The sequence below is a fragment of the Chiayiivirga flava genome (assembly GCF_014202825.1).
Classification (GTDB): domain Bacteria; phylum Pseudomonadota; class Gammaproteobacteria; order Xanthomonadales; family Xanthomonadaceae; genus Chiayiivirga; species Chiayiivirga flava.
The window spans coordinates 1,034,750-1,091,502 of sequence record NZ_JACHHP010000001.1 but is presented as its reverse complement, the minus strand read 5'-3'; the positions used below and the strand labels follow the sequence as shown (position 1 = coordinate 1,091,502).

Genomic DNA, 56,753 nt, shown 5'->3' with positions numbered 1-56,753 from the left:
GGCTGTGCGCTCACGCTCGGTGCCGCCGCACCCGCGTCCGCGATCGTCGGCCCCGGTCTCAAGGCCGAAGGCACCATCGCCTACGACGCCGAAGGCGTGCCCACCGTCACCGCCTCGAGCGACGAAGATGCCGCCTGGCTCATGGGTTACGCGCATGCGCGCGACCGCTTCTTCCAGATGGACCTCCTGCGCCGCAGCGCGAGCGGCACGCTCGCCGAACTCGTCGGCACGCCGGGCCTGTCGCAGGACGTCGAAATCCGCACGCTGGGGCTGCGCCGCGCAGCGTGGGACACGTGGGTCAAGTACCCGGACGAACTGCGCGCGCAGCTCAAGTCCTACGCCGACGGCGTCAACGCCTGGCTCGCCACCAACCCGGTGCCGCTCGAACACCAGGCGCTCGAGCTGACCTCGGCCGATCCGTGGTCGCCGGTCGATTCGGTGTCGATCGGCAAGCTGCTCGCGTTCCAGCTCTCGTTCGATCTGGAGATCGACTACACGCTGAAGTTCGGTGCCTACCAGCAGGCCGGCGCCGCCGGCGGCTTCAACGGTGCCGCGCTGTTTCTCGAAGACACGCACCGCAGCGCGCCGCCCGATGACCGCATCTCGATCCCCGACTGGTTCGATGCCTCGGCCGCGTCGAAGACCGTGCCCGCCGCACCCGCCGCGCAGGTCGATCCCGCCGCGCTGGGCCTCGCGCAGCGCTACCGCGACCGCATCGCCTCGCATCCGGTGATCGCGCCGCAGCTCAAGCGCCGCGAAGGTCGCGCCGGCTCCAACTGGTGGATGGTCGGCGGCGAGCACACCGCGTCCGGCCGCCCGATTCTGGCCAACGACCCGCACCTCTCGCTCGACACGCCGATGCTGTTCCAGGAAGGCCATGTCATCTCCAACGACCCGCGCTACGACCAGCCGCTGAACACCGTCGGCTCGATCGCGCCCGGCACGCCGTGGCCGATCCTGGGCTGCAACAGCGATTTCTGCTGGGGCCTGACCACCAACTCGCTCGACGTGACCGACACCTACTTCGAACAGTTCGTGCTCAACACCTACGGCCTGCCCACGCACACCATCCACAACGGCGTGCGCGAGCCGGTGCTGTGGGTGTTCCAGAGCTACTTCGTCAACCAGACCGGCGACGGCGTGGCCGACAACGTCGTGCGCAACAACAACATCGGCTACACCAACGGCGGCGTCACCATCGTGATCCCGCGCCGCAACAACGGCCCGGTGCTCGACATCGACGGCAACACGGGCCTGTCGGTGCAGTACACCGGCTGGAGCCCATCGTTCGAACTCGAAGCCTTCCGCCAGGTGAACCGCGCCACCAACCTCGAGGAATTCCGCAGCGCGGTCACGCGCTTCGACGTCGGCTCGCAGAACTTCGCCTACGTCGACAAGCAGGGCAATTTCGCCTACTTCGTCAGCGCCGAAATGCCGATCCGCGAAGACCTGCAGAACAACACCGTCACCGGTGCGCCGCCGTTCCTCATCCGCAGCGGCACCGGCGGCAACGAATGGCTGCCGGCGGTGAACCACTACCCGGGCCAGGCCTCGAAGTACGAAATCCTCTCGCCCGAGGAGATGCCGTACACGATCAACCCGGCGCAGGGCTACATCGCCAACGCCAACAACGATCCGGTCGGCACCACCCTCGACAACAATCCGCTCAACCAGCTGCGCGACGGTGGCGGCCTGCTGTACTACGCGCCGGGCCATTCGGCCTACCGCATGGGCCGCATCGATCGCGAACTGCAGGCACTGATCGCGCGTGGCGACATCACCGTGGCCGACATGCAGAAGCTGCAGGCCAACAATGCCATGCTCGATGCCGAACTCGTGCTGCCGCATCTGCTGGCGGCGGAAGTCAACGCCGGCACCTGCGGCGTGGCCGACGACGCGCGCATCGGCGAGGCGCTCGACCGCCTGGCGGCGTGGAACTACACCTCGCCGACCGGCATCCAGCAGGGTTTCGACGCCGGCGACAACCCGGCCGCGATGGCGCCGCCGAGCAACACCGAAATCGCCAACTCGGTGGCCGCCACGATCTGGGCCTTCTTCCGCAGCGCCGCGATCCGCAACACGATCGATCCGACGATGGCGGCAGTGGGCCTGGGCGACTACCAGCCCGGCGGCAACGAAGCCTACGGCGCACTCAAGCACCTGCTCGATACCTTCGACACGGGGCAGGGCGTCGGCGCCTCGGGCCTGGATTTCTTCGCCAACGTGCCGGCCGAACTCGCCGACGCAGACCCGGCCGTGCGCCGCGACTGCATCCTGCTTGCGAGCCTGCGCCAAGGCCTGGACCTGCTCGCCAGCGACGAATTCGCGCCGGCGTTCGCGAACTCCACCGACATGGACGACTATCGCTGGGGCAAGCTGCACCGCATCGTGTTCGACCACCCGCTCGGCGCGCAGCTGAGCATCCCGGGCGAGAATCCGTATCCGCTGACCAACGTGGCGGCCGATCTTCCGGGCCTCGCGCGCCAGGGCGGCTTCGACGTGGTCGACGCCTCGGGCCACAACGCGCGTGCCAACACGCTCAACGGCTTCATGTTCGGCAGCGGTCCGGTGCGTCGCTTCATCGGCGAAATGACCGACACCCCCACGCTGCTGCAGATCGCCCCGGGCGGCCAGGACGGCAAGATCGGCGGCCCCGGCTACATCAGCCAGCTTCCGCGCTGGCTGGTCAATGCCTACAAGCCGCTCGTGATCGACCCGGCCGTGTCGGAAGCCGCCACGGTCGCGAAGATCGACTTCACGCCGGACTGACCGGCTGCCACGCGTGTCGGGTCGCAAGCCCGACACGCAATCGGCCGGGACACGCTCCCGGCCACAGCCTCGCGCGAGATCAATCAGGCCGCAGCGCGCACGTTCCCGCGCACGGATGAAGTTGACCTCGGTTTGCAGCTCGCCATCCTTCTCCCATCGGGAGAAGGTGCCGGCAGGCGGATGAGGGCGCCACCCATCAGGTAGTCAAGGCACCTGTCGAAGCCGTTTTCGGAGCGTTCCCGTCGAACCTCCGGGTACCACCACCAATACCCGACCATCCGCGGCTACCACCGTCTCCCCCGGAGAAGAAAGCGCCACGTTCGACACCGCGCCCGCAGCACGCCGTCCATCGACACGGTCGAGCGACACCCAGACTCCGCATCCACGCAACCAAGACCACCCCATGCCCGCCGTCCGTCATCCCCGCGGCTTCGATGTCGACGCCGCCCACGCTCACCTCGCACGCGCCGACAAACGCCTCGCGAAGTGGATCGCACGCGTCGAACCGGTGATCCCCGACCCGCGCTGGCGCAAGCCGTTCGATACCGTCGACGCACTCGCGCGTGCCATCCTGTTCCAGCAGCTGAGCGGCAAGGCCGCGTCCACCATCGTCGGTCGCGTCGAAGCCGCGATCGGCTCGACGAAGTTGCATGCCGACACGCTCGGTCGCGTCGACGACGCCACGCTGCGCGCCTGCGGGGTGTCCGGCAACAAGCTGCTCGCGCTGCGCGACCTCTCGGCGCGCTCGGCGCGTGGCGAGATTCCGACCTCGCGCGAGATGGCCGGCCTCACCGACGACGACATCATCGCCGCACTCGTGCCGGTGCGCGGCATCGGCCGCTGGACGGTGGAAATGATGCTGATGTTCCGCCTCGGCCGTGCCGACGTGTTGCCGATCGACGACTTGGGCATCCGCAAGGGCGCGCAGCGCATCGACGGCGCGACCGACATGCCCGCGCCGAAACTGCTGGCCGCCCGCGGCGAACGCTGGGGCCCGTACCGCACCTGCGCGAGCCTCTACCTGTGGCGCATCGCGGACCTCGCCAACGCCGGCAAGGCGCCGGTGAAACGTTCGCAGGAGTGACGTCGCGGCGGTGGAGGAATCCTCGCGATCGAGCGCCCGCACCCCGATGCCGTGGCGCCCTTGAGGCGTCCGCACCTCGATGCTATAGTGCGCGGCCCTCGCGCCCGATCCATCCGCGCAGGGTCTTCGGGCGGTTAGCTCAGCGGTAGAGCACTACCTTGACATGGTAGGGGTCACAGGTTCGATCCCTGTACCGCCCACCAATCGGATCCCGCATGCGTCGCACGCATCGATCCGGTTGGCACGTTCCACATCGCAGTGGCGGACATCGAACGCTCGGGCAACCGGGCTTTTTTTGTGTCCGGCCACCGGCCGATGCCTCCCGACCCCGCACGATCTCGAACGCGGCCCCGCAGCCGCGTGCTGATGCGCGTTCGGTCCGGACCGGCGGTCGGGCGGTTCGCGTCCGGTCAGCCCGGCGGCGGCGTCGCCGTCGTGCTCGCGCCGACCGCGCGCTGTTCGGTGGTGAGCCGGTCGCGGATCCAGGCGGTGATGTCCCACTGGTCGGCGTTGGTGTCGAAGCGTTCGAGCAGGGCGCGGAACATGGGTTCGACGAAGCCCGGGACCGCGGTGTAGGGGTCCGGGCGCAGGTCGACGAACCGGCGACCGTCCCAGTCGGCGCACAGTTCGACGGGAGGGAAACCGCCGCTGCGGTGGCGCAGGCGCAGGCGGTGCGGTCCGGGATGCGCGGGCAGGGTATCGGTGCCGGACCAGCCGTCGCGCAGCCAGTGGCGAGGCAACAGGGCGGTAGAGCTGGAGAGGTCCGCGAGACAGCGCAGATGGGTCGGCATTGCGGGTCCGGACGCGGTCGACGAATGTTCAGCATACCGCATGCGATCAACGGTGATGCGATCCGGTGCACATTTCCGTCGCGCCGGCGGGCCGTACGGCAGGCCGTCCGCGATTGCCCCGCCGGCGGGACCGCGCGCGTGCCGCGGCGGGGCGCTCAGCGCGTCTCGATGACGTAGTACGGGTTCTTCGGATCCGACGGCGCGATCATCGAGATTGCGGTGTACGGGTAGCAGCGTGCCGCGAGGGTGTCGCGTTCGCCGAACTGCACGCAGAAGTGGTCGCTGCCCACGCGCACGAGGGTGCCGCGGATCACTTCGCGTTCGTGCTGGCGAACGTCGACGACGAGGCCTTCACGCAGTTTCAGCAAGGTCGGAATGTCGTGGATCACGGCGGCGTGCGCGGCGGCGGACGTGGCCGCCAGCAGCAGGGTCGGGGCGAGGAATCGGATCGGCATCGGTCAAGGCTCCGGTGGGCAGGGACTGGCGCGGATTGCATCGTTTCGGACGAGGCGTGCCGTGCCAGTGTCGCAGATCGCCGTCGCGCAGGACGCGCCTAGGAAATTTCCTAGGCGCGTTCGGTTCGAGTTCCGATGGGGCGGCGGGCGATGCACCGGCACACTCCTCGCACAGCCTCTCCGGACACGACCGATGATTCCCAACAGCCGTCTCGCCAAACTGCAGCTGATCGAGGAAATGGATGCCGTGCGCGTCGATGGCCTGGCGGCCGGCGATGAGGAAAGCCTGTGGGCGGCGCGCATCATGAGCGAGGAAATCTCCAAGCTGCGCCGCGAACTGGCGGCCGAGATGAGCGAGCCGCCGACGATGTCCGACGGCTGAGCGGCGCGCGGTCAGCGCGGCGCGGCGTCCGGCAACCAGCCGCGCGCCTGCAGCGCATCGATCAGCGCCAGCGTCAACGTGCGTCGATCCTCGGCGCGCACGTGCGAGTGGTCGGGCAGGTCGAGCGCGCGCAGCGCAGGAACGTCGGCGTAGTGCAGGGCACGGATGCCGGGGCGGCGCGCGAAGGCATCCCAATACGCCGCGCGCGGCATGTAGCGCGTTTCCATTTCCGGAAGGCGGCCCTTCACCGGCATGGTGATGAAGATCACCTCGCCGCCGCGCGCACGGATACGCGCCACCCAGTCTTCCATCGGCGCCAGATCGGCGAGAAACCGCTGCGGTGCGGGCGCCGGGAAGCGTGCGATCTTCGGATCGACCTCGGCATCGAAATGCGCGGCGAGCCCGGCCGTGTCCACGCGCTCGAAGCGCATCTCGCCGGCGCGATTGGAAAACGTGCGGCTGTACGGCAACCCCAAGGGCGCGCCGGTGCGCCATCGCCGGGCCGTCGCCCACAGGCCGGTCGCCGGATTGGCCAGCACGCTCGTGCGTTGCCATTGCGTGAGCAGCACGCGGTGGATCCACCAGTTCGCGTTCCAGCGCGTGTGGCGGTAGTCGATCCACGGTTGCTGCATGTCCCAGTGCGCGGGCAGCAGTCCGTAGCTGTCGATGTCGACGATGGCCAGGCCGTGGAAGTGTTCGTCGTCGGCAAGATCGCGCAGCGTCGCGGCCGGATAGTGCCCGTTGATCGCGAGCATCACCGGCTTGTGTGCGGGCAGCCGCTCGCGCCACACCTTCGGATCGATGCCGTACACGGTGCGCGACGCGCCGAGGAACACCGTCGTGCGCGGCGGTGGCAGGCCGTCGGCGCGATCGCGCTGCAGCGCCCACAGCTGTTGCGAATCGATCACCTCCGGCGCGACGCCCCCGGCGCGTGCGCGCCATTCCCATGCCAGCAGCACGGCGGCGGCCAGCACGAGCGCGCCGAGCCAGGCCCGCGCCCAGCGGCGCGCATCGAAGGGCATGTCGTGGGCCTGCGTCATGGCGTCAGAACTGGAAGTAGATGAAGGCATGGGTCTCGCCCGGCGACAGCACGATGGCCACCAGCAGCAGCGCCAGCGCGGCGGCCAGCGCCGGTGCCGGCAGGCGCGCCACGGTGTCCTCGATGCCGCGGTTGCGCGACAGGCAGTGGGTCGCGACCAGCGCCGCGAATCCGGTGATCGCGAACTGCTGATCCACCGACAGCGCCGCCGCGCCGCCACCGAACAGCGCGCCGGCGTAGTCCAGCGCGTATCCGAGATCCGGCGCGCGGAACGGAATCCACGTCAGCACCACCACCACCAGCGTCAGCAGCAGGTACGGTACGCGCAGGACACGCAGCGCGGTCGGCTCGAACCCGAAGCGGTCTCGCGCGGCACGCTCCAGCGCAAGATACAGACCGTGCAATCCGCCCCAGGCGACGTACTGCCAGCCGGCGCCGTGCCACAGCCCGCCGAGCAGCATCGTCAGCAGCAGGTTGCGATACGTGCGCCAGCGACCGCCGCGATTGCCGCCGAGCGCCACGTAGAGATAGTCGCGCAGCCAGGTCGACAGGCTGATGTGCCAGCGCCGCCAGAAATCGCTGAAGCCGAGCGCGGCGTAGGGCTGGCGGAAATTCACCGGCAGATGAAAGCCAAGGCACCGCGCTGCGCCGATCGCACAGCACGAGTAGCCGGCGAAATCGCAGAAGATCTGCCCGGAAAACGCGAGGATGCCGGCCCACGCCGTGCCGGCGTCGCGCGGCGCCGCGGCGCCGAACGCGGCGTCCGCCACCGGCGCGAACAGACCGTCCGCCAGCACGATCTTCTCGAACAGCCCCCACACCAGCAGCGCGAGCCCGGGCGCGATGCCTGCCCACGCCGGCGCACGCGGCACCTGCAGCTGCCGCTCGAAATCGGCATAGCGCACGATCGGGCCCGCGACCAGCTGCGGGAAAAACGCCACGAACAGGCAGAAATCGCGCAGCGAACGCGTCGGTTCCACCTGCCGCCGGTAGACATCGATGGTGTAGGACAGCGACTGGAACGTGTAGAACGAAATGCCCACCGGCAGCACCAGGCTCCAGTCCGGCGCATCGACCGCGAGGCCCAGGCCGCCGAACGCCGCGGCGATGTTGTGCTGCAGGAAGCCGCCGTACTTGAACAGCGCCAGCACGCCGAGGTTGGTCGACAGGCTCAGCAGCAGCCAGCGCTTGCGCGCGCGCGTCGCGTCGCAGGCGCCGATGCGGCGCGCCAGCCACCAGTCGAACGTGCTGCTGCCCGCCAGCAGCAGCACGAACGCCGGGTTCCATGCCGCGTAGAACAGGTAGCTCGCGACCAGCAGCAGGTTCTTGCGCGCGTTCCAGCCGCGCAGCAGCGCCGCGCCGGCCAGCACGAGGACGAAGAACAGCACGAAGGCGAGGGAATCGAACTGCATGGCGGTGCGCGGGTGAACGGGGAAGTATCGCATGCCGCCGCCCGGCCGCCCGTCCGGCTGCCATCGGCGCGGTGCTTTGCGCCACAATCGCAGACTGTTCGCGTCCTCCGGCGGTCCGCATGCGGGAAAGCCATCGACGTCGTTTCTGCGGTGCCGCCGCGCGCAGCGCGCTGGCGCTCGTGCTGCTGCACGCCGCCTGCGCGATCGGCGCGATCCGGCCGATCGGCCCGGGGCAGGAGGCGGCGCCGGCAGCGGACGAAGGCCTGCTCGCGGTCGCCGTCGACACGCCGGTGCCGCTGGACGGGCTGCGGTTCGCGCGGGTCGACGTGCCCGGGGAGATCGGCACGCTGCGGCGCGTCGGCGTCGGACACACGCGGCAGCTCTACATCGTGCCGGCCGGTCGGTACCGCTGGGAGTGGGTGCGCGTCGACGATCAGACCCACACCCTTGCGGACGAGGCCGCTCTCGCGTTCGACGTGAAGGCCGGCCGCATCAACTACCCGGGCGATCTCATCGTGCGGCCGCACGGGTGGGTGCGCGTCGCGTTCGACGTGTCCAACCGCGGCTTGCCGGCGATGGACTGGCTCGACGCGGAGCACCCGGCGCTGGCGCAGCGGTTCGAGTTCGCCTACGCCGGCCACGATCCGGATCCGTTCCCCGCCTTCTACCGCAGCGCCGCGCGCGCGCACCCCCACGCAGGCGATCGGACCCTGCCGCCGCCCGCGTCCGGCGGCCCGCTGCCGCTGCCGATCGCCGATCTCTGGCGCCCGAGCCGCTTCGTCGACGTGCGCATCAATGCCGGCGGCGACCTGATGGCGCAGATCGTGCGCGAGCCCGGCGCCTGGAGCCTGGACCTGTTCGATCTGCGTGCCGGCACCTCGCAGCGCCTGCTGTCGTCGCCCGAGCCGATCGCGGACATGGCATGGACCAGCGATCGTGGCCTCGTGCTGAGCGTCGGCGATGGCGTGTCGAACGAGGTGAGCGTGGTGCGCATCGCCGACCGCGCGGACGGCACGCGGCGCTACGACCGCCTGCGCGTGCCGCGTCGCGGCCACGTGGTGGACGTGCTGCCGCAACCGGACCGGATCCTGTTCGCGAGCCGGTCGCACACGCGCCTGCTGGTGCATGTGCTGGACGTGAGCACGCAGGCGAGCATCGATGCGCAGCGCTTCCGTGTCGCCGACGCACGCAACCGCGGCGTGGCCAACGACGAGGTCTGGTTCGTCGACGGCAACGGCGCGCTGCGCGCCGCGCTGGCGCGCGACGCGGCCGGCCCCACCCTGTACCACGGCCGCGACGGCGACTTCCACGCGGTACTGCGCATGGCGGACGTGCCCGGCTTCCAGCCGCACGGGCTCTCGGCCGACGGCAACACGCTCTACGGCATCACCGATGCCGGGCGCGAGCAGGCCGAGCTGGTGGCGTTCGATCTGGCGGCCGGCCGCATCGTGCAGACCCTGTTCTCCCGCCCCGGCAGCGACATCGTGGCGCCGCTGTTCGATCCGTCGCGCAAGCTCATCGGCGCCTCGTACTTCGAGGATGGCCAGCTCGTCAGCACGTTCTTCGATGCCGACGAAGAGCGCATACAGCGCCGGCTGCGCGCGGCGTTTCCCGATCGCACGGTCTGGGTGCTGGACCGCGATGGCGCACACCGCAACCTCATCCTCGGCGTGAGCGGCAGCGATCAGCCCGGTCGCCTCTACCACCTCGATCTGGAAGCCGGCGAGGCCTCGCTGCTCGACGATAGCCGCCCGTGGCTCGCGCAATACCGCTTTGCGCCGACGCACGTGCTGCGCAGCACGAGCCGCGATGGACTTGCGATCGAGTCGTACCTCACCGTGCCGCGCGGGGTCGACGGCCGGCTGCCGCTGGTGGTGTTTCCGCACGGCGGCCCGATCGGCGTGCGCGACGCGCGCGTGTTCGATCCCGAGGTGCAGTTCCTCGCCTCGCTCGGCTATGCCGTGCTGCAGGTGAACTTCCGCGGCTCGGCCGGTTTCGGGCGCGCCTTCCGCGCCGCGGGCAAGCGCAGTTACGGCAGCCTCATCGAGGACGACATCGACGCCGCCATCGAGACCGCGCTGGCGCAGCATCCGCTCGACGGCGGGCGCATGTGCACCATCGGCGCCAGCTACGGCGGCTACAGCGCGCTGGTGTCCGCGGTGCGCTGGCCGGAACGGTTCCGCTGCGCCATTTCCATCGCCGGAATCAGCGACACCCTGCTGTTCTTCACCGCGAGCGACACCGGCCGCAACGTGCAGGGTCGCGCGCTGCTGGAAACGGCGATCGGCAATCCCGCCACCGATGGCGAAACGATGCAGCGCTATTCGCCGCTGTACCGCTACGCCGAACTTACCGTGCCGGTGATGCTGGTGCACGGCACCGAGGACCGCCGCGTGGACTACGAACACACCCGCCGCCTGGCACGCATGCTGGCGCTGGCCGGACATCCGCCGGTGCTGCTCACGCTCGACGGCGCCGGCCACGGCGCGCTCGACGCCGCTGCGCGCGAGCGCCTGTGGTCGGCCATTGCCGGGTTCCTGCGCATGCATCTGGCGAGGCGGGCTCCCGCGCATTGATCGCTGCGCGCCGCGCGGACGCCGTGGCTGCGCGATTGCGGCACAATCGCTCCAACATCCGCACGAATCTGCCACATGCTGCCAACCTCTCTCCGACTTCCGCGGGTCTGGCGCGCGAGCTGCGCGCTGGCGCTCGCCTGCTGCGTCCTGGCGCTGCACGCCGCGCCGGTGCACGCACTCGCCGTGATCCGCGAAGTCGACCCGGGCGAGGCGCCACGCCTGAAGGACGGCGAGGCCTTGCTGGCGATCGCCGTGGACAGCAGCACCCCGGTGCAGGAGGTCCGGATCAAGCGCGAGGGTTTTGCGCTCAACGCCGGCAAGCTTCGCGATTCGCAGAACGGGCGCAGCATGCAGCTGTATGCGTTGCCTGCCGGACGCTATCGCTGGGATCGCGTTCGCCTGTTCGGGTTGCGCTACAGGCTCGGGGACGACGAGGAATTCGCATTCGACGTCAGGCCCGGGGTGATCAACTACCCGGGCGATCTTGTCGTACGTCCGCGCGGCTGGTTTCACGCCGTGATGCACGTCGCCAACCGCGGGCTGCAGGCGATGGATTGGCTCGATGCGCACCACCCGGCGTTGTCTGCCGCGGTGCCTTTCGTCTACACCGGGCACTACGGCGATCCCTTTCCGGCTGCCTATCGCGCCGCGATCGCGGCTGCTCCGCCGGCAGCGGACCCGCGTGCCGTGCTCCCGCTGCCGGATCCGGGCGAATTGCCGATCGCGATCACGCGTCTATGGCAACCGGCGCGCGTCCGGCTGCTGGACATGAATCCGCGCGGCGATCTGCTCGCCGAAGTGGTCCTGGAAGAAGACGGCACCTGGGCCGTCGACATGTTCGATCTGCGCGCGGATGCGGGCAGCGCCGTTGCGTCGTCGGCCACACGGCCTGCACCGGAGCGCGTTCTCGAATCGCCGCGTCCGATCGTCGCGCTGGACTGGTCGGGCAATGGCAACCTGCTGGTCAGCATCGGCCACGGCGCGGAACGAAACGTGTTTGTCCTGCAGGTGCGGGACCAGGGCGACGGCACACGCACCTATGCGCGGCTTCAAATCCCGCGGCTCGGGCGCGTGATCGACGCATTGCCGGGCACGCCGGATGCGATCCTGTTCGGTTCGGAGAGTCACCTCGGCCTGCATGTGCACCGCATCGATATCGCATCGCAGGCAGCGCTCGACCGCGAAACGTTTTCGCCCAGACGCGCGCTCGACCGCGGCGTCGGCGACGACGTGCTGTGGTTCGCCGATGCCGCAGGCGAGCTGCGCGTTGCCGTGATCCGCGGCGACGAGGGTCTACGCCTGTACCACCGACGCGACGGCGAACTCACCGCCGGTCCGCTGCTGCACGAACTCGACGGTTTCGTTCCGCATGCCCTGTCCGCCGATGGCGCGCAGCTCGTCGGCATCACCGGGGAGGACCGGGCGCAGGACGAACTGGTGACGGTGGACGTGGTCACCGGCAGGACCGTCGCGACGCTGTTCCGTCGGGAAGGGCGCGACGTGGTTGCGCCGGTGCTCGATGAAGCGCGCGCCGTGGTCGGTGCCGCCTACCACGAGCATGGTCAGTACGTGGTGGAGTATTTCGACAGCGAGGATGCCAGCGTCGGGCGGCGCCTGCAGCAGGCGTTTCCGGGGCGCAGCGTATGGATGATCGATCGCAATGCCACGCGTGACCGGTTTGTGGTGAGCGTCGGCGGAAGCGACCAGCCGGACCGCGTTTACCGTTTCGATCTTGCGGCCGGCACCGCAACGCTGCTCGACGACAGCCGACCCTGGCTCGCGCGGCAACGGTTCGCGCCATCGCACCTGCTGCGCACGCGCAGCAAGGATGGGCTCGACATCGAAGCGTATCTCACGCTGCCGGCCGCGGCGGACCGCAAGGTGCCGCTGGTGCTGATGCCGCACGGCGGCCCGATCGGTGTGCGCGACGTGATTGCGTTCGATCCGGAAGTCCAGCTGCTGGCCGCGCTCGGATACGCCGTGCTGCAGGTCAATTTCCGTGGATCGTACGGCTTCGGTCGCGCCTTCCGCGAAGCCGGCCACGGCGGGCTCGGTACCCTGATCGAGGACGACATCGACGCCGCGCTGCAGGCCGCGCTGCAGGCGCATCCGGTCGACCCGCAACGCATGTGCGTGCTCGGCACCAGCTATGGCGGCTATTCCGCGCTCGTGGCCGGCGTGCGCTGGCCGGGACGCTTTCGCTGTGCGGTGTCGATCGCCGGTCCATCCGATCTGATGCTGCAATTCACCGCCAGCGATACCGGGCGCAGCGCCGAAGGCCGCGCCACGCTCGAAGCGATGATCGGCAACCCGACGACGCAGCGCGATGCCATCATCGCCAACTCACCCCTCTACAACATCGCGCAGCTGACCTTGCCCGTGATGCTCGTGCACGGCACGGAGGATCTGCGCGTGGACATGGAGCAGAGCCGCCGCCTGCAGCGCCTGCTTGCCCTTGCCGGGCGGCCGCCGGTGATGGCCGAACTCGACGGCGAAGGCCACGGCATCGACGACCCGGCGATTCGCGTCGCCGCCTGGCGCGCCATCGCGGGCTTCCTGCGCACCCACCTCGACCGCCCGCCCGACGCCGCACCCTGAGCGCACGTGACTTGGGGCAGGCTTGCCACCCCCCGCGTGCGGCCTATGATGGCGCCATGCTCGCCCGCCTCAACCACTCCCAGATGCTGCGTTACGCCGGCCTGTTCACCTGGGCCTGCCTCGGCATCCCGCTGGTGCTCAACACCTGGTATTTCAGCGAAGGACTGAGTCGATTCGATTTGCTCGCGTGGCGTGCGGCCTACTTCACCTTCGGCGCCTGCTACTGGGTGCTCACGCGGCGGCTCGGGCCCAAGCGCAACGGGCCGCTGGATCTTGCGCTGCTGCTGATCATCACCGTCTGCGCCATCGCCACCAGCCATTTCAGCGATTCGGGCCTCGGCGCGGGTCTGCTGCTGGTCGTGGCCGGCACGCTGCCGTGGCTGCTGCCGCTGCGCGTGGGCGTGGCGTGGCTGATCCTGCAGCACGTGGCGCTGGTACCGGTGTTCCTCGGTCGCGGCAACTTCAGCATGATCGAGGCCTGGCTGCAGGCGATGTTCTGCATCGGCTACGCCACGGTGTGTTTCGTCACCGGCCTGGTCGCACGCCAGCAGGCCGAGGCGCGCGAGGAACAGCGCCGGCTCAACTCCGAGCTGCGCGCCACGCGCGCGCTGCTGGCCGAATCGAGCCGCCTGGCCGAACGCACCCGCATCTCGCGCGAGCTGCACGACCTGCTGGGCCACCACCTCACCGCGCTGAGCCTGAATCTGGAAGTGGCCACGCATCTGTCGCAGGGCCGTGCGCAGGAGCACGTGAAGCAGGCCCAGCTGCTGGCCAAGCTGCTGCTGACCGACGTGCGCGAGGCCGTGAGCCAGCTGCGCGACGACGACCGCATCGACCTGTCCGAGGCGCTCCAGGCGCTCATCGACGGCGTGCCGTCGCTGCAGATCCATCTCGACCTGCCGGCCGAGCTCAAGCTCGACGATCCGTCGCGCGCCCAGGTGCTGCTGCGTTGCGCGCAGGAGATCATCACCAACGCCGTGCGCCATGCCAACGCGAGCGAGCTGTGGCTCACGCTGGTGCACGAGCGCAACGGCATCGCCATCCACGCGCGCGACAACGGGCGCGGCGCGCCGGGCTTCTCGGCCGGCAACGGCCTGCGCGGCATGCGCGAACGTCTGGCGCAGTACGGCGGCAAACTCGACGTCGACACCGGCGCCGATCGCGGCTTCGCGCTCGACGCGTGGCTTCCCCTTGACCTGAACCGAGCCTAGAGAGCCCCCATGATCCGTGTCTGTCTCGTCGACGATCAGACTCTCGTCCGCCAGGGCGTGCGCTCGCTGCTGGAGCTGTCGCAGACCATCCGCGTCATCGCCGAGGCCGGCGACGGCAGGCAGGCGGTGGAGGTGATCCCGCAGGTCAAGCCGGACGTGGTCCTGCTGGACATGCGCATGCCGGTGATGAGCGGCCTGGAAACGCTGCAGTACCTGTCCGAACGCGGCGAACTGCCGCCCACGATCATCCTCACCACGTTCGACGACGATCAGCTGGTGCTGGCCGGCATCAAGGCCGGTGCGCGCGGCTATCTGCTCAAGGACGTCTCGCTCGAACAGCTGGTCACGGCGATCGAGACGGTGGCGTCCGGCGGCTCGCTGGTGCAGCCGGTGATGACGCAGCGGCTGCTGTCGGGCCTTGAGCACATGCAGAACGAATTCGTCAGCCTGGACCGGCCCGATCCGCTGACCGAGCGCGAGACCGAGATCCTGCGGCTGATGGCGGGTGGGTATTCGAACAAGGAGATCGCCAATTCGCTGGGCGTGGCGGAGGGCACGGTGAAGAACCACGTGTCCAACATCCTGTCCAAGCTCGGCGTGCGCGACAGGACGCGTGCGGTGTTGAAGGCGTTCGAGCTGAAGCTCGTCTAGCGGCGTTTTTGCCGCTCATCCGCGCGGTGAGCGGATTTCGTGGACTGTCACGTGGCGCCCTCATCCGCCTGCGTTCGGCCGGCGGTAGCCGCCTCACCCTTCTCCCGCAGGGAGAAGGAACGCGACGCGGATGCTGCGGCAGTGCCGACACGTTCCGACACTGCCTCCTTCTCCCTGCGGGAGAAGGTGCCGGCAGGCGGATGAGGGCGCCACCTCGGACGCCCCCGCGACATGACAGACAGCGAAACACCCGCCGCCTCACCCCATCGCCGTCACCCGCAGCACGATCCGCCGCTGCTCGCCCACCGTGCCGTCGTGGCGCGAGGTCAGGTCCAGCCGATACCGCCCCGACGGCAGGGTGGAGGCAGGCACCAAGGCACTGATCAGATCGTCCGCGTCCGGCACCAGCTCGTCGAGCTCCGCCACCGAAGCCCCATCCTCGCGTTCGATGCGCAGCGAGTAGCGCTCGTTCGCATGTTGCGGATACACCGGAACCTGCAGCAGCAGCAGCGACGAATTGGGCGCCACCACCAGCACCACATCGGCGTTGGCGCTGCGGACTGGATCGATCAGCAGGGTCGGCACGTTTCCGCGCGGCGCGAACTCGGACCCAGGGTCGGTCCCATGCTGCATGTTCAGCACGAACAGCGCAGGAATCACCGCACCGGCGACGAAGCTCGCGGCCAGCGCGAGCAGCGGATGACGCGACGGGATGCGCGCCGCCCCCGGTTGTGTTTTTGCGGTGCGGGCGAGCGTCGTGACCGGAAGGTCGCGACCGTACGCGCGCAGGCCGTGGCGCAGCGCCTGCTCGAGCTCGACCTGGTCCTGCAGCGCAGGATCCTGCAGCAGGCGCAGCTCGAAGGCGGTCAGTGCCGCATCGTCCAGTGCGTTGTCGAGATAGGCGCGGATCAGATCGTTGTCGTTCGACGCGGTGGCGTTCATTCGTCCGCACTCCAGCTGCGTTCGCCGTTGGCAAGCAGCAACTCGCGCAGGCGACCGCGGGCGCGATGCAGGACCCGATCGAAATGGTCGGGGCTCAGGTCGAGTTCTGCGCACAACGACGCCTTGTCGACCTCGTCGAGGTAGTAGCGCAGCAGCAGCTGGCGGTCGCGCGGCACGGTCATCTCGGCGATCAGGCGGTGGATGGCTCTGCGCTGCTGGTCGCGCGACAGCGCGAGATACGGGTTGCCGGCCGGATCGGGGACGTTGTCGAGTGCATCGCTGTCGGCATGCGTGCGCCGGCGGCTGTCGCGCCGGAACGCGCCGAGCGCGAGATTGGTCGCGGTCTGGTGCGCGAACGCAGGCAGGCGCTCGGGCGCATCCAGCGGGGAGCTGCGCAGGCGCGTCAGAACCACAGCGAAGGTGTCCTGGAAGATATCGCGCGCCAGCTCCTGATCTGCGATTCGGCGTTCGAGCATGATGCGTACCCCTCGACCCAATACGGCGACAAGTTCCGTTTCGGCGAGTCGGTCGCCGCTCCGGATACGCTCCGCCAGTGCGCCGAACAGCTCGTCGGCAACCGGCGAAGGGGCAGACACGGAAAGCTCGGGCATCCGGGGCATCGATGATGCGGGGGGATGGACGATGCTACCGAGTGGCCAGTGCCTGCGCCAGTCCGCTTACGCCCCAGTGCTGCCGCGTCAGGCCCGATCCTCTCACCGGAAATGTTCGGATCCGTTCAGGGAACGGGCGCGGCGGCCAGTTCCGCGCGAATCGCGCGCGCGCGTTGCGCGCGCGCGTGGTCGGGGCCGACGCTGCGATCGAACAGCGCGATGGCCTCGTCCATGCGCGCGAGCGCATCGTCGTGCCGCCGCGCCGCCTGCAGCGTGATGGCGTAGCCGGTCAGGAACATCGCCACCTGCCATGCGTCGTTGCCGAGCACGCGCCTGCCGTTGGCGATGGCGCGCTCGTGCATCGCGATGGCGTCGTCCAGCAGCCCGCGGCGGCGCTGCAGGCCGGCAATGTTGTGCATCAGTGCCAGGGTGTCGGGATGGTCGCCGCTGCCTTCGGCCAGATCGAGCGCGAGCGTGCGCTCGTACAGCGGCGCGGCCAGCTCGGGTTTGTCCCACAGCGAGTACAGCAGGCCGAGATTGCTCATCGAGTTGCGCGTGCGCGGATGCCGTTCGCCCAGCAGTTCGACGCGCGCATCGAGCACCTTGCGGAACAGCGGCTCGGCCTCGTCGAAGCGGCGCAGTTCCTGCAGCACCGTGGCCTGCTCGTTGACGCTGAGCAGGGTGTCCGGGTGCGTGGCGCCGAGCGTCGAGACGCGGCCGTCGACGGCGCGCGCGATCCATCCGAGCGCGGTCTGCGGGTCGCCGAGATGGCGCTGCAGCGTGCCGATGCGATGCGCGGTGTCGAGCGTGCGTGGATGCAGCGGCCCCAGCTGTGCGCTGCGCTGCGCGTACACCGGATCGAGCAGGGCAAGCGCCTCGCGGTGCTCGCCGAGCAGGGTGTGGTCGTCGGCGAGGGCGGCGGCCGCCTCGAGCGCGAGCAGATCGTTGTCGCCGAACAGTGCCCGGGCCCGGTCGAGCAGGGCACGATGGATGTCCGCCGCGGCCCGGTAGTCGCCGGCCATGTGCAACGCGGCGGCCTGTTCGCCGCGTGCCGCGATCCATTCGCGCGATGCCGTGCCGTGCGTGTCGGCGAGCGTGGCGAGCACCTGCGCATACAGCGACTGCGACCCGGCGTAGTCGCCGCGCGCGTTGCGCAGACTCGCCATCGACCAGCGCGCCGCGGCGAGCTGCTCGTCGCGCGCACCGGGCGCACGCGCAAGCGCGAGCGCACGCGCAGCCTCGCGTTCGGCATCGTCGTAGCGACCGAGCTGCTGGTAGAGATCGGAGAGCGTGGTGCGGATCGCGCCTTCTTCGGCCGGCAGGCCGGCAAAGCGTGCGGCCGCGGCGGTCGAGGCGATGTCGAGGGCTTCGCGCACGCTCAGCTCGCGCCCGGGCGCCGCGGCGGGATCGGCGGCGGACAGCAGGTCGGCGCGCAGGAAGGCGAGCACCGACGTCGCGACCCGGGCCTGGTACGCGGCCGTGTCGCGCTGGATGCGCAACTGCCACACGAAGACGGCCACCGCAGCAATCAGCACCACGCCCGCGATGCCTGCCACCGCGGCCGCCAGCCGATGCCGGCGCAGGGTGCGCGACAGCACGTAGGCACGTCCGCGACCGCGTGCGGCGACGGGACGATGCTCGAGCACCGCACGCAGATCGTCCGCGAACGATTCGACCGTGGCGTAGCGCGCGTCGGCGCGGTCCGCGGTGGCGCGTGCGACGATCGCGGCAAGATCGGCGGAACGCACTGGGGCAGCGGACGCGTCCATGCCCGCGTCGAGCACCGCGTCCAGCAGGCGACCGAGCTGAAAGATGTCCGATGCCACCGTGAGCATGTCGCCGCGCACCTGTTCCGGACTGGCGAATCCCGGCGTGTAGGCGCGTGCCGCGGGCGCGTCGTCCTGTCCGAGCATCTGCGCGATGCCGAAATCCAGCAGCCGGGCGCAGGCCTCGCCGTCGACCAGCACGTTCGAGGGTTTGATGTCCCGATGCAGCATTCCGCGTGCATGCGCGAACGCCACCGCGTCGCAGACCTGCAGCACCAGGGCCAGGCGCTGCCGCAGCGGCAGCGCGTGCGTGCCGCAGTGGCGGTCGAGCGGCTGGCCGTCGATGTACTCCATCGCGAACCACGGCCGGCCGTCGGCGGTCCGGCCGCCGTCGAGCAGGCGCGCGATGTGCGGATGACGCAGGTCCGCGAGGACCTGGCGTTCGTGCCGGAACAGGGCCGCGCCGGCGTCGTCCGGTTGCGCCTGCAGCATCCACTTGAGCGCGATCTGCTGCTCGTACTCGCCATCGTCGCGCGCGGCGAGATAGACGATCGCCATGCCGCCGCGGCCGAGTTCGTGCTCGACCCGGTACACGCCCACCCGCGTGCCGGGCGTGAGTTCGGCGGCCCGCTCGCGCTGGCGCAGCAACGACGCGGCGAGCGCACCCTGCAGCGCGCCGCCGGTCTGGAACGCGTGCGGGTCGATCGGCATGCGGGCAGCTTATGCCTGACGGCTGCCGGGGCGCCAGCTACAGCCAGCGTGCGCGCCGCAGTGCCACGAACAGCCCGGCCACCACGCCCACGGTGGCCGCGATGACGATCGGATACGCGTAGCGATCGTCGAGTTCGGGCATGTGCACGAAATTCATTCCGTACCAGCTCGCCACCAGCGTCGGCGCGGCCAGCAATGCCGCCCAGCCGGCGAGCCGTTTGACCACTTCGCCCTGCGCCACGGTCACCAGTGCAAGATTCACCGACAGCGCGGCGGTGAGCATCTCGCGCATGGTGTCGGTGGATTCGTTGACGCGGATCGCATGGTCGGACACGTCGCGCAGGTACAGGCGGGTCTCCTTGTGGATCAGGTTCGGGTACAGCCGCACGAGCTGGGCGAGGATGTCCTGCAGCGGCGCCACGGCAAGCCGCAGCGTGGTCAGTTCGCGCTTGAGCCGGTACAGCCGCAGGATCGTGGCGCGGTCGAAGGTCTCCTTGAAGATGTCCGATTCGAGCTCCCGCAGCGTGGTCTGGAACGAGGCCACGATGGGCTGGAAGTTGTCGACGATGAAATCGAGCACCGCGTACAGCGCGTAACTCGGACCCACCGTCACGCAGTCCGGCTCGCGTTCGCAGCGCGCGCGCGCCGGCGCGTACGAGAGCGACGCGCCGTGGCGCACCGTCACGAGGTACCGCGGTCCGAGAAAGATGTGGGTCTCGCCGAAGCGGATCTCGCCGTCCACCAGCTGCGCGGTCTGCACCACGATGAACAGCGAGTCGCCGTAAACCTCGATCTTCGGCCGCTGGTGCGCCTTGAGTGCATCCTCGATCGCCAGGTCGTGCAGGCCGAATTCCTCCTGCAGCTTTTCCATCAGCGCCGTGTCCGGCTCGTGCAGGCCGATCCAGACGAAACCCTCGGGTTCGGCGAGGAAGTCGCTGATGTCGTCGAGCGCCACGTCGCAGCGGCGCGTGCCGTCGGCGTTGTAGGCCACGCAGTTGACGACCATGGGCTGGGCGAGGGTGTCGGTCATGCGCGCGCGTCCGGGGAATGCGCCGATTATTCACCCTTTGCCGCGACCGGTGCGAGCCAGACGGCCCGCATCGGGCGCGCCGGACACGAAAAGCACCGGCGACGCGCGGATTCTTCCTGTCCGCGGCGTCGCCGGTTGGGGTAAGCGGTGGCGGGCGGCGTCGCGCCGCCCGCCGCGGCTGGCGCGTTACGGGAAGGTGCGCCCGCCGATCGATGCGCTGACGATCTCGCCGATGGTGCGCGTGTCGGTCACCGTCGGCGGAATCGGGAACGGCACGCCGGTCAGCGTGATCGAGGTGGTGCTGTCGGTCTCGCTGCGCAGCGCGCCGATCGACGGATGCGACCACTGCACCACGTCGCTGGCGATGTCGGTGCGCGTGGTGACGCCCGCGGTGGTGATCGACACCTTCGACAGCAGCGTCGTCTCGAACTTGCACGCATCGGTGAAGGTGCCGGCCGGGCTCGACTGCGTCTGCGTGCCGACGCGCTTCCAGGTTTCGTCGAAATCGATCGTGCTCGTCACGGCCTGGCCCATCGCGGTGTAGTTGGTGATCGCCTTGTACACGAGCCGGCCCTGCGCGCCGACCGGCGTTGCGCGCGGCGTGCGCACGGGCGGCTCGAAGCGCGTGGTGCCGACGGCGTTGATTTCCGGAATGAAGCCTTCGCTGCCGTAGTGGATGCGTTCGGTGGCGGTCTGCTCGATGAACTCGAACACCTCGCCTTCGGTGTTCTGTCCCACCGGCGTGTAGCGCACGCGGAACACCGGGCGGCCGTTGCGGGTTTCGGTGCCGACCACTTCGGCATCGGTTTCGCCGGCATTGCCGCCGTTGCCGTCGGTGCCGCGCACGCGGTAGCGGTCGCCCACGGCGAGCGGCGGGTAGCACTCGTCGTCGCCCGGTTCCTGCGGCGGCGGGTTGCTGGTGGTGTACGGCTCCACCGCGCAGACGCTGGCAGTGTTGCCGAACTGCAGGCGCGTGATGGGTTTGGTCTGCGTCACGTTGCCGATGGTGTAGCCGAAGCTCGCGTTTTCCCCGTCGCTGAAGCGCAGCGTCACCGTGCCGACGGCATCGGCGCCGGACGAGGGCGGCGTGCCGTCGATGTCGGTGAACGGCGTGCCGTCGCGCTGACGCACGAGCGGGCCGCTGTAGCTGCCGTCGGCCTGCTTCGACGCCGCGCCGACGAGGAAGATCGCCTCGCCGTCCGCATCGTAGGTGTACCAGGTGGCGAACACGTTGTCGCCCACGTGCGAGATGTGCACGCCCCAGCCACTCGATGCCGGCGACCACCACAGGTCTGAATAATTGCTCGCCGACGCGCGCGGGGCGGTGCTCGCGCGACAGACGATGTCCTTGTCGCCGAATGGAAAGCGCGTGAGGCTGCGCGTGCTGGTGGTGCCGGCGATGGCGGTGGTGAAGGAGAGGTTCTTGTCGCCGTCGAAGGTCAGCGTGGCCTCGCCGATCTTGGTCGACGGATCGGCCGCGGCGCCCGCGATCTGGTCGAACGGCACGCCCGTGAAGCGCAGGATGTCGCCCTTCCACGACCCGTCCGGCTGCGGCAGCGCGCCCGGCACGAGGAACCACGTCGGCTCGCCGTCGGCGTCGTAGGTGAACCAGCCGGGCGCCAGCACGTTGCCCTGGTCGATGGTGAACAGGCCCCAGCCGGCTTCGGCCGGATCCCACCAGGTGGCGGATTTCAGCGCGGGGCCGCTCTGGGCGGAGGCGATGCCCGCAATGCCCAGGAAGAGTGCGGCGGCGAGGGTGCGGCGAACGGGAAAACGGCGCATGGCGGATCTCGGCAGGGGACGTGATCCGTAGCGTGGCGTGTTAACGCGGTGGTGTGACCCCCGCGTTTGCGGGGTGGTTGCGTCAGGCGCGTCGCGCGGGACGCAGGCGAAGCGCAAGCACCAGGTGCAGCGGCAGCAGCAGCGCGATCCAGTCGCCGGTGCTCTGGATGCGGAACGGCAGGAACTTGAAGAAAAACGCGAAGCAGGCGCAGGCCGCGACGGCGAGGGCGAAGCGCGCGAGCCAGCGGCTCGGTGCGTCGCCGCGGGCGAGCGCGGGCACGGCGGCAAGCAGCAGCAGGCACAGCGGATTGAAGAGCAGCGCGTTTTCGTTCTGCCATGCGGCGCTGTGGTCGGTGGCGATCCACAGCGCGAGCAGGCCGAGGCCGACGAGGCCGAACCCGAGCCACAGCACGCCGATCGCGGAGGCGCCGGCCACGCGTGCGGCACGCGGCGCGCGCGGGTGCAGCGCGAGTCCGAACAGCAGCGCGAGTCCAAGCCCGGCGAAGGCGAACCGCCAGCGCCAGTCCGGCGGCGATGACGGCGGCAGCGCGATGCGCTGCGGCAGCAGTTGCAGTTCCTGCACCACGAGCGGACCGCCGTCGGCAGTCTTTGCTTCGCGCAGGGCGTCGGCGAGGCGGCCGGGCACGTAGCCTTCGTCCCACCACGTCATCGGCCGGTCGACGAACGGTCCGAGCCCGAGGTGGATGCCGAGATAGAGCCACGGCAGCGTCGACGACAGCCGCAACGCCTCGCTGCGGTAGGTGAAGCCGTGCGAACGGCCCTGCCATTGCCGCTTCAGCGTGCCGCCGAGCGCGTCGTCGAGCGCGTCGCGGACCTTGGTCGAGCAGTTCTGCAGGAAATAGTCGTAGTGGTAGTCCTTGTTTTCCGGCAGCGCGTTCCAGACGAGGAAGTCGCGCAACGCGAAGGCCTGTTCGGGGGTGACGTCGAGCCACTGCAGGATCACGCCGCGGCCGTCGATCTCGTAGCCGCGCAGGTCCTGCTCCATCGGCAGCGCGGCCAGTTCGTAGAGCATGCGGCCGCGCAGGAAGCGGGTGAGGAAGCCGGGCTGTTCGAAGTCGAAGTAGCCGTAGTTGTAGAGGGTGCGCGTGCCGGCGGCAGGATCGTCGACGAGGATGGCGTTGTGGCCGAAGCGGGCCCAGTAGTCCTCGCCCGGGGCCATGGTCACGACACCGATGCGCGGGACCTGGGCGAGGGCGGTGGTGCAGAGCAGGGCGAGCAGAAGTATGAGGAGCAGGAGCGCCCCCTTCCGCCTGCGTTCGGCCGGTGGTAACCGGCCTCTCCCTTCCCCCGCTGCGCGGGAGAAGGACTCGGACTGGTGTCGTTGCTGCGTCATTGTGGCGTCATCGCTGCTGCTGCGGCGGCGGCGGAGGCAGCAAGATCGGCGGCTGTGGCAATCGCATTTGCAGTGACAGTGGTAGTGGTAGTGGTAGCAGCAATGATGGCAACAGTGGCCTTGGCAATCGCAACCGCAATCGAGACTGCGCCTGCGCCTGCAACTACATCTGCGCCTGCGATTGCAGTTGCCGTGGCAACCCTATGTGCGGTGGCAGGTGCAGTGCGCATCGTTTCGGGATAGCCATGGGGTGCGCCGGAGCATTCCTTCTCCCGCGCAGCGGGGGAAGGGAGAGGCCGGTTACCACCGGCCGAACGCAGGCGGAAGGGGGCCGGCAGCGGGAACGCGTCGCACACCCGCACACCTTCGCCTGCAGCGCGCGCCACCGCGACCCTGCTCATTCCGCCCCGCGCACACCCACGTGCAGCGCGTGCACGCGCCGTGCATCCGCGCGCGCGATGCGGAATTCGAAGCGGCCCAGCACGATTTCCTCGCCCGTCTCCGGCAGGTGGCCAATGGCCGCGGTGATGAGGCCGCCGAGGGTGTCGTACTCGTCGTCGTCGAAATCGGCGCCGAAGCGTTCGTTGAAGTCGGCGATCGGCGTCAGCGCGTCGACCACGTACTGGCCGTCGGCCTGGGCTTCGATGAGGGTCTGCTCGCCGGGGGCATCGTCGTGTTCGTCGTCGATCTCGCCGACGATCTGTTCGAGCACGTCCTCGATCGTGACCAGGCCCGCCACGCCGCCGTATTCGTCGACCACGATCGCCATGTGGTTGCGCGAGAGGCGGAATTCCTTCAGCAGCACGTTGAGGCGCTTGGACTCCGGGATGAGCACCGCCGGACGCAGCAATTCGCGAATCGACGCCGGGCCGTTGTCCTCGACGACGCCGCGCAGCAGGTCTTTGGCCAGCAGGATGCCGAGGATTTCGTCGCGGTCCTCGCCGTGCACGGGGAAGCGCGAATGGCCCGATTCCACCACGGCGCGCATCACGTCCAGGAAGCGCGAGTCGGCCGCCAGCACCACCATCTGCGCGCGCGGCACCATGACGTCGGAGACGGTGAGATCGGAGACGGTGATCGCACCTTCGATCATCGACAGCGTGTCTGCCGACAGCAGGCCGTTGGCCTGGGCGCCGCGCAACTCCTCCAGGAGTTCTTCGCGGTTGCGCGGTTCGCCGGAGATGGCCTGGCTGAGTCGGTCGAACCAGGATCGGGACGGCGAACCGCTACTACTGGGTTCCTCGGGCATCGGAGTGCGGCAGGGCCGGAAGACGGATGGCGTCTGAGTCTAGCGGAAATTTCCTGCGGACATGCAACGCGGCGGGGCAGGATCTAGTCGGCGTAGGGGTCGTCGAATCCAAGGGAATCAAGGATTTGCCGTTCGAGCGCTTCCATCGCCTCGGCTTCGCGCGTGTTCTCGTGGTCCCAGCCGAGCAGGTGCAGCACGCCGTGCACGGTGAGGTGGGCGTAGTGCGCGAGCAGTTCCTTGCCCTGCTCGCGTGCCTCGCGCGCGACCACCGGCGCGCACAGCACGATGTCGCCGAGGATCGGCAACGTTACTCCCGGCGGCAGTTCCGCGGGGAAGCTGAGCACGTTGGTGGCGTAGTCGCGTCCGCGGTAGTGCCGGTTGAGCGCGCGGCCCTCGCGTTCGCCGACGATGCGCAGCGCCAGGTCCGCGCGCTTGATGCGGCCGGCCAGCGCGGCATGCGCCCAGCGCCGGAACGAGACCGCCGCCGGCAGGCCGCGACGCGGAATCGCATAGCTGACGGCGAGGTCCAGTTCGACGGCGGTGCGGGGCATGGCGTGCGCTCGGGCTCGGACGCGGGGCGTGGGACGCGGCCGTCAGGCGCTGCCGGCGGCGTCGCGTGCATCGTAGGCGCGGACGATGCGCGCCACCAGTGGATGGCGCACCACGTCGCCGGCGGTGAAGAAGGTGAAGCTGACGCCGTCCACCTCGTGCAGGACCTCCACCGCGTCGCGCAGTCCCGATTTCACGTGCTTGGGCAGGTCGATCTGGGTCAGGTCGCCGGTGATCACGGCGGTGCTGCCGAAACCGAGCCGGGTCAGGAACATCTTCATCTGTTCGATGGTGGTGTTCTGCGCCTCGTCGAGGATGACGAAGGCGTCGTTGAGGGTGCGGCCGCGCATGTACGCCAGAGGGGCGATCTCGATGACGCTGCGTTCGATGAGTTTGGCGACGCGTTCCACGCCGAGCATCTCGTACAGCGCGTCGTACAGCGGGCGCAGGTAGGGGTCGACCTTCTGGCTCAGGTCGCCGGGCAGGAAGCCGAGTTTCTCGCCGGCCTCCACCGCCGGGCGCACCAGCAGGATGCGCTGCACGCGCGATTCGTTCAGCGCCTCGACGGCCATCGCGACGGCGAGGAAGGTCTTGCCCGTGCCGGCCGGGCCGACGCCGAAGTTGATGTCGTGCGTGGCGATGGCGTGCAGGTAGCGCGCCTGGTTCGGTCCGCGCCCGGTGATGGTGCCGCGCTTGACCTTGATCGCCACCTCCTGCGCCCCCTGCGCGGCGCGCTCGGCGGCGCGTTGCACGAAGCGCTCGGCGTCCGATTCCTGCAGGCGCAGGTGCACGGCGTGGGCGTCGAGGGTTTGGTCCTCGGTGGCGGTGTAGAGCGCGCGCAGCAGGCGTTCGGCGGCATGCGCGGCGTCGTCGTCGCCGATCACGCGGAACACGTGGCCGCGGTTGGCGATTTCCACGCCCAGGCGCAGCTCGATCTGGCGCAGGTGTGCATCGGCGGGCCCGCTGAGATTGGCGAGGCGTTCGTTGTCTTCGGGGGTGAGCGCGAAGTCGCGTTGGGTCGGGGCGGTCATCGGGGCAAGCCTAGCGCGCGGTTGGGGTGCGGGCCAGCGCCGGGTGTGCGGCGGGCGACGGGCGCGGCCAGGGCTTGCGTGCGGCCGATGTCCCGGCGCCCTCGCAGTGCGAGGCATGCGGTCGTCCAACGGCAGCTGAATCGTCGGCAACGCGGCAGGCCGCGGCATTGCAAATAATTAAACATGAAATTAAATTTTGCCGATGGCACGTCGACCTCCGCCGAAAGCCCGCGCTGCCGCCGCAGCCAAAGCCGCCACGGCCAAGCCCGCCGTGGCGAACCCCCCCGCTGCGCAGACCAGGCGTCCACGCAAGCCCCGCGCCCCCGGACGGCCCGCGGCCGGGACCGATCAGCGGGCCGAGCTCCTCGACGGCGCGCTGCGCTGCTTCGTCCGCGGCGGCATCGCCACCACGCCGTTGCGTGCCATCGCCGCCGAAGCCGGGGTCACGCCCGCGCTCGTCAACTACTACTTCGGCAGCCGCGAGCGCGTGGTCGACGCCGTGGTCGAGGAACGGCTGTTGCCGCTGCTCGGCGGCATGCGCGGCGCGGTCGACGGCGCCGGAGACGATCCCGCGCGCCTCGTGGCCGGCTTCGTTGCCGCCGTCGGCGCGCTGGTCGCGGCGCATCCGTGGTTTCCCGCGCTGTGGGTGCGCGAAGTGCTGAGCGAAGGCGGCGCGCTGCGCGGGATGCTGATCGAACGCATCGGCCCGATGCTGCCGCAGCAACTGGCGAAACGCTTCGCCTCGGCGCAGGCGCGCGGGGCACTGAATCCCGACCTCGATCCGCGCCTGCTCGTGGTCTCGCTGATCGGCCTCACGCTGTTCCCCATCGCCGGTCGCCCGCTGTGGCAACAGATCTTCGCCACCGGCGACCTCGGCTTCGACGTGCTGCAGCGGCACGTGCTGACCCTGCTCGCGCGGGGACTGGAGTTCGACCATGCCTGACCGCCGCCTCCCGCTCGCCGCGCTCGCGCTGGTTTCGCTCGCCGCCTGCTCGCCCGCGCCGCCGCAGGTGCTCGGCACGCTGGAGCGCGACCGCATCGCACTGCCGGCGCCCGCGTTCGAGCCCATCGTCGAGATCGCCGTGCGCGAAGGCGAGCAGGTCGCCGCCGGCGCCGTGCTCGTGCGTCTGGACGAGGCCCGCAGCCGCGCCGCCCTCGCTGCGGCGCAGGCCGAGGTGCGGCGACTCGGCGACGTCCTTGCCGAACGCCAGGCCGGCGCCCGCGGCGAGGAGCGCGAGCAGGCGCGCGCGCAGATCGCCGCCGCCGCCGCGCTGGAACGCAATGCCCGGCTCGAGCGCGAACGCGTCGACGCGCTGCTGGCGCGCGGCCTGGTTCCCCGGGCGCAGGCCGACGCGGCAGGCGCCGCACACGACAGCGCCGCCGCCAGCCTGCGCGCCGCGCGCGCCGCGTCCGCGCTGCTGGAACAGGGCACGCGCGCAGAGCAGATCGCGCAGGCGGACGCCGCGCTCGCGGCCGCGCAGGCACAGGTCGATCGACTCGCCGTCGATCTGCAGCGCCTGCGCGTGCACGCGCCGCGCGCGGGCATCGTCGACAGCCTGCCGTACGAGGTTGGCGATCAGGTCGCCATCGGCGCGCCGCTGGTGCACCTGCTGGTCGGCGACGCGCCGTACGCCCGTGTCTACGTGCCGCAGCCGCTGCGCGCGGACGTGCACGTGGGCGACGGCGTGCGCGTGCTGCTGGAAGGCGAGACGCGCGCCTTCGCCGGCCGTGTGCGCATGATCCGCAGCACGCCGAGTTTCACGCCGTACTACGCGCTGCACGGCGACGATGCCGCGCGCCTGAGTTATCTGGCCGAAGTGCAGCTGGGGGCGGAGGCGGCGGCGCTGGCGGTCGGCTTGCCGTTGCGCGTCGAGATCGAAGCGGGAGAGAAGTAGGAATGGACGTTGCGCGTCCGGTTGGGACAGCGACCCCCTTCCGCCTGCGTTCGGCCGGTGGTAACCGGCCTCACCCTTCCCCCGTTGTGCGGGAGGAGGCGTTCTTCGCCGTGGTGTTCATGGATACGGCAGGTTTGTCGTTCTCGGTCCGATCGATCGAAGCGTCCTTCTCCCGTGCAACGGGGGAAGGTGCCGGCAGGCGGAAGGGGGGCAACGAAGCCGATCAATTCCACCATCTCGACAACCCCACCGAACCGGCGCCTCCACACCGCAGCGTGGCACGATGACCGCCACCCTCGCCATCCGTGCCCGCAGCCTGACAAAACAGTTCGGCCCTCTGCGCGCCGTCGACAATGTCGACCTCGACGTGCCGAAAGGCGCGGTCTACGGCTTTCTCGGACCGAACGGTTCGGGCAAGTCGACGACCATCCGCATGCTCTGCGGCCTGCTCACGCCGACCGCGGGCGACATCGACGTGCTCGGCCTGCGCATCCCGGCCGACGCCGAGGCGCTCAAGCGGCGCATCGGCTACATGACGCAGCGCTTTTCGCTGTTCGAGGACCTTTCCGTGCGCGAGAACCTCGAATTCATCGCCGCGGTGCAGTCGCTGCCGCGTGCGCAGGTCCGGCTCCGCGTCGACGCGCTGCTGCGCGACTACCACCTCGCCGACCGCGCGAAACAACTGGCGGGCACGCTGAGCGGCGGCCAGAAGCAGCGCCTCGCGCTGGCGGGCGCGGTGATGCACGCGCCCGAACTGCTGTTCCTGGACGAACCCACGAGTGCGGTCGACCCCGAATCGCGCCGCGACTTCTGGGACAAGCTCTTCGCACTCGCCGACGCGGGGACCACCATTCTGGTCTCGACGCACTACATGGACGAAGCCGAACGCTGCCACCGCCTCGCCATCCTCGACCGCGGCGTGCTGGTGGCCGACGGCACGCCGGCGGCGCTGTCGCAGGCGCTCGACGGCCGCACGTTCGGGGTGGCGTCGGCGCGCCCGCGCCTGGCGCAGGCCGCGCTCGCGGCGCTGGCGGGCGTGGTCAGCGTGGCCCAGATCGGCAATGAGCTGCGTGTGCTGGCGCTCGACGGCGAGCGCATCGATCCTTTGCGGGAGGCACTGCGCGCGGCCGACCCGGACGCATCGATGGCCGCCGTCGCACCGAGCCTCGAGGACGTCTTCGTCGCCGCCACGCACGGACGCGCGCGCGCGTCGCAGCAGGACAGGCCCGCGGCATGAGCGTCCAGCGCCTGCTGGCCGTGATGCTGAAGGAGCTGCGCCAGTTGCGCCGCGACCGCACCACGCTGGCGATGATCATCGGCATTCCGGTCATGCAGCTGGTGCTGTTCGGCTACGCCATCAACCTCAACCTGCGCGGCCTGCAGGCCGCGGTGGCGGACGAGGCCGGCACCAACCAGTCGCGCGCGCTGGTGCAGGACATGCTCGCCACGGGCGTGGTGCAGGTCGGCGAGCATGTGCAAACGCCGCAGGAACTCATGGCGCTGCTGCGCGCCGGGCGCATCAGCGTCGGCATCGCGATCCCGCGCGATTTCGACCGCCGCCGTGCCGAGGGCCGCGAGGCGGTGCAGATCCTCGTCGACGGCAGCGACACGGTGGTGCAGAGCGCCGCGGTGCAGCTCGCGCAACTCCCGCTCGACACCGCCCCCGGCGGCGCTGCGCGCGAGGCACCGATCTCGGTGGTGGCGTTCTACAACCCCGAACGCCGCTCGGCGGTGAACATCGTGCCCGGTCTCATCGGCGTCATCCTCACGATGACTATGGTGCTGTTCACCGCCGTGGCCATCGTGCGCGAGCGCGAGCGCGGCAACATGGAGCTGCTCATCACCATGCCGCTGACGCGGCTGGAACTGATGCTCGGCAAGATCCTGCCGTACATCGGCATCGGACTGCTGCAGACCACCGTGGTGCTGGGACTGGGCATGCTGCTGTTTTCGGTACCGATCCGCGGGTCGCTGCCGGACGTGTACATTGCGGCGATGCTGCTGATCGCGGCCAACCTCACGCTCGGCCTGCTGATCTCCAACATCGCACGCTCGCAGTTCCAGGCGATGCAGATGGCGTTTTTCGTCTTCCTGCCGTCGATCCTGCTGTCGGGCTTCATGTTCCCGTTCGCCGGCATGCCGGGCGTGGTGCAGTGGCTGGCGGAAGTGTTGCCGCTGACGCATTTCCTGCGGCTGATCCGCGGCACCATGCTGCGCGGCTCGGGCGTGGCCGAGCTGTGGCCGGATGCGCTGGCGCTGGTGGGGTTCACGGCGGTGGTGCTGACGCTGGCGGTGTTGCGCTTCAGCAAGCGGCTCGACTGATTGCTGCGACGACGAGACGCACGCCGCGCGCAAGCCCCGTCGTCCCGGCGTTCGCCGGGACGACGGGTTCTGACGGGATCTCACACTCTCGTACACGCTATCGCAATCCGTCTCCGTCGTCGGCAGAGCTGAACATCCCCCGCCACACGCGGTAGCATCCCCGCTGTTCCCGCACCGGATGTCCCATGGCCGCCGAAAGCAGCGCCAGCGATCTCATCAGCGTCGTCGCCCTGCTCGGCGCCGCCGTCGTCACCGTGCCGATCTTCCGCAGGCTCGGGCTCGGCTCGGTGCTCGGCTACCTTGCCGCCGGGCTCATCGTGGGTCCGTACGGCTTCGGCTGGTTCTCCGATCCGCAGGCCATCCTGCACGTGGCCGAACTGGGCGTGGTGATGTTCCTCTTCGTCATCGGACTGGAGATGCGGCCGTCGCACCTGTGGGGGCTGCGCAACGAGATCTTCGGCCTGGGCTCGGCACAGATACTGACGTGCACGGCGGTGCTCACAGGCATCGGCGTGGCCTTCGGGTTTCCGCTGCCGGTGTCCTTCATCGGCGGCATGGGCTTCGTGCTCACCTCCACCGCCATCGTCATGCAGCTGCTCGGCGAGCGCGGCGACATCGCATTGCCGCACGGCCAGAAAATCGTCGCGATCCTCCTGTTCGAGGACCTGCTGATCGTGCCGCTGCTGGCACTGGTGGCCTTCATGTCGCCGCAACCGGTGGCCGAGGCAGGCTCGCGCTGGACGAGCGTCGGCATCGGCCTGGGCGCGCTCGGCGGGCTCATCGTGGCGGGCATCTGGCTGCTGAATCCGATGTTCCGCATCCTGGCCGCGGCCAAGGCGCGCGAGGTGATGACGGCCGCCGCGCTGCTCGTCGTGCTCGGCGCGGCGCTGCTGATGCAGCTCGGCGGGCTGTCGATGGCGATGGGCGCCTTCCTCGCCGGCGTGCTGTTGTCCGAATCGATCTTCCGCCACCAGATCGAAGCCGACATCGAGCCGTTCCGCGGCATCCTGCTCGGGCTATTTTTCCTCGGCGTCGGCATGGCGCTCGATCTGGGCGTGGTCGCGAGCCACTGGCAGCTTATCGTCGCTGGCGTGCTCGCGCTGATGGTGGCGAAGGCGCTGTGCATCTACGTCGTCGCGCGACTCCTGCGCAGCAGCCACGGCGAAGCGCTCGACCGCGCCGTGCTGATGGCGCAGGGCGGCGAATTCGCCTTCGTGCTGTTCGCGGCCGCCGCGGCTGCGGGCGTCATCGATGCCGAGGTCAACGCCAACCTCACCGCCATCGTGGTGCTGTCGATGGCGCTGACCCCGCTCACCACGCTCGCGCTGCGTCCGTTCACGCGCCGCGCGGCGCTGTCACTCGACGGCGTGGACAAGGCCGAGGGCCTCAGCGGCTCGGTGCTGATCATCGGCTTCGGGCGCTTCGGCCAGGTGGCCAGCCAGTCGCTGCTGGCGCGCTCGGCCGATGTCACGATCATCGATACCGATATCGAGATGATCCAGAGCGCCGCCGAGTTCGGCTTCAAGATCTACTACGGCGACGGCACCCGCCTCGACGTGCTGCACGCCTGCGGCGCCGGCCACGCACGCGCGATCGCTGTGTGCGTGGACGACAAGGCCGCCGCCACGCGCATCGTCGAGCTGGTGAAGGCCGAGTTCCCGCAGGCGAAGGTGTTGGTGCGCTCCTTCGACCGCGAACATTCGCTGGAACTGGTCGGACACAATGTCGATTTCCAGATCCGCGAAACCTTCGAATCGGCCCTGCGCTTCGGCGAGGCCGCGCTGCGCGAGCTCGGCGTGTCCGAGCGCGAGGCGGCCGATGTCGCCGAGCTCATCCGCCAGCGCGACGCCGAACGCTTCGAGCTCGAAATCGCCGGCGGCAACCTCGAAGCCGGCCGCAGCATGATCTACGGCAACACGCCCAGTGCGCCGAAGCCGACGCCGTTCGTCGCACCCAAACGCGAGAGCCGCGCGCTCAACGCCGAGGCCGCGGCGGCGAAAACGCAGGCCGACGTGGAGGCCGTGGAATGAACACGCAGCGCAACATCGAGGCCGTGATCGGCTTCTGGCGCGACGCCGGCCCGCAGCGCTGGTTCGCGCAGGACGATGCCTTCGACACACGCTTCCGCGAACGTTTCCTCGATGCCCACCACGCCGCCGCCCGGCGCGAGCGCGACGCCTGGGCCGACACGCCCGACGGCGTGCTCGCGTTGCTGATCCTGCTCGACCAGTTCCCGCGCAACGCCTTCCGCGGCACCGCACACATGTTCGCCACCGACGGCCTGGCACTGCATTTCACCGAGCGCGCGCTCGCCGCGGGATTCGATGCGCGCATCGAAGCGGCGCTGCGCCCGTTCGTCTACATGCCGCTGATGCACTCGGAGGCCGTGTCGGACCAGGATCGCTGCGTGGCCTGCATGCAGCCGATCGGCGGCGAGTCGCTGAAATACGCCGAGGTGCATCGCGACATCATCCGCCGCTTCGGCCGCTTCCCGCACCGCAACCCCATGCTCGGCCGCGAAACCACCTCCGCCGAACGGGCCTTTCTCGACGCCGGCGGCTTCGCCGGCTGACCTGCCGCCCTGTGCGCGGGGCGGCAGGCTGCGATACGCTGTCGCAGGAACTCCGCGGTGCGCACGGCCATGGTCGACATCACCGAACTGATCCACCAGGCCCGCGATGGAGATGCGGCCGCGTCGGAGCAGCTGTTTGCGCACGTCTACGACGATCTGCGCCACATCGCCGCGCGCCAGCTCGGGCGACAGCGTGGCCAGATGCAGGTCACTTCGCTGGTGCACGAGGCGTGGTTCCGTCTTGCCCGGCCCGATGCGCTGCGCATGAACGACCGCGCGCACTTCTACGCCATCGCGGCGCGCGCGATGCGGCAGCTCGTCATCGATCACGCCCGCCAGCGCGTCGCCGGCAAGCGCGGCGGCGGCGAGGTGATGCTCGAACTCGATTCGCAGGTGGCCACGGCCGGCCGCGACAGCGAACTGCTGGCGCTGGACCAGGCGCTGGAACAGCTTGCCGAAGTCGAGCCGGAGCTCGGTCGCATGGTCGAGATGCGCTTTTTCGCCGGCATGGAGCTGGCCGAGATCACCGACGTCACCGGCCGCAGCGAACGCAGCCTCAAGCGCGACTGGCGCCGCGCGCGCGCCTTTCTGCACGCGCGCCTGAGCAACGCCGAGGTGCTGCCCGAATGAGCGCGGATCCGCAGCGCTGGCAGCGTCTGTCGCAACGCTTCGAGGAACTGGTCGATCTCGACGGGCCGGCGCGCGACGTGCATCTGGCGGCACTCGCGCGCGAGGACGCCGCGTTCGCGCGCGAGCTGCGCGCGATGCTGCAGGCCGACGATATCGCCGAAGGCCTGCTCGACGCCGGCATCGCCGATGCCGCGCCGACGGTGCTCGGCCGTCTTGCCGGCGCGGACGCCGACACGGCCGAAACTGCCGCGCCGCCGTTCGAACGCGTCGGACGGTTCCGCCTGCTGCAATTGCTCGGGCGCGGCGGCATGGGCGAGGTGTGGCTCGCGCAGGCGAGCGAGCAGGGCTTCGTGCAGCAGGTGGCGCTCAAGCTGCTCAAGCGCGGCATGGACAGCGACGAGATCGTGCGCCGCTTCGAACGCGAACGCCGCATCCTCGCGCAGCTGCACCATCCGAACATCGCCAGCTTCGTCGACGGCGGCCTCGCGCCCGACGGCCGGCCGTGGTACGCGATGGAACACGTCGAAGGCGTGCCGATCGCCCTGCACGCGCGCCAGCGCGCGCTCGACGTGCGCGAACGCGTGGCGCTCGTGGCGCAGGTCTGCGACGCGGTCGCGCATGCGCAGACGCGTCTGGTGGTGCATCGCGACCTCAAACCATCGAACATCCTCGTCGGCGCCGACGGCCAGCCGCACGTGCTCGATTTCGGCATCGCCAAACTGCTCGACGACACCGACGACGCCGAGCTGACCCGCACCGGCGTGCGCGCGCTGTCGCCGGCCTACGCGGCGCCCGAGCAGGCCAGCGGCGAACCCGTCAGCACCGCCACCGATGTGTTTTCGCTCGGCGTGGTGCTGTACGAGCTGCTGACCGGGCGTCTGCCGCAGCAGCGCGGCAGCCCGGGCGCCGACGGCGCCATCACGATCGAACGTCCGAGCGCGACGGTGCGGCGCGCGGACGCGGCGCAGCGCACGCAGGCGTACGGCGAGCGCGGGCAGGCCGTCGAACGTCTCGCGCGCCACATGCGCGGCGACCTCGACACGATCGTGTTGACTGCGCTGCGGCGCGAGCCGGAACGCCGCTACGCATCGGCGGCGGCGCTGGGCGAGGATCTGCGCCGCTGGCTCGACGGCAAGCCGGTGCGCGCACGGCCAGACTCGGCGTTGTACCGCGGCACGCGTTTCGTGCAGCGGCATCGCGTGGGCGTGGCGGCGGCAGCGCTGGTGCTGCTGTCGCTTGCGATCGGCATCGGCGTTGCGCTGCATCAGGCGGGCGAAGCGCGCGCGGCGGCGGCGGCGGCGCTTGTCGCGGAGCGGCACGCCGAAGAGCAGGCCGAGGTCGCCACCGCGGTGCGCGACTTCCTGCTGCAGGACGTGATCCGCGCGGCGAACCCGCTCAATGCGCAACTCGACATCACGTTGCGCGACGCCCTCGTCGCCGCGATCCCGCGCATCCATGCGCGCTTCGCCGGCAATCCGCGCCTCGAAGGCGTGGTCCGGCACAACCTGTCCGAATCGCTGTACATGGCCGGTGCGCGCCCGGAAGGCGCCGAGCAGGCGCAGGTCGCGCTCGACACGCTCGAAGCCGCCTTCGGCCGCGCCGACGCCGATGCGCTTGCGGTGCGTCAGATGCTCGCGCGCCTGCTGCTCGCGCGCGACGATCTGGACGACGCGCGCCGCATGTACGCGGACGGGCTCGCCGCGATCCCGGCCGGGGCGCCGGCGCGGCTGCGGCTGCCGTTCGAGGTCGGGCTCGCCGGCGTCGACGTCGAGACCGACCAGGAGGAACGCGCCATCGCCACGCTGGAACGCCTGGTGCCGCAGACCGAAGCCGAGTTCGGCATGACCGAAGGCGTGCACATGGATGCGCTCGACCACCTGCTGCGTGCCTACAGCCAGCGCGAGCGCAACCGCGAGGCCATCGAGCTCGCGCACCGCACGCGCGTGGCGCTGGAGCGCACGCACGATGCCGATCATCCGCTGATCGCGCGCTGGCTCGAGCGCGAGGCCATCATGCTCCGCGTCACCGAGCGTCCCGACGAGGCACTCCCGCTGATGCAGCGCTCCTTCGAGTCGCTGCGCAAGCGTCTGGGCGACGACCACGCCAACGTGCACAGCACGCGCCAGCAGCTGGCGGCGCTGCTGCTGGACATGGGGCGTCCGGCCGAAGCCGAACCGCTGATGCGGCAGGTGCACGAATACCGCGTGAAGGAATTCGGCCCGGACAAGGAACACACCTGGCTGTCCGGGATCTGGTACGCGCGTGCGCTGCAGGCCAACGGCAAGCTCGACCAGGCGCGACGCCTGTTCGAGGACACGCGTGCCGCGGCCGAGCGCGTGCATGGCGTCGGCGCCGGGGCCTCGCTGCCCTACGTGCAGACCTACGGCATGTTCCTCGAACAGACCGGCGACACGGCTGCCGCGCTGGCCCTGCGCCGCGATCTGCTGCAGCAGTCCATCGTCGCGCTCGGCGAAGAACACCCGAGCGTGCCCATGTACGCCTGGGACGTGGCCGAGACGCTCGCCTCGCGCCGCGAGGACGCGGCGCTGATCGCGTTCTGCGCCACATGGATGCCGCGCTGGGACGCGCAGTTCGACGGCGACAGCCGCATCGTCGACGCGCGCGCGTGGCTGGCGCGTGCGCAGGACGCCACGGCGAAGCGGTAGCGCCGCCGGTCCGGCGCACCGCGCCGCGGGGAACGCGCGCTACGCGGCGATGTCGTCGGTCATCGCCACGCGCCCGCGCAGCGAATTGCTCATCGCCTCGGTGATCGTCACGTCGACGAACCGGCCGATCAGGCGCGCGTGCGCCGGGAAGTTCACGTAGCGCATGTTTTCGGTGCGGCCGGTGAGTTCGGCCGGATCCTTGCGGCTCGGTCCTTCGACGAGAACGCGCTGCACGCTGCCCACCATCGCGGCCGAGTAGCGCTTCGCGTTGGCATCGATCGCCGCCTGCAGGCGCGCGAGTCGGTCCTTCTTGACCTGCATCGGGGTGTCGTCCGGCAGGTTCGCGGCCGGCGTGCCGGGGCGCGAGGAGTAGATGAAGGTGAAGCTCTGGTCGAAGCCGATGTCCTCCACCAGTGTCATCGTCTTCTCGAAATCGGCATCGGTCTCTCCGGGGAAGCCGACGATGATGTCGGTGGAGATCGCGATGTCCGGCCGCACCGCGCGCAGCTTGCGGATGCGCTGCTTGTATTCGAGCGCGGTGTAGCCGCGTTTCATGGCCGAGAGGATGCGGTCCGAGCCGGCCTGCACCGGCAGGTGCAGATAGTTCGCCAGCTGCGGGACATCGGCATAGGCCTCGATCAGCGAGTCGGAGAATTCCATCGGGTGCGACGTGGTGAAGCGGATGCGGCCGATGCCGTCGATCTGCGCGATGGCGCGGATCAGGAAACCGAAGTCGGCGATGCTGCCGTCGTGCATCGCGCCGCGGTACGCGTTGACGTTCTGCCCGAGCAGGTTCACCTCGCGCACGCCCTGCGCGGCGAGCTGCGCCACTTCCACGATCACGTGGTCGAACGGCCGGCTGATCTCCTCGCCGCGCGTGTAGGGCACCACGCAATAGCTGCAGTACTTCGAGCAGCCTTCCATGATCGACACGAACGCGGTCGGTCCTTCCGCGCGCGGCTCGGGCAGGCGGTCGAACTTCTCGATCTCGGGGAAGCTGATGTCGACCTGCGGCTTGCCGGTGCTGCGGCGGGCGTCGATCATGTCCGGCAGGCGGTGCAGCGTCTGCGGGCCGAAGACCAGGTCCACGAACGGCGCGCGCTTGATGATGGCCTCGCCCTCCTGCGACGCCACGCAGCCGCCGACACCGATGATCACGCCCTCCTTGTGCTGTTTCAGCTCGCGCCAGCGGCCGAGCTGGCTGAAGACTTTCTCCTGCGCTTTTTCGCGGATCGAGCAGGTATTGACCAGGATCACGTCGGCTTCGGCCTCGATCTGCGTCAGTTCCAGGCCGTGTTCGGCAGCCAGTACGTCGACCATCTTGGCCGAGTCGTACTCGTTCATCTGGCAGCCGTGCGTCTTGATGAACAACTTGCCGGACATGGCGGTTCTCGGGTCGGGTGGGGCGGGCGAACTTTCCATTCTACTTGCCGGTCTGCCCACGGACCACTCGTAACCTCAGGCCCGCGCTTGGCTTTTTCGGTTTCTTCGCGGACACTGGGCCGCATGGACGGCAGGGGACCGCACCTTCAGGCATTCGCGCGCGCGCAGTTTCTCGCTGCGTTCGGCCTGTTGGCGTGCCTGCTGGCGTCGTCGGTTGCCTCCGCCGGCACGCTGTACCGCTGCACCGATAAGCACGGCGCCACGGCATACACCAGCACGCGCGACGGCTACACAAAGTGCAGCCTGCTCGGAAATTACCCGGCCGCCAAGCCTGCCGCGGCATCCGCTGCGCCGGCCGGCACGCCCGCGGTCGGCGGGGTCGAATTCCGCACGGCCGTCGGCGACGGGGAACCGCTGGCCGCAACCGTGCCGGCCGGTGCCAAGCCCACGATCACACGTGGCGCGGTCTACAAGTACGAGAAGAACGGCATCACGCACTACACCAACCGGCGTCCGGCGGGGCAGAAGGCGCAGGTGCTGTTCTCGTACATCGAGACGTGTTTTGCCTGCGGGGTGAAACCGGGCGTCGATTTCAATTCTGTCGGGCTCAATCTCACCGCGTACGCGGACGAAGTGCTGGCCGCGGCCGCGCTGCACGGCGTGGATGCGGCGCTGATCCGCGCCATCATGCATGCCGAATCCGCCTACAACCCCAACGCGGTATCGCGCGCCGGTGCGCAGGGGCTGATGCAGCTGATTCCGGCGACCGCGGCGCGGTTCGGGGTGAGCGATCCGTTCACGCCCGCGCAGAACATCGACGGCGGCGTGAGTTACCTCGCGTGGCTGACCAAGCGTTTCGACGGCGACCTGACCAAGGTGGCGGCCGGCTACAACGCGGGCGAGGGCGCGGTGGATCGGTACGGTGGCGTGCCGCCGTACGACGAGACGCAGCGCTACGTGGAGCGGGTGAACATCCTGCACCAACGTTATGCGAGCGAGATGGCGAAGGCGTCTGCGACGGCGTCGCTGAAGCATTACGGGACGGTCAACTAGACGGCCGGTTGGCGCCGTTCGATTGATGCGCCGGCCCCCCCCTTCCGCCTGCCGGCACCTTCCCCCGCTGCGCGGGAGAAGTGACACTTCGCTGTAGGCCGCGTACAGGTGGAGCGTTTCGGATCGTCCGGGCAAGAAACGAAGCAATCCTTCTCCCGCGCAGCGGGGGAAGGTGCCGGCAGGCGGAAGGGGGTGGGCCCTGTCCGGCCACTTCAGTTCAACGATTCCCGGCAAACCACAATCGCCGGCAATCGAAGCACCGACCACGCCGCCCCTCACTCACCCCAGCACATGAAACCGCAGCGGTGTCACGCCCACGCTGTCGCCCTCGCGCGGTGCCCGCAGGCCCGGTGACGCGGCCAGATCGATTTCCAGCGGCCGCTTCTGACCCGGGACATCCAGATCCAGCGTCACGCGCCCGCCCAGCGTGCGCACCTTGCGCACGCGCGCGGGCAGGCCCTCGTTCGGCGTGCCGAGCGCGAGATCGTGCGGGCGCACGAGGATGCGTCCGTCGCCGTGTGCCGGCGATGCGGTCGCGAAGCGCCGGTGGCGTTGGCCGGCCGGCACGAAGCCGTCGCGCTCGAAGCGGCCTTCGATCACGTTGCCGCGTCCGAGAAAATCGAACACGAACGGCGTCTGCGGATCGGCGTACACCGCCTCCGGCGTGCCGGTCTGCTCGATGCGGCCAGCGTTCAGCACCACGATGCGGTCCGCCAGCTCCATCGCCTCTTCCTGGTCGTGCGTGACGAACACCGTGGTGTAGCCCGTGTCGTCGTGGATCCGGCGCAGCCAGGTGCGCAGTTCGGCGCGGACTTTTGCATCGAGCGCGCCGAACGGCTCGTCGAGCAGCAGCACGGTCGGGTCGATCGCCATCGCGCGCGCCAGCGCCACGCGCTGGCGTTGCCCGCCGGACAGCTGGTGCGGGTAGCGCGCGCCGAGGTCTCCGAGCTGCACCGTGTCGAGCAGCGCCTGTGCGCGGCGTTCGATCTCGGCCTTCGTCGGCCGTTCGGCGCGCGGCTTGCAGCGCAGGCCGAACGCGACGTTATCGCGCACGGTCATGTGGCGGAACAGCGCGTAGTGCTGGAACACGAAGCCGACGCGCCGCGCCTGCACCGAGAGCTGCGAGGCGTCGCGGCCGCTGAAGAGGATCTGCCCGCGTTCGGCGAACTCGAGGCCGGCGATCGCGCGCAGCAGCGTGGTCTTGCCCGAGCCGGAGGGCCCGAGCAACGCGATCAGTTCGCCGGAGCGGATCTGCAGGTCGACATCGTGCAGGGCCACCGTGTCGGCATAACGTTTGTGCAGGGCGCGGATGTCGATGTCCATGAACGGGCTCCGTTGACGCAAATCAGTGCGACCGGACGCCGCCGCGCCGCCCCAGACGCCATTCGAGCAGCGTCTTGAGTCCGAGCGTGAGCAGCGCGAGGCCGGCGAGCAGCGACGCCACCGCGAACGCGGCGACGAAGTTATATTCGTTGTAGAGGATTTCCACGTGCAGCGGCATGGTGTTGGTAAGCCCGCGGATGTGGCCCGAGACCACGCTCACCGCACCGAATTCGCCCATCGCGCGCGCATTGCACAGCAGCACGCCGTACAGCAGGCCCCAGCGGATGTTCGGCAGCGTGACGTGCCGGAACGTCTGCCAGCCGGACGCGCCGAGGCTGAGCGCGGCCTGTTCGTCGTCGGTGCCCTGTTCGACCATCAGCGGGATCAATTCGCGCGCGACGAACGGGAACGTGACGAAGATCGTCGCCAGCACGATGCCCGGCACGGCGAAGATGATGCGCACATCGTGCTCGGCCAGCCACGGCCCCAACCAGCCGTGGGCACCGAACAGCAGCACGTAGACCAGGCCCGACACCACCGGCGACACCGAGAACGGCAGGTCGATCAGCGTGATGAGCACCTGCTTGCCGCGGAACCGGTGCTTGGCGATGAGCCACGCCGCAGCAACGCCGAACACGAGGTTCAGCGGCACCGCGATCGCGGCGACGAGCAACGTGAGGCGGATCGCCGCGAGCGCATCGGCTTCGGTGAACGCGGCCAGATACGCGCCGACGCCCTGCCGCAACGCCTCGGCGAAGACCGCGACGAGCGGCAGCAACAGAAAGAACGCGAGGAAGCCGATCGCGCCGGCGATCAGCAGCATGCGCACCCACGGTGGCTCGGTCGTCGGAGCGCGCGGCGACGGGCGGCGCGTGTGGGTGCGCGTCAACGACTGTTCCGCGATGCGTTCGGCAAGTTCCATCGTGCCTCGTCATCCGCGCAGCGGGGCGCGGTAACGTCCGGCCCACGCCTGCAGTGCGTTGATCGCGAACAGCAGCGCGAACGCGATCAGCAGCATCGCGCTCGCCACCGCGGTGGCGCCGGCATAGTCGAATTCCTCCAGCTTGATGACGATCAGCAGCGGCGCGATCTCGGTCATTCGCGGGATGTTGCCGGCGATGAAGATCACCGAGCCGTATTCGCCCACCGCGCGTGCGAACGCGAGCGCGAAGCCGGTGAGGATCGACGGCAGCACCGTCGGCAGCACCACGCGCGTGATGCTGTGCCAGCGGCTGGCGCCGAGCGAGGCGGCGGCTTCCTCGAAGTCCTTTTCCACGTCAGCCAGCACCGGTTGCACCGTGCGCACCACGAACGGCAGGCCGATGAACACCAGCGCCACCGTGATGCCGAGCGTGGTGTAGGCCACCTTGATGCCGAGCGGTTCGAGCCAGCGTCCGATCCAGCCGTTGCCCGAATACAGTGCCGTCAGCGCGATGCCGGCGACGGCCGTTGGCAGCGCGAACGGCAGGTCGATCATCGCGTCGAGCAGTGCGCGGCCGGGGAAGCGGTAGCGCACCAGCACCCATGCCACCAGCGTGCCCATCACGGCGTTGAATGCGCCGGCCGCCAGTGCCGTACCGAAGCTCAACTGCAGCGCACCGATGACGCGGCTGTCGCTCCAGACGTGCCAGAGCCCGTCCCAGCCGAGATCGGCAGTTTTGAGGAAGATCCCGGCGAGAGGGATCAGCACGACGAGGCTCAGGTACGTGACGCTGTAGCCGAGCGTGAGGCCGAAGCCGGGAAGCACGCGGCGGGTGCGGCGTGGCGACGAAGGAATGTCGGCAGCGACGGCGCTCATCCGGGCGACCACGCGAAAGCCCTTTCGCCTGGAAGGGGGAAGGGTTGGGTCTGCTCTTGATCTGCCGCTGGTCTCCTTCCCCCTTGATGGGGGAAGGCCGGGATGGGGGCGGCTTTTGATCTTGTTCGTGTATTGCTTTGCCGCAGTGAACGTTCAACGCGCTGCAATGTCAGGAGCCACCCCCATCCCAACCCTTCCCCCGTCAAGGGGGAAGGGCTCAAGCCCGGGGCGGGGAAACGCCGGAAGATCGGGTGAGGAGTGCGGGAAGGCATCAGGAGGCCGGATGGAGGACTACGGCGCATAGATCTGATCGAAGATGCCGCCGTCGCCGAAATGCTCGCTCTGCGCTTTCGCCCAGCCGCCGAAGTCGGCAATCGTGACCAGTTCCACGTCCGGGAAGCGCGCGATGTCGGCGGCATCGGCCAGCTCCGGTTTGCGCGGCCGGTAGTAGTGCTTCGCCGCCAGACGCTGCCCGTCCGCGCTGTAGAGGAATTCGAGATACGCCTCGGCGGTTTCGCGCGTGCCGTGCTTGTCGACGTTGCGATCCACCAGCGCCACCGGCGGTTCGGCGAGGATCGACAGCGACGGCACGACGATATCGAACTTGTCCGGGCCCAGTTCCTCGATCGAGAGAAAGGCCTCGTTTTCCCACGCCAGCAGGACATCGCCGATGCCGCGCTGCACGAACGTCGTCGTGGCGCCCCGCGCGCCTGTATCGAGCACCGGCACGTTCGCGTACAGCTGCCCGAGGAACGCCTTGGCCTGTTCCGCGTCGTTGCCGTTCGCGCGCAGCGCGTAGGCGTACGCGGCGAGGTGGTTCCAGCGCGCGCCGCCGGAGGTTTTCGGGTTCGGCGTGATCACGCTGATCCCGGGCGCGACGAGATCGTCCCAGTCCGCGATGTTCTTCGGATTTCCGCGGCGCACGAGGAAGACGATGGTGGAGGTGTACGGCGCGCTGTTGTCGGGCAGGCGCTGCTGCCAGTCGGCGGGCAACAGCCTCGCCTTGTCGGCGATCGAATCGATGTCGAAGGCGAGCGCGAGCGTCACCACATCGGCAGACAGGCCGTCGATGACGGCACGCGCCTGTTTGCCCGAGCCGCCGTGCGAGGTCTGGATCGTCACCGTGTCGCCGCTCCTTTCCTTCCATTGGGCGGCGAACGCGCTGTTGACATCGCGGTAGAACTCGCGTGTCGGATCGTACGAGACATTGAGCAGTTCGATGTCCTTGCCGTGCGCTGCGCCGGCGACGAACAGCGCGGCTGCGGCGAGATGCGGAAGACGGAAGCGTTGGAGAAAATGCATGCGATGGACTCCTGCGCGAAGCGAGCGGATCGGGGCGGGAATGGTCGGGTGCGCTGTGGCGATGGCTGTCAGAACGCGACCTGCACGCGTGTGAACACCGTTTTTTCGTCGTCGCGATCGGCGCCGTCGGCCGCACCACCGTCGAAGCGGGTGCGGGTGTGGTTGAGCACGAGCTTGAGATTGCTGCTCGGGTACCAGTTCAGACCCAGGCCCCACGACGCGGCGCGTGCCGCGGCGGTGGCCGGATCGGCAAACACAGGGAAGGCGGCGGTGTCGATGTCGAGTTCGCCGTAACGCGCGGCCACCTCGAACGCACCCCAGCCGCCGTCGCCGAAACCGAACGGATTGTCCGGTTTCACCACGCCGCGGAAACTCGCGTCCTCGCCGGTGAGCACCCAGCTGCCGGCCAGTTGCCAGGCGCTGTTGGCCAGTTCGGCGCGGGTGCCGCCGCCGTCGCCGTCGCCGGGCAGCAGCAGTTCCTGTTCCGATTCGATGTATTCGGCGAGCAGGCCGAAGGCGTTGCGGTAGTAGTAGGCCTGCGGCGACCAGCGCGTGTGCTTGCCGTCGGCGAGCACGGCGCCGCGGTAGTTGAAAAATTGCAGCTGGCCGGGCGTGCGGTACCGCGGCAGGACATTGTTGCCGCTGCCGCGCTTGTCGCCGCTGCTCGCGGCCATGCCGAAGCCGAGGCCGGACCAGGCGTTGGCCGCGTTCTTGAACGGTTCGAAGAACACGCGTGCGGCGAGTTCGAAATCGTCGTCGGGATTGGTCGTGCTGCTGTCGCGGCCGTCCGGCGCGCCGTTGTAGACGCCGACGGTGTAGTTGACCGAGGCTTTCGCGAGGTCGCCCTGCAACTGGGCGCCGATGTCGCGATTGGGCGCAAGTTCGGTCGGGAAGCCGCGCTCGACGAAGGCGATGCCGCTCGCCGACTGCAGGCGTTCGAGTCCGATCGGGCCTTTCACCTTGCCCACGCGCAAGGTCGCCGCGGGATCGAACTTCACGTCGACATAGGCGTCGACGATGGTGGTGCCGTCGCCGGCAAACTCGGGCGTGAGCCGGAACGCGACGAGCGGCCCGAGCGAGCCTTCGAGCGAGGGGCGGATGCGTCGCCAGAGAAAGGTGTCGTTCTGCGGGGCTGCATCGTCGTCGAGGAAGAAGCGCGCGTCGGCCTGCGCGGTGCCGCGCAGCTTGATGTCGTACTGGCTGTCGGGCGATCTGGCCGACAGGCCCTTGTCGTTGACGGCAACCACCGGCGTCTTCGCCGCAAGCGCGACGCTGTCCTCGCGCTGGATCTCGAGCGTTCGTTCGAGGATGCGCAGTCGCTGGTCGAGTGCGGCGAGTTCGCCGGCCGCATCGCTGGCGGCGGCAGGTTCGCCCTGGCCGAGGCGGGCTTCGAGCTGACGCAGGCGCGCGGTGAGCGCTTCGAGGGTCAGGGTGTCGTCGGCCGACCAGGCGGGCGTCGCCGCGCAGCAAGCCGCGATGGCAAGCACGGTTCGAAGCCGATCGGGCGAGGCGCGAAGCAGATGGCGCATGGATGGGCTCGGCGAGGTCGTGGCGACCGGGGAGCGCATCGTCCGCCGGCGCGGGCCTGTCGCTGAAATGAGTTGTTGGCGGGTGCTTATGCTGCGGATGTGCTGTGCCATCCCGGACAAGGCACTCGCGCGAACGCGTCGACTGACATGGCGCCGCTTTTCCTTCTCCCCGCGGGAGAAGGTGGCCGGCAGGGCGGATGAGGGCGCCACCTTCTTTCCATCCTCGACGCAAGCCGGACGGTCGCGCCCTCATCCGCCTTCGGCACCTTCTCCCGCAGGGAGAAGGAAATGCGGCATTCCGCGCGCGTGCGACCACCGCGCGATCCGGTCGTGCGGTATCGTGGCGCGATATCCGTTCCCGGTCCGTGATCGCCGTGAAATCCATCGCCGCCGCGTGGTTCCGCATTCCGTTCTGGCAGCGCGTGCTGGGCGCGTTCGTGCTTGGTGCGCTGGTCGGCTGGCTGCTCGGCGAACGTGCGGGGCCGTGGTTCCAGCCGCTCGGCACGCTGTACATCACGCTGATCAAGATGATCGCGACGCCGCTGGTGTTCTTCGCGGTGATCAGTGCCGTGGCGCGGTTGCACGGGCAGCAGAGCATTGCCGCGCTCGGCGGGCGCACGTTCGCGTGGTTCGCGGGCACGGCGGTGCTGGCGGTGTGCGTCGGGCTCGGTGTCGCGCTGCTCGTCGACCCGGGCGCGGGGGTGGGCGATCTGGTCGCATCGGACACCTACACGCCGAAGGTGGTCCCGACACCGGTGCAGGTGCTGCTCGACGTGGTGCCGGCGAACCCGTTCGCGGCGCTGGCGGACGGAAAGATCCTGCAGGTGATCTTCTTCGCGGCGCTGGTCGGCATCGCGCTCGTCAGGCTCGGCGAGCGGACCGCGAAGCTGCGCGCGCTCGCCGACGAGGCCAGCGAAACGATGATCCAGATCACGCGCTTCGTGCTGGAATTCACGCCGATCGGCACCTTCGGTCTCATCGCCGCGCTGGTCGGCACGTACGGGTTCGAGAAACTGGTGCCGCTCGGCAGTTTCGTGCTTGCGCTGTACCTTGCCTGCGCGCTGCACATCGTGGTGGTCTACGGCGGCCTGCTGCTCGCGCACGGCCTGGACCCGCGCAAGTTCTTCCGCGGCGCGGCGCCCGGCATGCAGGTGGCGTTCGTGAGTTCGTCGAGCTTTGCGTCGATGCCGATCGCCATCCGCTGCGTCACGCACAACCTCGGCGTGAATCGCGACTACGCCGCGTTCGCCGTGCCGCTCGGCGCCAGCATCAAGATGGACGGTTGCGGCGCGATCTATCCGGCGATCGCGTCGGTGTTCATCGCGCAGTACTACGGCATCGAACTGGGCGCTGCGCAGTATTTCGCGATCCTGCTGGCCTCGGTGCTCGGCAGTTTCGGAACCGCCGGCGTGCCCGGCACCGCCATCGTCATGGCCACCGTGGTGCTCGCCGCCGCGGGGCTGCCGCTCGAAGGGCTGGGCTACCTCGTGGCCATCGATCGCGTCCTCGACATGATGCGCACCATGACCAACGTCACCGGGCAGATGCTGGTGCCGGTGCTGGTGGCGAAAGAGCGCGGCCTGCTCGACGCGGCCGTGTACGATGCGGCGTCGACGAACGTGGGATTGCCCGCGCCCGGCGACGACACCAACCCCGCCGTCCGCGAGCGGGCCTGAGCGCTTTCAACGGAGGGGATCATGCACAACATCCATCTGCTGCCGCTGCTGCTGGCGGTTGCATCGCTGGCGCAGGCGCAGGACGAGGCCGGCGCGAACGTGGCGGTCGACGAGGTAGCGGCGGCCGCGCCCGACCGCATCGTGCTCGGCGAGAACGAACGCTTCCAGCCACCGCTGCCGCTGGCCGGCAATCCGATGCCGGAATACCCGGCCGCGCTGATCGACCGCGCGTTGCCGCCGCAGACGGTGTGCGTGCAGGTCAGCGTGGACGTGGACGGCAAGGCCACCGGCGCGCATCCGGTCAGCCAGGGGCCCGACTGCCCGGCCCCCGGCAACGCCGAGACGGCGTTTTTCGAAGCCGCGGCTCGCGCGACCTCGCAATGGACATTCGAACCGGCGTTCCGCTGCGTGTTCGACTACAAGCCCAAGCCCAGGGAGGTGTGCGGTGGCGAGGACACGCACGAGGAACCGCAGGCGGTGAGCGTGGTGTACCGCTTCACGTTCGAGGTGGCCAACGGCCTGGGCGCCGTGCGGCTGGGCGACTGAGCCGATGCGGCGCGTTCTCCCCTTTCTGCTGCCGCTCGCGCTCGCCGGCTGTGCCGCGACGCCCGACACGCCCGACGCGCGCAGCGGCCAGGTCGGCGTGCGCGAGGTCACCGCCGGCATCTCCGGCGAGGCGCGCATGGTCCTGGCCGCCAACGAAACCTTCGCGCCGCCGTTGCCGGCGCCGGACAACGCGCTGCCGGCGTATCCGTCGGCCCTGCTGGCGCAGAACCTTCCGCCGCAGGCGGTGTGCGTGCAGGTGGGCGTGGCCGAGGATGGATCGGTGATGGGCGTCACGCCCGCGCCGACCAGCCCCGATTGCCCGGCGCTGCAGCCCCCGGCGCAGCCGTTTTTCGCGTCCGCCGCCGCCGCGACGCAGCGCTGGCGCTTCGAGCCCGCGTTCCGCTGCGTGTTCGATCGCACGCCCGCGCCGAACGAGGCCTGCGGCACCGACGGCACGCACGAGGTGCCGCAGGCCGTGAGCCTGGTGTACCGCTTCGTGTTCGAGCAGGTGGACGGGCGCGGTTCGGTGCGGGTCGGGGACTGATCGCGTGCCCGATCCGGGCGCGGCGGGCGCGGATCGCGAGCGCGCCATGCGAACGGACGGCCCGACACGCGCCGCGTCCGGTGCGCGCGCGGCGCGTGGCGGCAACCCCGCGGCTCCCGCCACCGTGCCGCAGCGATCGCGGCATGTGCGACGACTGCCCTACCTGCTGCTGGCGTGGCTTGCTCTGGCGCTGGGCATGATCGGAATCGTCGTGCCCGGGTTGCCGACAACCCCGTTCGTGCTTCTTGCCGCGTGGGCCGCGGCGCGCGGTTCGTCGCGTCTGCATGACTGGCTGCGCGCGCATCGCGTGTTCGGCGCGATGATCCGCGACTGGCAGGCGGGCGGAGCGGTGCATCGGCGCGCCAAGCGCGCGGCGACGGCGACCATGGCGCTGTGTGCCGCACTCCTGTTCGCCACGGCACCGGGCCTGTGGATGGCTGCCGCCGGCAGCGCGGTCATGCTGATCGTCGGTGTCTGGCTGTGGCGAAGACCGGAGCCGCCCGGGCGCGGCTGACGGTGCGGGCACACACGCCTGAGCGCGCGGTTTTTCGATGAAAAGCTCAGCTGCGGTCCGCTTCACTGGCATTCCGGCGGCATTCAGCGCCTGTCGGTGTCGCGCTTGATGCGCTGCAGCATCGAATCCGGCATGCTCACCTCATCAGACCGCGAACCACGAGCCCTCCGATGTCCGATTCCCAGCTCACCGGCGCCCAGATCGTCGTGCAGGCCCTGCGTGACCAGGGCGTGCGGCACATCTTCGGCTACCCCGGCGGCGCGATCCTGCCGATCTACGACGCGCTGTTCCAGCAGGACGCGATCGAGCACATCCTCGTGCGCCACGAGCAGGGCGCCTCGCATGCGGCGGAGGGCTACGCGCGTTCCACCGGCACGTGCGGCGTGCTGCTCGTCACCTCCGGCCCGGGCGCGACGAACGCGGTCACCGGGCTTGCCGACGCGATGATGGATTCGATTCCGCTGGTGTGCATCACCGGCCAGGTGCCGACGCATCTCATCGGCTCCGACGCGTTCCAGGAGTGCGACACGGTGGGCATCACGCGTGCCTGTACCAAGCACAATTTCCTCGTGAAGGACGTCAACGAGCTCGCGCGCGTACTGCACGATGCGTTCTACATCGCGACCACCGGCCGCCCCGGCCCGGTGGTGGTCGATATCCCGAAGGACGTGCAGTTCCGCAAGGGCGAGTACGTGGGGCCGAGCAACATCGTGCACCGCACCTACCGGCCGCAGACCGTGGGCGATCCGCGCCGCATCGCGCAGGCGCTGGAGCTGATGGCGAACGCCAAACGCCCGGTGTTCTACACCGGCGGCGGTGTCATCAACGCCGGCGCGCGCGCGTCCGCGCTGCTGCGCGAACTGGTGCGCGAGACCGGTTTTCCGATCACGTCCACGCTGATGGGCCTGGGCGCGTATCCGGCGAGCGACCGGCAATGGCTCGGCATGCTCGGCATGCACGGCACGTACGAAGCCAATCTCGCGATGAACCGCTGCGACGTGATGATCAACCTCGGCGCACGTTTCGACGACCGCGTCACCGGCCGGCTCGATGCCTTCTCGCCGCATTCGCGCAAGATCCACGTCGACATCGATCCCTCGTCGATCAACAAGAACGTGCGCGTGGAGGTGCCGATCGTCGGCGACTGCGCGAACGTGATCGAAGCGCTGCTCGAAGGCTGGCGCGCGCGGCCGCGCAGGGACGACGACGGCAGCGGATTCGCATGGTGGTCGCAGATCGATGCCTGGCGGGCGCGCAAGTCGCTGGCGTACGCGAAGTCCGAGACGAGCATCAAGCCGCAGTACGCGGTCGAGCGCCTGTTCGAGCTCACCCGCGGACGCGACACCTACATCACCACCGAGGTCGGCCAGCACCAGATGTGGGCGGCGCAGCACTACCGCTTCGAGGAACCGAACCGCTGGATGACGTCCGGCGGCCTCGGCACGATGGGCTACGGCATCCCGGCCGCGGTCGGCGTGCAGGTGGCGCATCCGGATGCGCTGGTCATCGACATCGCCGGCGAGGCCAGCGTGCAGATGACGATGCAGGAATTGTCCACGGCGGTGCAGTACCGCCTGCCGATCAAGATCTTCATCCTCAACAACGAATACATGGGCATGGTGCGGCAGTGGCAGCAGCTGCTGCACGGCGGTCGCTACGCACACTCGTACTCCGAGGCGCTGCCCGATTTCGTCAGACTTGCCGAGGCCTACGGCGCGCGCGGCATCCGGGCGTCCACACCGGCCGAACTCGACGCCGCGATCCTCGCGATGCTCGACCACCCGGGGCCGGTCATCTTCGACTGCGTCGTCGACAAGCTGGAGAACTGCCTGCCGATGATCCCGTCCGGCGCCGCGCACGACGAAATGATCCTGCCGGATCTGGCCGACGCCCCGGCGGTGACCGAAGCCGGCCGCATGATGGTCTGACGCTTCGTCGCCCCGGCGAATGCCGGGGCCCAGCGACGTTGTTTTCATTCTCCAACACCGCACCGCCCGAGATTGCCGATGACCACCCAACCCGCCTCCGCCTATTTCCTCGTCGACGACAGGCCGCGCCCGATGCGCGCCACGCTGTCGGTGCTGGTCGACAACGAGGCGGGCGCGCTCGCACGCGTGGTCGGGTTGTTCGCCGGGCGCGGCTACAACATCGAATCGCTGACCGTCGGCGAGACCGACCACCAGAAGCACACCTCGCGCATCACCATCGTCACGTCCGGCACGCCGGAGGTGATCGAGCAGATCAAGGCGCAGCTCGGGCGGCTGGTTCCGGTGCATCGCGTGGTGGACTTCTCGCGCGACAAGGCCGGCGTCGAGCGCGAGATGGCACTGGTGAAGGTGGCGGGCACCGGCGATCTGCGAGCCGAAGCGCTGCGTCTGGGCGATGTGTTCCGCGCGCGCGTGATCGACATCACCCACGCAAGCTTCACCTTCGAGCTGACCGGCACGCCGGTGAAGATCGATGCGTTCGTCGACCTGATGGTGCCGCTCGGGCTGGTGGAGCTGAGCCGGACCGGCGTGGTGGCGATCAGCCGCGGCGGCGAGGCCACCTGACGGCGGCGTCAGATCGCCGCGATCCTGCGTCCCACCCAGGCCGCGAGCGGCACCGGCAGCAGCACGCCGCACACCATCATCCAGGCCGGATGCGGGATCGCGACGAAATTCACCCCGATCAGCAGCACCATCGCGATGCCGACGGCGAGCGGCGCGCCGAGCGTGTGCCGACGCGAGATCTTCGCTGCGACGAAGCCGCCCGCGATGCTGCCGAGCGCCCACGCCAGCACGACGGTGACGAGCGCGGACTGCGGCAGGTTCGCGATCAGCGACTGCATCGCCGCCGGGTCGGACGGATCGATGCCCGGCGGCGGCGGGTTCAGCGCATGCCCGATCGCCTCGATGCCGGCCACCACCAGCCCGGCGGCGACGATGCCCAGAACGACGGCGAGAACGGTGCGACCCATGGCGGATCCGGACGGTGCGATGCGCCTAGCTTAGCCGAGCGGGGCCGCGCGGGCGGACGGGGCCGGGCGGACCGTCCCGCCGCTCAGGCCCCGTCGAGCGTGGCGAGTGCGGGCGCGAGCAGGGTCTGGATCGGACGTTGCCGCATGAACTCGAAGCCGGCGTCGGCCGTGCGCCGGCGCAGCGCCGGGTCGGCCAGGCAGCGCTCGCAGGTGTCGGCCAGGGTCTCGTAGGCGGAAAACGCCAGCGCATGTTCGTAGGCCGCTTCTTCGGCCGCGTCGCTGCCGCGCTCGCTCACCACGAAGCGGCGGTTGGCGAGCAGGTAGGTCACGCGCACCGCCTCGAATACCTTGGCGTCGAAGTAATGCATGTTGAGCACGATGCGCGCGCGTGCGATCCACGCGTCGCGTTCCGCGCCGTAGGCGCCGAACAGGTGCTTGACCCGCAGGCCGCGGCGCGTTAGTTCGCGCAGCACCACCGCGCGGCGCTCGTTGAGCGAGCCGTAGAACAGCACGTCGATGTCCTCGTCCGCCGGTGCGATGCGGGTCAACGCCGGCGCGTAGCCGAGCGGCAGGACCGCCGCGACGTGTGCGCCGGCTGCGGCCAGCGCCGCCGCGTTGCCGTGGGAATAATCCCAGCACGGCCGTGTGCGCAGCACGTCGAGCAGCCCGGCCCTGAACCAGACCGACTCCGGACTGATCTGCTCGAGGTTGTAGAACACCGCATCGTCCGGCACCGGCGCCGGATACTTCTGCAGCAGGTTGGCGCCCAAGACGATGTGCCTGCGGCGGCGGTTGTCGAGGCGGCTGGAGACCACCGCGTCGTGGCCCAAGGCCTGCAGGCCGTGCTGCAGCGTCTGCGCCACCTCGTCGAAGGCGGCGCTGTGCGGGTAGTTGAACGGGGTGACGACGCTGACGGCAAAGCGCATGGGCGGCGGAGGCGGCGGGCACGGGCCCCAAGCGTAGCCTGCCCCGACTCCGGATTCCCCCGATTCCCGATTCCCGACTCAGTAGCGGGCGCGAACCTTATAGAAAGTGTGGTCGCCGATCGTCGCCACCGGCGTGCCCTGCGCCCAGTCCGGGCTCGCGATCTCGTGCACCACGAAATGGTCCGCGCCCGGCACCACGAGGTTGCGCTCCCAGTTCGGCTGCTTCCATTCGCTCTGCAGCTCCAGTGCGATGCGCGCGGCGCGGGTCCAGGCCTGCACGTTGCTGAGGCTGAAGTTGGGCGAGATCAGCGTGGGCGCGAACTGCTTGGGCGCGGTGACCACTTCGCACATGGTGTCGCCCCAGCGGCCGCTGTCGAGGCGGCGGAGGGCGACTTCGGCCACGGCACGCTGGCCCAGATCGGATTGATTGCGTGCTTCGAGATAGACGGTGGTGACCAGGCAAAGCTGGTCGGCTGCCGGCTGCGGCAGCAAATTGGCCAGCCAGAGGATCCAGGCCAGTTTCATCGCGAACTCCTTCTCCGTTGCGTCGCGGCGACTCCTGAGCGCGAGAGAGGACCTCCTCCCGCTCCCGCTCCGCCGCGCCGTCCCCGGAAGGGTCGACACCACGCAGAATGGGGAATCACGCCAACATGGCGTTGTCGGGTACGCCTGGCGCTAGCCGTATGGGCATCGCGGCGCCAGCCGCACAGCGGGCCGGACAATCGGTTCGATCGCCCGGCCCGCGGCTTGCGACGGCCCCGAACCGACAAGGTCGGGAAGGGCCGTCTGGGTGCATTGGACGCGCAAAGTACGGGCGGTATCCCTAACCCCCGGTGAACACGCGCCGTGCCGATTGCTTGACTTCGAGCCGTCATCCGGCCTTTTGCACGGCGCGGAACCTGAATCGGTTCAAGGATTTAGTGCGGGCCGCCGGCGTGCGGCCCGTCAGAAGCGCGCCGCAAGTTCGCTGCCCTGCGCGATGGCCCGCTTGGCGTCGAGCTCCGCGGCGACATCCGCGCCGCCGATCAGATGCGGCGTGATGCCCGCGCGCGCCAGCGGTTCGACCAGATCCCGCAGCGGTTCCTGGCCGGCGCAGATCACCACGTGATCGACCGCCAGCACGCGCTCCTTGCCGTCGATCGCCACGTGCAGGCCGTCGTCGTCGATGCGGCGGTAGTCGACGCCGCCGATCATCTGCACCCCGGCCATCTTCAGCGTGGCGCGGTGCACCCAGCCGCTGGTCTTGCCCAGGCGCTTGCCCGGCGCCTCCGCGGTGCGCTGCAGTAGCAGGATCTGGCGGCGGGCCGGCTCCGGCGCGGCGCGCACGCCTTCGATCCCGGCGCGGGCGTCGAGCGTCGGGTCGATGCCCCACTCGCGCAGCCAGCGCGGCAGGTCGAGCGTGGCCGAGGCCTCGGGCTGCGCGAGGAACTCGGCCACGTCGAAGCCGATCCCGCCGGCCCCGACGATCGCCACCCGCGCACCGATCTCGACCGTGCCGCGCAACACATCGAGGTAGGACACCACCTTTGCGTGGTCGATGCCGTCGATGGCAGGCGTGCGCGGCAGCACGCCGGTGGCCAGCACCACTTCGTCGAAGCCGCCGTCGCGCAAGGCCTGCGCGTCCACCCGCGTGCCCAGGCGCAGGTCGACGCCGGTCAGTTCGAGCTGGCGACCGAAATAGCGGAGGGTCTCGTGGAACTCCTCCTTGCCCGGGATGCGCTTGGCAAGGTTGAACTGGCCGCCGATCTCGCGGGCGGCGTCGAACAGGGTCACCGCGTGCCCGCGGCCGGCCGCCACGGTGGCGCACGCCAGGCCCGCCGGCCCGGCCCCGACCACGGCCACGCGCCTACGCACGGTCGCCGGGGCGTAAACGAGTTCGGTCTCGCGACAGGCGCGCGGATTGACCAGGCACGAGGCCTTGCGGTTCTGGAACACGTGGTCCAGGCAGGCCTGGTTGCAGGCGATGCAGGTGTTGATCTCGTCGCTGCGCGATTCGCGCGCCTTGCGCACCCAGTCCGCGTCCGCCAGCAGCGGACGCGCCATCGACACCATGTCGGCGTCGCCGTCGGCCAGCAGCCGCTCGGCCACCTCCGGCATGTTGATGCGGTTGGTGGTGATGAGCGGGATGGCCACTTCGCCCTTCATCTTGCGCGTGACCCACGCGAACGCGGCGCGCGGCACCGAGGTCACGATGGTCGGGATCCGTGCCTCGTGCCAGCCGATGCCGGTATTGAGCATCGACGCGCCGGCCGCCTCCAGCGCCCTGGCGCTGGCGACCACCTCGTCCCAGCTCGCGCCGCCTTCCACCAGATCGAGCATCGAGAGGCGGAAGATGATGATGAAGTCCCGTCCCACGGCCGCGCGCGTGCGCCGGACGATTTCGGTCGCGAACCGCAGCCGCTTTTCGAACGTGCCGCCCCAGTCGTCGTCGCGCCGGTTGGTGCGCGCAGCGAGAAACTGGTTGATGAGGTAACCCTCCGAGCCCATGATCTCGATGCCGTCGTAGCCGGCATCGCGCGCCAGCTTCGCGCAGGTCACGAACGCGTCGATCTGCCGCTCGACCCCGCGCGCGGACAGCTCCCGCGGCGTGAACGGATTGATCGGCGCGCGCAGCCGCGACGGCGCCACGCTCAGCGGATGGTAGGCATACCGCCCCGCGTGCAGGATCTGCAGACAGATCCGTCCGCCCTCGGCGTGCACCGCCCGCGTGACCAGACGGTGCTTGCCCGCCTCCCACGGCCACGACAGCTTGCCGCCGAACGGCTTGAGCCAGCCGACGATGTTCGGCGCAATGCCGCCGGTGACGATCAGCCCCACGCCGCCGCGCGCCCGCTCGGCGAAATAGGCCGCAAGTTTCGGGAAATCCCCGGCGCGGTCCTCGAGGCCGGTGTGCATCGACCCCATCAGCACCCGGTTGGGAAGGACCACATGGCCAAGATCGAGCGGGGAGAACAGATGCGGGTAGCTGGCGTGCATGCGGGCGGGAGCGGGAGAGGCGAGGGGACTGTGCCCGGAGCGTGGCGAGTTAACAAGCAGCGGGCCCAAGGCACCGCACGCGGCGAGGCGGGAATATTCCGGCGACACACCGCGCCTTCGCGCAACCGTCGTGAAGTTTGGTTACCATCCGCACGCCGTCGGCGGCATCGACTGCACCGGGGAAAAGCCTTGCAAACCGCACTGTTGCGGGCACTTCGCCCGATGACGGGGACGGGGGCGAAACACTGTCCGAAAGCTGAATACCGTTTGTCACTTGGTGTTATGAACGTGTTAAATTCACCACCGCTCAACCGCAGGCCCGCCTTGCGGGTTGACCGCCGCGCGGTTCGGCGGATGCGACAGGGTGAGGCGTTCCATTTTTTCTGATGTACGACAAGAACATTTTCAGGAGCAGACGATGATGAAGAAGAAACTCCTTTGTGGCGCCGTGCTGGGCGTGCTGGGCTTTGCGCAGGTGGCGATGGCGCAGGAATTCGACGACCGCTGGTACGTGTCCGGCGACCTCGGCGTGATCATGTTCGACGGCGATCGCGACGTGCACGACGACGCTCTCTACAGCATCGGCTTCGGCAAGATGTTCTCGCCGAACTGGTCGTGGGAAGTGAACCTGCACTCCACGAACCCGAACAAGAACAGCAACGAGCACCTGAACTGGAGCATGTACGGCGCAGGTCTCACGGGCCGTTACCACTTCACCCGCGAAGACCGCAGCTGGCATCCGTTCCTGTACTTCGGCGCGGGCGCCCTGCGTGCGGAAGAGGAAACCATCAACCCGAACTTCGGCGCGCCGCTGCAGCGTGAAGACACTAACCTCGAAGTGCACGGCGGCGTGGGCCTGCAGGCCGACTACGGCCGCACCGCGATGCGCGGCCAGCTCGGTGTGCGTTACGACCTCGACGATCAGTCGTCGATCATCGACGAAGACGGCTTCAGCGACTTCGTCGCCTCCGTCGGCGTGCTGGTGAAGCTCGGGCCGGAGCCGACCCCCGCGGTCGAGCCGACGCCGGAGCCGGAACCGGTGCCGCAGACCACCTGCGCCGACATGGACGACGACGGCGACGGCGTCAACAACTGCGACGACCGCTGCCCGAACAGCACCTCCGGCCAGACCATCGGTCCGGACGGTTGCCCGGTCCCGGTGACGATCGACCTGCGCGGCGTGAACTTCGACTTCGACAAGGACACGCTGCGTCCGGACTCGATCGCCACGCTCGACGAAGCGGTCGCCGTGCTGCGCCAGTACCCGGATCTGCGCGTCGAAGTGGCTGGCCACACCGACGAATGCGGCGCCGATGGCTACAACCAGGACCTGTCGGATCGTCGCGCCCGCGTGGTGTACGACTACCTGACCGGCCAGGGCGTGGACGCCAGCCGTCTCGCAGGCCCGAACGGCTACGGCGAAAGCCGTCCGCTCGAAGCCCTTGGCGACGCGTTCCCGGCGTGCAAGAGCGAAACCAACCGTCGCACCGAGCTCAACGTCGAGAACTGATCCACGACGTTGCATCGGCGACACGCTGCACCGAAAGCCCGGCCTCGCGCCGGGCTTTCTCTTTGTGGCCCCCCGGTTCATGCCGTGCCGGCAGATCGCGCCGCCCCGGTGCAGTGCCGGAGGCATCCACGCGGCCGGCAAGGTCGGCCGGGTGTCGGCCCGGCGGTGCCGCGACGCCCTCGCCGCGTCGGCGCGGCGCCGCGGTCGCGCACGTGCAAGTTGCACGTCAACAACCGCGTGGAAGCAATTGATCGAAATCGGGTTGTTGCCGCCAACGTCAAGGCCTACACTGTCGCCGGAATCACGCTCGGGAACGGCAATGCGCGCATCGATGGTTGGGGGACTTCTTCTGGCGGCGCTCGTGGCGCCCGGCGCGGCCAGCGCGGTCACGTGCAGTGCGGGCGCAAGCGCACCGCTGCCTGTGCGCAACTCGCCGGTGCCGCCGCTGTATTCCGGGCTTGCCGGTCGTCCGGTCGGGCTCGCCGTGCCGCACACCTTGCTCGCCGACAGCCGCGACGAATCGCTTGCGCTCGATCTGGTGCTGATGCGCCTGCGTCTGGAATCGTGCGTGAAGGACGAATTCGCCGGCTACAAGCCGAAGACGCAGTTCGACAACACCCCGTACCGCTTCAACAT

47 protein-coding genes and 1 tRNA gene (2 of these 48 running past the window's edge) are annotated in these 56,753 nt (G+C 69.5%); 25 read left to right on the top strand and 23 right to left on the bottom strand.

Translation table 11 applies throughout. The features are described 5' to 3' along the window. The 3 genes from HNQ52_RS04580 to HNQ52_RS04570 form a co-directional block, all read left to right on the top strand. Nucleotides 1-2,769, top strand: partial view of a penicillin acylase family protein gene (locus HNQ52_RS04580; RefSeq protein ID WP_183959904.1) — the 3' portion only. The gene continues 54 nt to the left of window position 1, outside the view; only the last 2,769 of its 2,823 coding nucleotides appear in the window; the start codon falls outside the window, past its left edge; it ends in the stop codon at nt 2,767-2,769. Nucleotides 2,770-3,172: 403 nt separating this feature from the next. Further along, the gene (locus HNQ52_RS04575; RefSeq protein ID WP_183959903.1) at nt 3,173-3,853 is read left to right on the top strand and encodes a DNA-3-methyladenine glycosylase family protein; all 681 of its coding nucleotides are present in this window, start codon (nt 3,173-3,175) and stop codon (nt 3,851-3,853) included. Nucleotides 3,854-3,981: 128 nt separating this feature from the next. After that, nucleotides 3,982-4,056: transfer RNA gene (locus tag HNQ52_RS04570), tRNA-Val, on the top strand. A gap of 207 nt (nt 4,057-4,263) precedes the next feature. On the opposite strand, the gene HNQ52_RS04565 is transcribed toward HNQ52_RS04570, so the two are convergent. Continuing rightward, nucleotides 4,264-4,644: a hypothetical protein gene (locus HNQ52_RS04565; RefSeq protein ID WP_183959902.1), complete on the bottom strand. Its 381-nt coding sequence runs from the start codon at nt 4,642-4,644 to the stop codon at nt 4,264-4,266. 155 nt (nt 4,645-4,799) lie between these two features. Further along, nucleotides 4,800-5,099 (bottom strand): hypothetical protein, encoded by a 300-nt coding sequence (locus HNQ52_RS04560; protein ID WP_183959901.1) that lies wholly within the window; start codon nt 5,097-5,099, stop codon nt 4,800-4,802. A 193-nt stretch (nt 5,100-5,292) separates the two neighbouring features. Here HNQ52_RS04560 and HNQ52_RS04555 point away from each other — a divergent pair, with 193 nt between their 5' ends. Next, nucleotides 5,293-5,481: a hypothetical protein gene (locus HNQ52_RS04555; RefSeq protein WP_183959900.1), complete on the top strand. Its 189-nt coding sequence runs from the start codon at nt 5,293-5,295 to the stop codon at nt 5,479-5,481. A gap of 11 nt (nt 5,482-5,492) precedes the next feature. On the opposite strand, the gene HNQ52_RS04550 is transcribed toward HNQ52_RS04555, so the two are convergent. Both HNQ52_RS04550 and HNQ52_RS04545 read right to left on the bottom strand, forming a co-directional pair. Next, a complete protein-coding gene (locus HNQ52_RS04550) occupies nt 5,493-6,521 on the bottom strand; it encodes a hypothetical protein (RefSeq protein ID WP_183959899.1) in 1,029 nt (342 codons plus the stop codon). Nucleotides 6,522-6,525: 4 nt separating this feature from the next. Beyond that, nucleotides 6,526-7,932 (bottom strand): MBOAT family O-acyltransferase, encoded by a 1,407-nt coding sequence (locus HNQ52_RS04545; protein ID WP_183959898.1) that lies wholly within the window; start codon nt 7,930-7,932, stop codon nt 6,526-6,528. 119 nt (nt 7,933-8,051) lie between these two features. Here HNQ52_RS04545 and HNQ52_RS04540 point away from each other — a divergent pair, with 119 nt between their 5' ends. The 4 genes from HNQ52_RS04540 to HNQ52_RS04525 all read left to right on the top strand — a co-directional run bounded on the left by HNQ52_RS04540 (nt 8,052) and on the right by HNQ52_RS04525 (nt 14,968). Next, on the top strand, nt 8,052-10,508 hold the full coding sequence (locus HNQ52_RS04540) for a S9 family peptidase (protein WP_183959897.1): 2,457 nt from the start codon (nt 8,052-8,054) through the stop codon (nt 10,506-10,508). A gap of 75 nt (nt 10,509-10,583) precedes the next feature. Continuing rightward, entirely contained in the window at nt 10,584-13,106 is a 2,523-nt protein-coding gene (locus HNQ52_RS04535; RefSeq protein ID WP_183959896.1) for an alpha/beta hydrolase family protein, read from the top strand. Nucleotides 13,107-13,162: 56 nt separating this feature from the next. After that, complete coding sequence (locus HNQ52_RS04530) at nt 13,163-14,317, top strand: sensor histidine kinase (protein WP_183959895.1); 1,155 nt, start codon at nt 13,163-13,165, stop codon at nt 14,315-14,317. Between the two features lie 9 nt (nt 14,318-14,326). Then, the gene (locus tag HNQ52_RS04525) at nt 14,327-14,968 is read left to right on the top strand and encodes a response regulator (protein ID WP_183959894.1); all 642 of its coding nucleotides are present in this window, start codon (nt 14,327-14,329) and stop codon (nt 14,966-14,968) included. Nucleotides 14,969-15,226: 258 nt separating this feature from the next. Here HNQ52_RS04525 and HNQ52_RS04520 read toward each other — a convergent pair whose 3' ends face one another. From HNQ52_RS04520 to HNQ52_RS04480, 9 genes are all read right to left on the bottom strand, one after another. After that, a complete protein-coding gene (locus tag HNQ52_RS04520; protein ID WP_183959893.1) occupies nt 15,227-15,910 on the bottom strand; it encodes an anti-sigma factor in 684 nt (227 codons plus the stop codon). Further along, nucleotides 15,907-16,521 carry an RNA polymerase sigma factor gene (locus HNQ52_RS04515; protein WP_281377938.1) on the bottom strand — a complete coding sequence of 205 codons (615 nt, stop codon included), beginning with the start codon at nt 16,519-16,521 and terminating at the stop codon, nt 15,907-15,909. Before HNQ52_RS04515 ends, HNQ52_RS04520 begins: the two co-directional genes overlap by 4 nt. 125 nt (nt 16,522-16,646) lie before the next feature. Next, complete coding sequence (locus tag HNQ52_RS04510) at nt 16,647-18,998, bottom strand: serine/threonine-protein kinase (protein WP_183959891.1); 2,352 nt, start codon at nt 18,996-18,998, stop codon at nt 16,647-16,649. A gap of 37 nt (nt 18,999-19,035) precedes the next feature. Next, nucleotides 19,036-20,028, bottom strand: a complete 993-nt coding sequence (locus tag HNQ52_RS04505) for a magnesium and cobalt transport protein CorA (RefSeq protein WP_246387491.1) — start codon at nt 20,026-20,028, stop codon at nt 19,036-19,038. Between the two features lie 186 nt (nt 20,029-20,214). After that, nucleotides 20,215-21,810, bottom strand: coding sequence for a hypothetical protein (locus tag HNQ52_RS04500; protein ID WP_183959890.1), 1,596 nt, complete (start codon nt 21,808-21,810; stop codon nt 20,215-20,217). Nucleotides 21,811-21,892: 82 nt separating this feature from the next. Further along, nucleotides 21,893-22,990: a lipoprotein N-acyltransferase Lnb domain-containing protein gene (locus tag HNQ52_RS04495; RefSeq protein ID WP_246387604.1), complete on the bottom strand. Its 1,098-nt coding sequence runs from the start codon at nt 22,988-22,990 to the stop codon at nt 21,893-21,895. A 571-nt stretch (nt 22,991-23,561) separates the two neighbouring features. After that, on the bottom strand, nt 23,562-24,413 hold the full coding sequence (locus tag HNQ52_RS04490; RefSeq protein ID WP_183959888.1) for a CorC family transporter: 852 nt from the start codon (nt 24,411-24,413) through the stop codon (nt 23,562-23,564). A gap of 83 nt (nt 24,414-24,496) precedes the next feature. Next, nucleotides 24,497-24,964, bottom strand: coding sequence for an rRNA maturation RNase YbeY (gene ybeY / locus HNQ52_RS04485; protein WP_183959887.1), 468 nt, complete (start codon nt 24,962-24,964; stop codon nt 24,497-24,499). A 42-nt stretch (nt 24,965-25,006) separates the two neighbouring features. After that, nucleotides 25,007-25,993, bottom strand: coding sequence for a PhoH family protein (locus HNQ52_RS04480; RefSeq protein WP_183959886.1), 987 nt, complete (start codon nt 25,991-25,993; stop codon nt 25,007-25,009). A 202-nt stretch (nt 25,994-26,195) separates the two neighbouring features. Here HNQ52_RS04480 and HNQ52_RS04475 point away from each other — a divergent pair, with 202 nt between their 5' ends. From HNQ52_RS04475 to HNQ52_RS04440, 8 genes are all read left to right on the top strand, one after another. Further along, nucleotides 26,196-26,936 carry a TetR/AcrR family transcriptional regulator gene (locus tag HNQ52_RS04475; protein ID WP_183959885.1) on the top strand — a complete coding sequence of 247 codons (741 nt, stop codon included), beginning with the start codon at nt 26,196-26,198 and terminating at the stop codon, nt 26,934-26,936. Next, on the top strand, nt 26,929-27,888 hold the full coding sequence (locus HNQ52_RS04470; protein ID WP_183959884.1) for an HlyD family secretion protein: 960 nt from the start codon (nt 26,929-26,931) through the stop codon (nt 27,886-27,888). The genes HNQ52_RS04475 and HNQ52_RS04470 overlap by 8 nt, the downstream gene beginning before the upstream one ends. 301 nt (nt 27,889-28,189) lie before the next feature. Beyond that, on the top strand, nt 28,190-29,125 hold the full coding sequence (locus tag HNQ52_RS04465; RefSeq protein ID WP_183959962.1) for an ATP-binding cassette domain-containing protein: 936 nt from the start codon (nt 28,190-28,192) through the stop codon (nt 29,123-29,125). After that, entirely contained in the window at nt 29,122-30,210 is a 1,089-nt protein-coding gene (locus HNQ52_RS04460; RefSeq protein WP_183959883.1) for an ABC transporter permease, read from the top strand. The genes HNQ52_RS04465 and HNQ52_RS04460 overlap by 4 nt, the downstream gene beginning before the upstream one ends. Before the next feature lie 185 nt (nt 30,211-30,395). After that, the gene (locus HNQ52_RS04455; RefSeq protein ID WP_183959882.1) at nt 30,396-32,240 is read left to right on the top strand and encodes a monovalent cation:proton antiporter-2 (CPA2) family protein; all 1,845 of its coding nucleotides are present in this window, start codon (nt 30,396-30,398) and stop codon (nt 32,238-32,240) included. Continuing rightward, complete coding sequence (locus HNQ52_RS04450) at nt 32,237-32,782, top strand: DUF924 family protein (protein ID WP_183959881.1); 546 nt, start codon at nt 32,237-32,239, stop codon at nt 32,780-32,782. Before HNQ52_RS04455 ends, HNQ52_RS04450 begins: the two co-directional genes overlap by 4 nt. Nucleotides 32,783-32,839: 57 nt before the next feature. Beyond that, nucleotides 32,840-33,412 (top strand): ECF-type sigma factor, encoded by a 573-nt coding sequence (locus HNQ52_RS04445; protein ID WP_183959880.1) that lies wholly within the window; start codon nt 32,840-32,842, stop codon nt 33,410-33,412. Then, nucleotides 33,409-36,078: a serine/threonine-protein kinase gene (locus HNQ52_RS04440; protein WP_183959879.1), complete on the top strand. Its 2,670-nt coding sequence runs from the start codon at nt 33,409-33,411 to the stop codon at nt 36,076-36,078. Before HNQ52_RS04445 ends, HNQ52_RS04440 begins: the two co-directional genes overlap by 4 nt. A gap of 39 nt (nt 36,079-36,117) precedes the next feature. Here HNQ52_RS04440 and miaB read toward each other — a convergent pair whose 3' ends face one another. After that, nucleotides 36,118-37,461, bottom strand: a complete 1,344-nt coding sequence (gene miaB / locus HNQ52_RS04435) for a tRNA (N6-isopentenyl adenosine(37)-C2)-methylthiotransferase MiaB (protein ID WP_183959878.1) — start codon at nt 37,459-37,461, stop codon at nt 36,118-36,120. 123 nt (nt 37,462-37,584) lie between these two features. On the opposite strand from miaB, the gene HNQ52_RS04430 reads away from it, so the two are divergent. Beyond that, nucleotides 37,585-38,514: a lytic transglycosylase domain-containing protein gene (locus HNQ52_RS04430; protein ID WP_183959877.1), complete on the top strand. Its 930-nt coding sequence runs from the start codon at nt 37,585-37,587 to the stop codon at nt 38,512-38,514. Between the two features lie 279 nt (nt 38,515-38,793). Here HNQ52_RS04430 and HNQ52_RS04425 read toward each other — a convergent pair whose 3' ends face one another. From HNQ52_RS04425 to HNQ52_RS04405, 5 genes are all read right to left on the bottom strand, one after another. After that, nucleotides 38,794-39,837 carry a sulfate/molybdate ABC transporter ATP-binding protein gene (locus HNQ52_RS04425; RefSeq protein WP_183959876.1) on the bottom strand — a complete coding sequence of 348 codons (1,044 nt, stop codon included), beginning with the start codon at nt 39,835-39,837 and terminating at the stop codon, nt 38,794-38,796. Nucleotides 39,838-39,859: 22 nt separating this feature from the next. Further along, nucleotides 39,860-40,759 carry a sulfate ABC transporter permease subunit CysW gene (gene cysW, locus HNQ52_RS04420; protein ID WP_183959875.1) on the bottom strand — a complete coding sequence of 300 codons (900 nt, stop codon included), beginning with the start codon at nt 40,757-40,759 and terminating at the stop codon, nt 39,860-39,862. A 9-nt stretch (nt 40,760-40,768) separates the two neighbouring features. Beyond that, on the bottom strand, nt 40,769-41,635 hold the full coding sequence (gene cysT / locus HNQ52_RS04415; protein ID WP_183959874.1) for a sulfate ABC transporter permease subunit CysT: 867 nt from the start codon (nt 41,633-41,635) through the stop codon (nt 40,769-40,771). Between the two features lie 291 nt (nt 41,636-41,926). Continuing rightward, a complete protein-coding gene (locus tag HNQ52_RS04410) occupies nt 41,927-42,937 on the bottom strand; it encodes a sulfate ABC transporter substrate-binding protein (RefSeq protein WP_183959873.1) in 1,011 nt (336 codons plus the stop codon). A 68-nt stretch (nt 42,938-43,005) separates the two neighbouring features. Continuing rightward, complete coding sequence (locus HNQ52_RS04405) at nt 43,006-44,466, bottom strand: OprO/OprP family phosphate-selective porin (protein WP_183959872.1); 1,461 nt, start codon at nt 44,464-44,466, stop codon at nt 43,006-43,008. A gap of 374 nt (nt 44,467-44,840) precedes the next feature. Between HNQ52_RS04405 and HNQ52_RS04400 the strand changes: the two genes are divergently transcribed. The 6 genes from HNQ52_RS04400 (at nt 44,841) to ilvN (ending at nt 50,298) form a co-directional block, all read left to right on the top strand. Then, nucleotides 44,841-46,142: a cation:dicarboxylate symporter family transporter gene (locus tag HNQ52_RS04400; RefSeq protein ID WP_183959871.1), complete on the top strand. Its 1,302-nt coding sequence runs from the start codon at nt 44,841-44,843 to the stop codon at nt 46,140-46,142. A 21-nt stretch (nt 46,143-46,163) separates the two neighbouring features. Continuing rightward, a complete protein-coding gene (locus tag HNQ52_RS04395; RefSeq protein WP_183959870.1) occupies nt 46,164-46,688 on the top strand; it encodes a hypothetical protein in 525 nt (174 codons plus the stop codon). A gap of 4 nt (nt 46,689-46,692) precedes the next feature. Next, nucleotides 46,693-47,232, top strand: coding sequence for a hypothetical protein (locus tag HNQ52_RS04390; RefSeq protein WP_183959869.1), 540 nt, complete (start codon nt 46,693-46,695; stop codon nt 47,230-47,232). Between the two features lie 46 nt (nt 47,233-47,278). After that, nucleotides 47,279-47,746 carry a DUF454 family protein gene (locus HNQ52_RS04385; protein ID WP_183959868.1) on the top strand — a complete coding sequence of 156 codons (468 nt, stop codon included), beginning with the start codon at nt 47,279-47,281 and terminating at the stop codon, nt 47,744-47,746. Nucleotides 47,747-47,916: 170 nt separating this feature from the next. Beyond that, complete coding sequence (locus HNQ52_RS04380; protein ID WP_183959867.1) at nt 47,917-49,674, top strand: acetolactate synthase 3 large subunit; 1,758 nt, start codon at nt 47,917-47,919, stop codon at nt 49,672-49,674. A 78-nt stretch (nt 49,675-49,752) separates the two neighbouring features. Beyond that, nucleotides 49,753-50,298 carry an acetolactate synthase small subunit gene (gene ilvN, locus HNQ52_RS04375; RefSeq protein WP_183959866.1) on the top strand — a complete coding sequence of 182 codons (546 nt, stop codon included), beginning with the start codon at nt 49,753-49,755 and terminating at the stop codon, nt 50,296-50,298. Between the two features lie 8 nt (nt 50,299-50,306). On the opposite strand, the gene HNQ52_RS04370 is transcribed toward ilvN, so the two are convergent. The 4 genes from HNQ52_RS04370 to HNQ52_RS04355 form a co-directional block, all read right to left on the bottom strand. Then, entirely contained in the window at nt 50,307-50,705 is a 399-nt protein-coding gene (locus HNQ52_RS04370) for a hypothetical protein (protein WP_183959865.1), read from the bottom strand. An 83-nt stretch (nt 50,706-50,788) separates the two neighbouring features. Beyond that, on the bottom strand, nt 50,789-51,631 hold the full coding sequence (locus HNQ52_RS04365; protein ID WP_183959864.1) for a glycosyltransferase family protein: 843 nt from the start codon (nt 51,629-51,631) through the stop codon (nt 50,789-50,791). A 78-nt stretch (nt 51,632-51,709) separates the two neighbouring features. Then, nucleotides 51,710-52,156 carry a cell wall hydrolase gene (locus HNQ52_RS04360; RefSeq protein WP_183959863.1) on the bottom strand — a complete coding sequence of 149 codons (447 nt, stop codon included), beginning with the start codon at nt 52,154-52,156 and terminating at the stop codon, nt 51,710-51,712. A gap of 420 nt (nt 52,157-52,576) precedes the next feature. After that, nucleotides 52,577-54,607, bottom strand: coding sequence for an NADPH-dependent 2,4-dienoyl-CoA reductase (locus HNQ52_RS04355; RefSeq protein ID WP_183959862.1), 2,031 nt, complete (start codon nt 54,605-54,607; stop codon nt 52,577-52,579). A 421-nt stretch (nt 54,608-55,028) separates the two neighbouring features. Here HNQ52_RS04355 and HNQ52_RS04350 point away from each other — a divergent pair, with 421 nt between their 5' ends. Further along, nucleotides 55,029-56,117, top strand: a complete 1,089-nt coding sequence (locus HNQ52_RS04350) for an OmpA family protein (RefSeq protein WP_183959861.1) — start codon at nt 55,029-55,031, stop codon at nt 56,115-56,117. A 331-nt stretch (nt 56,118-56,448) separates the two neighbouring features. Beyond that, nucleotides 56,449-56,753: the 5' portion of a hypothetical protein gene (locus HNQ52_RS04345; protein ID WP_183959860.1), read on the top strand. The gene runs 169 nt beyond the window's last position; only the first 305 of its 474 coding nucleotides appear in the window; its start codon is at nt 56,449-56,451; the stop codon falls past the right edge of the window.

Bases quoted from the DNA above. Each gene is read 5' to 3' on its own strand.
- HNQ52_RS04575 (WP_183959903.1), top strand. From the start codon at position 3,173: ATGCCCGCCGTCCGTCATCCCCGCGGCTTCGATGTCGACGCCGCCCAC.
- HNQ52_RS04565 (WP_183959902.1), bottom strand. From the start codon at position 4,644: ATGCCGACCCATCTGCGCTGTCTCGCGGACCTCTCCAGCTCTACCGCC.
- HNQ52_RS04560 (WP_183959901.1), bottom strand. From the start codon at position 5,099: ATGCCGATCCGATTCCTCGCCCCGACCCTGCTGCTGGCGGCCACGTCC.
- HNQ52_RS04555 (WP_183959900.1), top strand. From the start codon at position 5,293: ATGATTCCCAACAGCCGTCTCGCCAAACTGCAGCTGATCGAGGAAATG.
- HNQ52_RS04550 (WP_183959899.1), bottom strand. From the start codon at position 6,521: ATGACGCAGGCCCACGACATGCCCTTCGATGCGCGCCGCTGGGCGCGG.
- HNQ52_RS04545 (WP_183959898.1), bottom strand. From the start codon at position 7,932: ATGCAGTTCGATTCCCTCGCCTTCGTGCTGTTCTTCGTCCTCGTGCTG.
- HNQ52_RS04540 (WP_183959897.1), top strand. From the start codon at position 8,052: ATGCGGGAAAGCCATCGACGTCGTTTCTGCGGTGCCGCCGCGCGCAGC.
- HNQ52_RS04535 (WP_183959896.1), top strand. From the start codon at position 10,584: ATGCTGCCAACCTCTCTCCGACTTCCGCGGGTCTGGCGCGCGAGCTGC.
- HNQ52_RS04530 (WP_183959895.1), top strand. From the start codon at position 13,163: ATGCTCGCCCGCCTCAACCACTCCCAGATGCTGCGTTACGCCGGCCTG.
- HNQ52_RS04525 (WP_183959894.1), top strand. From the start codon at position 14,327: ATGATCCGTGTCTGTCTCGTCGACGATCAGACTCTCGTCCGCCAGGGC.
- HNQ52_RS04520 (WP_183959893.1), bottom strand. From the start codon at position 15,910: ATGAACGCCACCGCGTCGAACGACAACGATCTGATCCGCGCCTATCTC.
- HNQ52_RS04515 (WP_281377938.1), bottom strand. From the start codon at position 16,521: ATGCCCGAGCTTTCCGTGTCTGCCCCTTCGCCGGTTGCCGACGAGCTG.
- HNQ52_RS04510 (WP_183959891.1), bottom strand. From the start codon at position 18,998: ATGCCGATCGACCCGCACGCGTTCCAGACCGGCGGCGCGCTGCAGGGT.
- HNQ52_RS04505 (WP_246387491.1), bottom strand. From the start codon at position 20,028: ATGACCGACACCCTCGCCCAGCCCATGGTCGTCAACTGCGTGGCCTAC.
- HNQ52_RS04500 (WP_183959890.1), bottom strand. From the start codon at position 21,810: ATGCGCCGTTTTCCCGTTCGCCGCACCCTCGCCGCCGCACTCTTCCTG.
- HNQ52_RS04495 (WP_246387604.1), bottom strand. From the start codon at position 22,990: ATGGCCCCGGGCGAGGACTACTGGGCCCGCTTCGGCCACAACGCCATC.
- HNQ52_RS04490 (WP_183959888.1), bottom strand. From the start codon at position 24,413: ATGCCCGAGGAACCCAGTAGTAGCGGTTCGCCGTCCCGATCCTGGTTC.
- ybeY (WP_183959887.1), bottom strand. From the start codon at position 24,964: ATGCCCCGCACCGCCGTCGAACTGGACCTCGCCGTCAGCTATGCGATT.
- HNQ52_RS04480 (WP_183959886.1), bottom strand. From the start codon at position 25,993: ATGACCGCCCCGACCCAACGCGACTTCGCGCTCACCCCCGAAGACAAC.
- HNQ52_RS04475 (WP_183959885.1), top strand. From the start codon at position 26,196: ATGGCACGTCGACCTCCGCCGAAAGCCCGCGCTGCCGCCGCAGCCAAA.
- HNQ52_RS04470 (WP_183959884.1), top strand. From the start codon at position 26,929: ATGCCTGACCGCCGCCTCCCGCTCGCCGCGCTCGCGCTGGTTTCGCTC.
- HNQ52_RS04460 (WP_183959883.1), top strand. From the start codon at position 29,122: ATGAGCGTCCAGCGCCTGCTGGCCGTGATGCTGAAGGAGCTGCGCCAG.
- HNQ52_RS04455 (WP_183959882.1), top strand. From the start codon at position 30,396: ATGGCCGCCGAAAGCAGCGCCAGCGATCTCATCAGCGTCGTCGCCCTG.
- HNQ52_RS04450 (WP_183959881.1), top strand. From the start codon at position 32,237: ATGAACACGCAGCGCAACATCGAGGCCGTGATCGGCTTCTGGCGCGAC.
- HNQ52_RS04440 (WP_183959879.1), top strand. From the start codon at position 33,409: ATGAGCGCGGATCCGCAGCGCTGGCAGCGTCTGTCGCAACGCTTCGAG.
- miaB (WP_183959878.1), bottom strand. From the start codon at position 37,461: ATGTCCGGCAAGTTGTTCATCAAGACGCACGGCTGCCAGATGAACGAG.
- HNQ52_RS04430 (WP_183959877.1), top strand. From the start codon at position 37,585: ATGGACGGCAGGGGACCGCACCTTCAGGCATTCGCGCGCGCGCAGTTT.
- HNQ52_RS04425 (WP_183959876.1), bottom strand. From the start codon at position 39,837: ATGGACATCGACATCCGCGCCCTGCACAAACGTTATGCCGACACGGTG.
- cysW (WP_183959875.1), bottom strand. From the start codon at position 40,759: ATGGAACTTGCCGAACGCATCGCGGAACAGTCGTTGACGCGCACCCAC.
- cysT (WP_183959874.1), bottom strand. From the start codon at position 41,635: ATGAGCGCCGTCGCTGCCGACATTCCTTCGTCGCCACGCCGCACCCGC.
- HNQ52_RS04410 (WP_183959873.1), bottom strand. From the start codon at position 42,937: ATGCATTTTCTCCAACGCTTCCGTCTTCCGCATCTCGCCGCAGCCGCG.
- HNQ52_RS04405 (WP_183959872.1), bottom strand. From the start codon at position 44,466: ATGCGCCATCTGCTTCGCGCCTCGCCCGATCGGCTTCGAACCGTGCTT.
- HNQ52_RS04395 (WP_183959870.1), top strand. From the start codon at position 46,164: ATGCACAACATCCATCTGCTGCCGCTGCTGCTGGCGGTTGCATCGCTG.
- HNQ52_RS04390 (WP_183959869.1), top strand. From the start codon at position 46,693: ATGCGGCGCGTTCTCCCCTTTCTGCTGCCGCTCGCGCTCGCCGGCTGT.
- HNQ52_RS04385 (WP_183959868.1), top strand. From the start codon at position 47,279: ATGCGAACGGACGGCCCGACACGCGCCGCGTCCGGTGCGCGCGCGGCG.
- HNQ52_RS04380 (WP_183959867.1), top strand. From the start codon at position 47,917: ATGTCCGATTCCCAGCTCACCGGCGCCCAGATCGTCGTGCAGGCCCTG.
- ilvN (WP_183959866.1), top strand. From the start codon at position 49,753: ATGACCACCCAACCCGCCTCCGCCTATTTCCTCGTCGACGACAGGCCG.
- HNQ52_RS04370 (WP_183959865.1), bottom strand. From the start codon at position 50,705: ATGGGTCGCACCGTTCTCGCCGTCGTTCTGGGCATCGTCGCCGCCGGG.
- HNQ52_RS04365 (WP_183959864.1), bottom strand. From the start codon at position 51,631: ATGCGCTTTGCCGTCAGCGTCGTCACCCCGTTCAACTACCCGCACAGC.
- HNQ52_RS04360 (WP_183959863.1), bottom strand. From the start codon at position 52,156: ATGAAACTGGCCTGGATCCTCTGGCTGGCCAATTTGCTGCCGCAGCCG.
- HNQ52_RS04355 (WP_183959862.1), bottom strand. From the start codon at position 54,607: ATGCACGCCAGCTACCCGCATCTGTTCTCCCCGCTCGATCTTGGCCAT.
- HNQ52_RS04350 (WP_183959861.1), top strand. From the start codon at position 55,029: ATGAAGAAGAAACTCCTTTGTGGCGCCGTGCTGGGCGTGCTGGGCTTT.